Annotated in this window: 55 protein-coding genes and 1 pseudogene (1 of these 56 running past the window's edge); 39 read left to right on the forward strand and 17 right to left on the reverse strand. The window is 46.9% G+C overall.

Going from position 1 to position 57,671, the window contains the following annotated elements; genetic code table 11:
• Window positions 1–78: 78 nt before the first annotated feature.
• Together ispA and xseB are read right to left on the reverse strand one after the other, a co-directional pair.
• Window positions 79–963: a (2E,6E)-farnesyl diphosphate synthase gene (gene ispA, locus HCZ42_RS16975; protein WP_167421967.1), complete on the reverse strand. Its 885-nt coding sequence runs from the start codon at window positions 961–963 to the stop codon at window positions 79–81.
• A gap of 20 nt (window positions 964–983) precedes the next feature.
• Window positions 984–1,226 (reverse strand): exodeoxyribonuclease VII small subunit, encoded by a 243-nt coding sequence (gene xseB, locus HCZ42_RS16980; RefSeq protein ID WP_167421968.1) that lies wholly within the window; start codon window positions 1,224–1,226, stop codon window positions 984–986.
• 249 nt (window positions 1,227–1,475) lie between these two features.
• Here xseB and pomA point away from each other — a divergent pair, with 249 nt between their 5' ends.
• From pomA to rlmM, 8 genes and pseudogenes are all read left to right on the forward strand, one after another.
• Window positions 1,476–2,240, forward strand: a complete 765-nt coding sequence (gene pomA, locus HCZ42_RS16985; RefSeq protein ID WP_167421969.1) for a flagellar motor protein PomA — start codon at window positions 1,476–1,478, stop codon at window positions 2,238–2,240.
• A 9-nt stretch (window positions 2,241–2,249) separates the two neighbouring features.
• Window positions 2,250–3,200 (forward strand): flagellar motor protein MotB, encoded by a 951-nt coding sequence (locus HCZ42_RS16990; protein WP_167421970.1) that lies wholly within the window; start codon window positions 2,250–2,252, stop codon window positions 3,198–3,200.
• A 162-nt stretch (window positions 3,201–3,362) separates the two neighbouring features.
• Window positions 3,363–4,811, forward strand: a complete 1,449-nt coding sequence (thiI, locus tag HCZ42_RS16995; RefSeq protein WP_167421971.1) for a tRNA uracil 4-sulfurtransferase ThiI — start codon at window positions 3,363–3,365, stop codon at window positions 4,809–4,811.
• 106 nt (window positions 4,812–4,917) lie between these two features.
• A pseudogene (locus HCZ42_RS17000) lies at window positions 4,918–5,100 on the forward strand (UbiA family prenyltransferase); the annotation flags it as partial.
• Window positions 5,101–5,608: 508 nt separating this feature from the next.
• Window positions 5,609–6,517 carry a transcriptional regulator GcvA gene (locus HCZ42_RS17005; RefSeq protein ID WP_053409528.1) on the forward strand — a complete coding sequence of 303 codons (909 nt, stop codon included), beginning with the start codon at window positions 5,609–5,611 and terminating at the stop codon, window positions 6,515–6,517.
• Entirely contained in the window at window positions 6,510–7,136 is a 627-nt protein-coding gene (locus HCZ42_RS17010) for an alpha/beta fold hydrolase (RefSeq protein ID WP_167421972.1), read from the forward strand. Before HCZ42_RS17005 ends, HCZ42_RS17010 begins: the two co-directional genes overlap by 8 nt.
• Entirely contained in the window at window positions 7,123–7,524 is a 402-nt protein-coding gene (locus tag HCZ42_RS17015) for a DUF423 domain-containing protein (protein WP_175579544.1), read from the forward strand. The genes HCZ42_RS17010 and HCZ42_RS17015 overlap by 14 nt, the downstream gene beginning before the upstream one ends.
• Window positions 7,521–8,612 (forward strand): 23S rRNA (cytidine(2498)-2'-O)-methyltransferase RlmM, encoded by a 1,092-nt coding sequence (gene rlmM, locus HCZ42_RS17020; RefSeq protein ID WP_167421973.1) that lies wholly within the window; start codon window positions 7,521–7,523, stop codon window positions 8,610–8,612. The genes HCZ42_RS17015 and rlmM overlap by 4 nt, the downstream gene beginning before the upstream one ends.
• A 68-nt stretch (window positions 8,613–8,680) precedes the next feature.
• Here the strand turns inward: rlmM and xni are convergent, their stop codons facing one another.
• From xni to queF, 9 genes are all read right to left on the reverse strand, one after another.
• Window positions 8,681–9,460 (reverse strand): flap endonuclease Xni, encoded by a 780-nt coding sequence (gene xni, locus HCZ42_RS17025; protein WP_167421974.1) that lies wholly within the window; start codon window positions 9,458–9,460, stop codon window positions 8,681–8,683.
• A gap of 141 nt (window positions 9,461–9,601) precedes the next feature.
• Window positions 9,602–10,723: an OmpP1/FadL family transporter gene (locus tag HCZ42_RS17030; RefSeq protein WP_167421975.1), complete on the reverse strand. Its 1,122-nt coding sequence runs from the start codon at window positions 10,721–10,723 to the stop codon at window positions 9,602–9,604.
• Between the two features lie 119 nt (window positions 10,724–10,842).
• Window positions 10,843–13,983 (reverse strand): efflux RND transporter permease subunit VmeQ, encoded by a 3,141-nt coding sequence (vmeQ, locus tag HCZ42_RS17035; protein ID WP_167421976.1) that lies wholly within the window; start codon window positions 13,981–13,983, stop codon window positions 10,843–10,845.
• Between the two features lie 10 nt (window positions 13,984–13,993).
• On the reverse strand, window positions 13,994–15,136 hold the full coding sequence (gene vmeP, locus HCZ42_RS17040) for an efflux RND transporter periplasmic adaptor subunit VmeP (protein ID WP_167421977.1): 1,143 nt from the start codon (window positions 15,134–15,136) through the stop codon (window positions 13,994–13,996).
• A 90-nt stretch (window positions 15,137–15,226) separates the two neighbouring features.
• The gene (locus HCZ42_RS17045) at window positions 15,227–15,967 is read right to left on the reverse strand and encodes a hypothetical protein (RefSeq protein ID WP_439849004.1); all 741 of its coding nucleotides are present in this window, start codon (window positions 15,965–15,967) and stop codon (window positions 15,227–15,229) included.
• A 587-nt stretch (window positions 15,968–16,554) separates the two neighbouring features.
• The gene (ppnN, locus tag HCZ42_RS17050) at window positions 16,555–17,919 is read right to left on the reverse strand and encodes a nucleotide 5'-monophosphate nucleosidase PpnN (protein WP_167421979.1); all 1,365 of its coding nucleotides are present in this window, start codon (window positions 17,917–17,919) and stop codon (window positions 16,555–16,557) included.
• 161 nt (window positions 17,920–18,080) lie between these two features.
• A complete protein-coding gene (locus tag HCZ42_RS17055; RefSeq protein ID WP_167421980.1) occupies window positions 18,081–19,634 on the reverse strand; it encodes a GGDEF domain-containing protein in 1,554 nt (517 codons plus the stop codon).
• Window positions 19,635–19,746: 112 nt separating this feature from the next.
• Window positions 19,747–22,017, reverse strand: a complete 2,271-nt coding sequence (locus tag HCZ42_RS17060) for a tetratricopeptide repeat protein (RefSeq protein WP_167421981.1) — start codon at window positions 22,015–22,017, stop codon at window positions 19,747–19,749.
• Window positions 22,018–22,031: 14 nt separating this feature from the next.
• Window positions 22,032–22,877: an NADPH-dependent 7-cyano-7-deazaguanine reductase QueF gene (gene queF, locus HCZ42_RS17065; protein WP_167421982.1), complete on the reverse strand. Its 846-nt coding sequence runs from the start codon at window positions 22,875–22,877 to the stop codon at window positions 22,032–22,034.
• A gap of 133 nt (window positions 22,878–23,010) precedes the next feature.
• Here queF and syd point away from each other — a divergent pair, with 133 nt between their 5' ends.
• Together syd and HCZ42_RS17075 are read left to right on the forward strand one after the other, a co-directional pair.
• Window positions 23,011–23,556 (forward strand): SecY-interacting protein, encoded by a 546-nt coding sequence (gene syd, locus HCZ42_RS17070; RefSeq protein WP_167421983.1) that lies wholly within the window; start codon window positions 23,011–23,013, stop codon window positions 23,554–23,556.
• Window positions 23,557–23,558: 2 nt separating this feature from the next.
• Complete coding sequence (locus HCZ42_RS17075; protein ID WP_167421984.1) at window positions 23,559–24,335, forward strand: Zn-ribbon-containing protein; 777 nt, start codon at window positions 23,559–23,561, stop codon at window positions 24,333–24,335.
• Window positions 24,336–24,361: 26 nt separating this feature from the next.
• Here the strand turns inward: HCZ42_RS17075 and HCZ42_RS17080 are convergent, their stop codons facing one another.
• Genes HCZ42_RS17080 through HCZ42_RS17095 form a run of 4 tightly spaced genes read right to left on the reverse strand, consistent with a single transcriptional unit; the run spans window position 24,362 to window position 26,730 of the window.
• Window positions 24,362–24,544 (reverse strand): DUF2897 family protein, encoded by a 183-nt coding sequence (locus HCZ42_RS17080; RefSeq protein WP_175579545.1) that lies wholly within the window; start codon window positions 24,542–24,544, stop codon window positions 24,362–24,364.
• Between the two features lie 6 nt (window positions 24,545–24,550).
• Entirely contained in the window at window positions 24,551–25,225 is a 675-nt protein-coding gene (locus HCZ42_RS17085; protein WP_167422028.1) for a M15 family metallopeptidase, read from the reverse strand.
• 2 nt (window positions 25,226–25,227) lie between these two features.
• Window positions 25,228–26,361: a succinyl-diaminopimelate desuccinylase gene (gene dapE, locus HCZ42_RS17090; protein WP_167421986.1), complete on the reverse strand. Its 1,134-nt coding sequence runs from the start codon at window positions 26,359–26,361 to the stop codon at window positions 25,228–25,230.
• A gap of 21 nt (window positions 26,362–26,382) precedes the next feature.
• Window positions 26,383–26,730 (reverse strand): ArsC family reductase, encoded by a 348-nt coding sequence (locus tag HCZ42_RS17095; protein WP_167421987.1) that lies wholly within the window; start codon window positions 26,728–26,730, stop codon window positions 26,383–26,385.
• Window positions 26,731–26,942: 212 nt separating this feature from the next.
• Here HCZ42_RS17095 and HCZ42_RS17100 point away from each other — a divergent pair, with 212 nt between their 5' ends.
• Entirely contained in the window at window positions 26,943–27,230 is a 288-nt protein-coding gene (locus HCZ42_RS17100; RefSeq protein ID WP_053409514.1) for a winged helix-turn-helix domain-containing protein, read from the forward strand.
• A gap of 100 nt (window positions 27,231–27,330) precedes the next feature.
• Here HCZ42_RS17100 and HCZ42_RS17105 read toward each other — a convergent pair whose 3' ends face one another.
• Window positions 27,331–27,678 carry a DUF2956 domain-containing protein gene (locus HCZ42_RS17105; protein ID WP_167422029.1) on the reverse strand — a complete coding sequence of 116 codons (348 nt, stop codon included), beginning with the start codon at window positions 27,676–27,678 and terminating at the stop codon, window positions 27,331–27,333.
• Window positions 27,679–27,768: 90 nt separating this feature from the next.
• Between HCZ42_RS17105 and HCZ42_RS17110 the strand changes: the two genes are divergently transcribed.
• Window positions 27,769–28,299 carry a TPR domain-containing protein gene (locus tag HCZ42_RS17110; RefSeq protein ID WP_167421988.1) on the forward strand — a complete coding sequence of 177 codons (531 nt, stop codon included), beginning with the start codon at window positions 27,769–27,771 and terminating at the stop codon, window positions 28,297–28,299.
• 62 nt (window positions 28,300–28,361) lie between these two features.
• On the opposite strand, the gene nrfA is transcribed toward HCZ42_RS17110, so the two are convergent.
• Entirely contained in the window at window positions 28,362–29,753 is a 1,392-nt protein-coding gene (gene nrfA / locus HCZ42_RS17115) for an ammonia-forming nitrite reductase cytochrome c552 subunit (protein ID WP_175579549.1), read from the reverse strand.
• Between the two features lie 537 nt (window positions 29,754–30,290).
• On the opposite strand from nrfA, the gene nrfB reads away from it, so the two are divergent.
• The 27 genes from nrfB to fliM all read left to right on the forward strand — a co-directional run.
• A complete protein-coding gene (gene nrfB / locus HCZ42_RS17120) occupies window positions 30,291–30,878 on the forward strand; it encodes a cytochrome c nitrite reductase pentaheme subunit (protein WP_053409511.1) in 588 nt (195 codons plus the stop codon).
• A gap of 1 nt (window position 30,879) precedes the next feature.
• On the forward strand, window positions 30,880–31,566 hold the full coding sequence (nrfC, locus tag HCZ42_RS17125; protein ID WP_167421990.1) for a cytochrome c nitrite reductase Fe-S protein: 687 nt from the start codon (window positions 30,880–30,882) through the stop codon (window positions 31,564–31,566).
• A gap of 2 nt (window positions 31,567–31,568) precedes the next feature.
• Window positions 31,569–32,540 (forward strand): cytochrome c nitrite reductase subunit NrfD, encoded by a 972-nt coding sequence (gene nrfD / locus HCZ42_RS17130; RefSeq protein ID WP_167421991.1) that lies wholly within the window; start codon window positions 31,569–31,571, stop codon window positions 32,538–32,540.
• Between the two features lie 2 nt (window positions 32,541–32,542).
• Complete coding sequence (locus HCZ42_RS17135) at window positions 32,543–34,450, forward strand: heme lyase CcmF/NrfE family subunit (protein ID WP_167421992.1); 1,908 nt, start codon at window positions 32,543–32,545, stop codon at window positions 34,448–34,450.
• A complete protein-coding gene (locus HCZ42_RS17140) occupies window positions 34,428–34,967 on the forward strand; it encodes a DsbE family thiol:disulfide interchange protein (RefSeq protein WP_167421993.1) in 540 nt (179 codons plus the stop codon). Before HCZ42_RS17135 ends, HCZ42_RS17140 begins: the two co-directional genes overlap by 23 nt.
• A complete protein-coding gene (locus tag HCZ42_RS17145; protein ID WP_167421994.1) occupies window positions 34,964–35,407 on the forward strand; it encodes a cytochrome c-type biogenesis protein CcmH in 444 nt (147 codons plus the stop codon). Before HCZ42_RS17140 ends, HCZ42_RS17145 begins: the two co-directional genes overlap by 4 nt.
• A gap of 121 nt (window positions 35,408–35,528) precedes the next feature.
• Window positions 35,529–35,987 (forward strand): DUF2919 domain-containing protein, encoded by a 459-nt coding sequence (locus HCZ42_RS17150; protein ID WP_167421995.1) that lies wholly within the window; start codon window positions 35,529–35,531, stop codon window positions 35,985–35,987.
• A 159-nt stretch (window positions 35,988–36,146) separates the two neighbouring features.
• The gene (locus HCZ42_RS17155; protein WP_167421996.1) at window positions 36,147–37,049 is read left to right on the forward strand and encodes a Dyp-type peroxidase; all 903 of its coding nucleotides are present in this window, start codon (window positions 36,147–36,149) and stop codon (window positions 37,047–37,049) included.
• A 124-nt stretch (window positions 37,050–37,173) separates the two neighbouring features.
• On the forward strand, window positions 37,174–38,307 hold the full coding sequence (locus HCZ42_RS17160) for a flagellin (protein WP_167421997.1): 1,134 nt from the start codon (window positions 37,174–37,176) through the stop codon (window positions 38,305–38,307).
• Between the two features lie 244 nt (window positions 38,308–38,551).
• The gene (locus HCZ42_RS17165; protein WP_167421998.1) at window positions 38,552–39,685 is read left to right on the forward strand and encodes a flagellin; all 1,134 of its coding nucleotides are present in this window, start codon (window positions 38,552–38,554) and stop codon (window positions 39,683–39,685) included.
• Window positions 39,686–39,931: 246 nt separating this feature from the next.
• Window positions 39,932–41,065: a flagellin gene (locus tag HCZ42_RS17170; protein ID WP_167421999.1), complete on the forward strand. Its 1,134-nt coding sequence runs from the start codon at window positions 39,932–39,934 to the stop codon at window positions 41,063–41,065.
• Between the two features lie 71 nt (window positions 41,066–41,136).
• Window positions 41,137–41,565 (forward strand): flagellar protein FlaG, encoded by a 429-nt coding sequence (gene flaG, locus HCZ42_RS17175; RefSeq protein WP_053409500.1) that lies wholly within the window; start codon window positions 41,137–41,139, stop codon window positions 41,563–41,565.
• Between the two features lie 20 nt (window positions 41,566–41,585).
• Entirely contained in the window at window positions 41,586–43,610 is a 2,025-nt protein-coding gene (fliD, locus tag HCZ42_RS17180; protein ID WP_167422000.1) for a flagellar filament capping protein FliD, read from the forward strand.
• Window positions 43,594–43,917 (forward strand): flagellar protein FliT, encoded by a 324-nt coding sequence (locus HCZ42_RS17185; RefSeq protein WP_167422001.1) that lies wholly within the window; start codon window positions 43,594–43,596, stop codon window positions 43,915–43,917. Before fliD ends, HCZ42_RS17185 begins: the two co-directional genes overlap by 17 nt.
• A 16-nt stretch (window positions 43,918–43,933) precedes the next feature.
• Complete coding sequence (fliS, locus tag HCZ42_RS17190) at window positions 43,934–44,344, forward strand: flagellar export chaperone FliS (protein WP_053409497.1); 411 nt, start codon at window positions 43,934–43,936, stop codon at window positions 44,342–44,344.
• A 259-nt stretch (window positions 44,345–44,603) separates the two neighbouring features.
• The gene (locus HCZ42_RS17195) at window positions 44,604–46,058 is read left to right on the forward strand and encodes a sigma-54 dependent transcriptional regulator (protein ID WP_167422002.1); all 1,455 of its coding nucleotides are present in this window, start codon (window positions 44,604–44,606) and stop codon (window positions 46,056–46,058) included.
• A 110-nt stretch (window positions 46,059–46,168) separates the two neighbouring features.
• Entirely contained in the window at window positions 46,169–47,227 is a 1,059-nt protein-coding gene (locus tag HCZ42_RS17200; protein WP_167422003.1) for a sensor histidine kinase, read from the forward strand.
• Window positions 47,228–47,229: 2 nt separating this feature from the next.
• Entirely contained in the window at window positions 47,230–48,636 is a 1,407-nt protein-coding gene (locus HCZ42_RS17205; RefSeq protein WP_167422004.1) for a sigma-54-dependent transcriptional regulator, read from the forward strand.
• Between the two features lie 97 nt (window positions 48,637–48,733).
• Window positions 48,734–49,045: a flagellar hook-basal body complex protein FliE gene (gene fliE, locus HCZ42_RS17210; protein ID WP_167422005.1), complete on the forward strand. Its 312-nt coding sequence runs from the start codon at window positions 48,734–48,736 to the stop codon at window positions 49,043–49,045.
• A gap of 16 nt (window positions 49,046–49,061) precedes the next feature.
• The gene (gene fliF, locus HCZ42_RS17215; protein WP_167422006.1) at window positions 49,062–50,813 is read left to right on the forward strand and encodes a flagellar basal-body MS-ring/collar protein FliF; all 1,752 of its coding nucleotides are present in this window, start codon (window positions 49,062–49,064) and stop codon (window positions 50,811–50,813) included.
• On the forward strand, window positions 50,806–51,867 hold the full coding sequence (gene fliG, locus HCZ42_RS17220) for a flagellar motor switch protein FliG (RefSeq protein ID WP_167422007.1): 1,062 nt from the start codon (window positions 50,806–50,808) through the stop codon (window positions 51,865–51,867). The genes fliF and fliG overlap by 8 nt, the downstream gene beginning before the upstream one ends.
• Before the next feature lie 23 nt (window positions 51,868–51,890).
• Window positions 51,891–52,691, forward strand: a complete 801-nt coding sequence (fliH, locus tag HCZ42_RS17225; protein ID WP_167422008.1) for a flagellar assembly protein FliH — start codon at window positions 51,891–51,893, stop codon at window positions 52,689–52,691.
• On the forward strand, window positions 52,691–54,013 hold the full coding sequence (gene fliI, locus HCZ42_RS17230) for a flagellar protein export ATPase FliI (RefSeq protein WP_167422009.1): 1,323 nt from the start codon (window positions 52,691–52,693) through the stop codon (window positions 54,011–54,013). Before fliH ends, fliI begins: the two co-directional genes overlap by 1 nt.
• A gap of 6 nt (window positions 54,014–54,019) precedes the next feature.
• Window positions 54,020–54,463, forward strand: coding sequence for a flagellar export protein FliJ (fliJ, locus tag HCZ42_RS17235; protein ID WP_167422010.1), 444 nt, complete (start codon window positions 54,020–54,022; stop codon window positions 54,461–54,463).
• Between the two features lie 109 nt (window positions 54,464–54,572).
• A complete protein-coding gene (locus HCZ42_RS17240) occupies window positions 54,573–56,477 on the forward strand; it encodes a flagellar hook-length control protein FliK (protein WP_167422011.1) in 1,905 nt (634 codons plus the stop codon).
• A 36-nt stretch (window positions 56,478–56,513) separates the two neighbouring features.
• Window positions 56,514–57,011 (forward strand): flagellar basal body-associated protein FliL, encoded by a 498-nt coding sequence (gene fliL, locus HCZ42_RS17245; RefSeq protein ID WP_167422012.1) that lies wholly within the window; start codon window positions 56,514–56,516, stop codon window positions 57,009–57,011.
• A 7-nt stretch (window positions 57,012–57,018) separates the two neighbouring features.
• Window positions 57,019–57,671 carry the 5' portion of a flagellar motor switch protein FliM gene (fliM, locus tag HCZ42_RS17250; protein ID WP_167422013.1) on the forward strand. It continues 397 nt past the right edge of the window, so only the first 653 of its 1,050 coding nucleotides appear in the window; its start codon is at window positions 57,019–57,021; its stop codon lies beyond the right edge, outside the window.

Raw genomic sequence — 57,671 nt, forward strand, 5'->3', positions numbered from 1 at the left:
GTTCGTCTGGTGTGTTTGCCAGAGCCAGTGTCGGATACTTTGAAATATCAAGAGTCATATATTTGCGCGCTTATAGTGTTAGTTCTTGCGCTCGATGACATATCGGGCGAACTCTTCGAGTAACTCTGTATTGTATGGGATAGCTTCCAATGCTTGAAGTGCTTCATGTAACAGAGTGTGAGCTTTGTTGACAGCGCCTTCCAACCCTAAGAGAGCGGGATAGGTGCTTTTGTTTAATTCTTGGTCAGAACCTTGTGGTTTGCCCAGAGTTTCCGTATCACTGATGATATCAAGAATGTCGTCTTGAACCTGAAACGCTAAGCCGATCGCATCGGCGTATTTGTCGAGTAAAGGTAGCACTTCAACGCCTTTTTCACCCGCAGCTAGCGCGCCAAGACGGATCGCACATTTCATCAATGCACCGGTTTTATGGCGGTGAATTTCTTCTAATTCTGCGAGAGAAATTGAACGATTTTCGGCAGAGAGATCGAGAGATTGCCCCATGCACATTCCGCTAGCACCAGACGCTTGAGCCAAAGTGCTGACCATCTTAATGCGATTCGCTTCTGCTTCTGGCGCAAGTTTACCGTCAGCCAGAATCGTAAACGCTAAAGTTTGCAGTGCATCGCCAGTGAGAATCGCGGTGGCTTCATCAAACTTGATGTGACAAGTAGGCTGGCCGCGACGCAACTCGTCATCGTCCATCGCCGGAAGATCATCGTGGATAAGGGAGTAGGCGTGAATACACTCAACTGCAGCGGCTGGAGCGTCAAGCGCTTCAACGTCGCACCCTAGCATTTGTCCGGTAATGTAAACCAGAAACGGTCGTGCGCGCTTACCTCCTAGCAGCAAACCGTAACGCATTGCGTCGATCAAAGGTTGCTCTTGGTGAGGAAGTTGGTTAAGCCATTCTTCTAACTGAACGTTGTTACGTTGTTGGAATGAGGTTAGAGCCTCTTGCATAGGTATATCTTCTAAATCAATTATTCTGGCTGAGCATCAAACTGACTAAGCGGCGCTTCGTCATCGTTATTTAGTAAAATACTGACGCGTTGTTCTGCATCATTCAGCTTACCTTGACCCGCACGAGCCAGTGCAATGCCGCGCTCGAATTTCTTCAAAGCATCGTCCAGTGCAAGGTCACCATTTTCAAGGCTTTCTACGATTGTATCGAGCTCTTGGATGGTCGCCTCAAAGGTCATATTTTCAGGTTTCTTGCTCGCCATAATATATCTGCGTTGATAAAGATGCACGAAAGTTACCTTAGCGGCTAATAATGGTCAAATTTAACCGAGTAAATTTGTCAGAAAAATCGACTTCGAACTGTGATAACACGGATATTGGTCAACACTTAGTGACTTGCTGGTTTACTAGTTGGAACAAGTCTCTATATTAGGAGCTAGAAATTACTAAAGATCTGAAAATGCAGCCGATATAATTTGGTAGAAGCTCAGAGATAGCATGAGGAGTGCTTTGTGGATTTAGCAACGCTGATAGGACTGATTGGCGGTTTGGCTTTCGTCATCATGGCAATGATACTTGGCGGAAGTATCATGATGTTCGTCGATGTCACGTCTATTCTAATCGTAGTTGGTGGTTCAACCTTCGTTGTGTTGATGAAGTTTACTATCGGACAGTTCTTCGGTGCCGCCAAAATCGCGGGTAAGGCCTTCATGTTTAAGGTGGACGAGCCAGAAGACCTCATCGCTAAAGTTGTCGAAATGGCTGACGCTGCGCGTAAAGGTGGTTTCCTAGCTTTAGAAGAAATGGAGATCTCCAACAATTTCATGCAAAAGGGTATCGACTTGCTGGTTGATGGTCATGACGCTGACGTCGTGCGTGCCGCGCTGCAAAAAGATATTTCCCTGACCGACGAGCGACACGAGTTTGGTACAAGCGTATTCCGCGCGTTTGGTGACGTTGCTCCGGCGATGGGGATGATCGGTACGCTGGTTGGTCTGGTTGCTATGCTTTCAAACATGGATGACCCAAAAGCGATCGGTCCTGCGATGGCAGTTGCCCTTTTGACGACACTGTACGGTGCGATTTTATCCAACATGATTTTTTTCCCGATCGCGGACAAGCTGTCGCTACGTCGTGAACAGGAAAAACTCAACCGTCGCTTGATTATGGATGGCGTATTGGCTATCCAAGATGGGCAAAACCCACGCGTTATCGACAGCTACCTGAAAAACTACCTCAATGAAGGTAAGCGTAGTCTTGATGTAGATAACGAGTAAGGAACCGTTATGGATGATGATAACGAATGCAAATGTCCACCACCGGGGCTGCCGCTCTGGATGGGTACATTTGCCGATTTGATGTCACTGCTGATGTGTTTCTTCGTACTGCTGCTTTCGTTTTCGGAAATGGACGTACTGAAATTTAAACAGATTGCGGGTTCAATGAAATTCGCCTTCGGTGTGCAAAACCGACTCGAAGTTAAAGACATTCCGAAAGGCACTAGCATCATCGCGCAAGAGTTTCGACCGGGTCGACCTGAGCCGACGCCGATTGATGTCATCATGCAGCAGACGATCGATGTTACTCAGCAAACCCTCGAGTTCCATGAAGGTGAGTCTGACCGTGCTGGGGGTAACCAGCGTGATACTGGCAAACTCACCGGTGGACAATCACCAGATACATCGACGCAAAACAACCAAAACTCTGAGTCTGACAGCCAACAGCAACAGTCTGAGATGTCTGAAGAGATGGAAACGCTGATGGAAGCGATCATGAAAGCGTTAGCACGTGAGATTGAGCAAGGCGCGATCGAGGTGGAAAACCTCGGTCAGCAAATTGATATTCGAATCCGTGAAAAGGGCGCTTTCCCTGAAGGGTCGGCTTTCTTGCAGCCTAAGTTCCGACCATTGGTGCGTCAGATTGCCGAATTGGTGAAAGACGTTCCGGGCGTGATTCGCGTATCTGGTCACACCGATAACCAGCGTCTCGACTCTGAACTGTATCGCTCAAATTGGGATCTTTCTGCTCAGCGCGCAGTTTCGGTAGCGCAGGAGATGGAAAAGGTCCGGGGCTTTAACCATGAGCGCTTGCGAGTGCGTGGTATGGCCGACACTGAGCCTCTAGGGCCAAATACGACGGAAACTCAGCGAGCGCGCAACCGCCGCGTAGAGATCAGCATTATGCAGGGTGAGCCAATCTACAGTGACGAAGTGCCCGCACTACAAAATACCCCCTAAACTGAAAGACGAGCGTTAAGCTCGTCTTTTTTATGAGCTGCCTATCATGTATAATCTTGCGCCCTTAGCGGGGTAGCCTCTATTTTGCTCCCAGATGGACAGAATTAAGATCGACTGCAACGCGAAACTGTTTTGCGAAACTTGTAACTTGTGAAGTGAATTATGAAATTTATCGTTAAGCCCCATCCAGAAATCTTCGTAAAAAGTGAATCGGTACGTAAGCGCTTCACAAAGATTCTCGAGTGTAATATTCGCAACATCATTAAGGCTCGTACTGAGTCTGTCGCGGTGTTTAACCGTCGTGACCATATTGAAGTGACATCAGAATCTTCTCAGTACTACAAAGAAGTGGTTGAAGTTCTGACTCACACCCCGGGTATCCACCACGTACTTGAAGTTCAGCAATCAGAGTTTACTGATCTGCATAACATCTTCGAGCAAGTGTTAGAGTTGAACCGTGCCAACATCGAAGGCAAAACCTTTGTGGTACGTGCGAAGCGTCGCGGTAAGCACGACTTCACCTCTATCGAACTTGAACGCTACGTTGGTGGTGGCCTGAACCAAGCGGTTGAAAGCGCAAGTGTCAAACTGCACAACCCTGATGTGACGGTTAAAGTTGAAGTGGCTGGCGACAAGCTTAACCAAGTCATTGCTCGTCACAAAGGTCTGGGTGGCTTCCCTCTTGGTACACAAGAAGACGTGTTGAGCCTAATTTCTGGTGGTTTTGATTCAGGTGTATCAAGCTATCTGCACATCAAACGTGGCTCAAAAGTACACTACTGTTTCTTTAACCTAGGTGGTCCTGCACACGAGATCGGTGTTAAGCAGGTTTCTCACTATCTATGGAACAAATACGGTTCATCGGCAAAAGTGCGCTTCATCTCTGTAGACTTCGAACCTGTTGTGGCTGAAATCCTAGAGAAAGTGGATGACGGCCAAATGGGCGTGGTTCTTAAGCGTATGTTTATGCGCGCGGCGGGAATGATCGCCGAGAAATTTGGCATTCAAGCGCTTGTGACCGGTGAAGCTCTAGGTCAGGTGTCTAGCCAGACGCTTACCAACCTACGTCATATTGACGGTGTCACCGATTCACTGATTCTTCGCCCGTTGATTAACTGGGATAAAGAAGACATCATTAACCTGGCGCGCCAAATCGGTACCGAAGACTTTGCTAAGACCATGCCGGAATACTGTGGCGTGATCTCTAAGAAGCCAACAGTAAAAGCAGTAAAAGCGAAGCTGGAAGCAGAAGAAGAGAAGTTTAACTTCGAGATTCTAGAGCAAGTCGTGCGTGACGCTCGCCAGATGGATATTCGTGATATCGCGAAAGAAACAGAGCAAGCGGCACCTGAAGTTGAGCAAGTTCAAGCGGTTGAAGAGCACGCGATCGTGCTGGATATCCGTAGCCCAGAAGAGGAAGACGACAACCCGCTAGAAATTGAAGGCGTGGATGTGAAACACATTCCTTTCTACAAGCTAGGCACTCAGTTTGGTGACTTGGACCAAAACAAAACTTACCTGCTTTACTGTGACCGTGGTGTAATGAGCCGCCTACAGGCACTTTACCTGCAAGAGCAGGGCTTTAACAACGTTAAAGTGTACCGTCCGTAAACGGTAGAGCTGTTGAATCTAAAGCGCAAATTGACCATCAATTTGCGCTTTTTTATTGCCTGTTATTCGGCGATGGGCAAAATTATTTCCAGCTGGACACTGTGATCTGAGAGCTTTCGAATCGTTCTGTTGCGTTAGTTTCTTCCTCGCCGCAAAATCAGAGCCTGCGAGTCTGATGTTGTTCCTTACAACGTTAGCAAGTTTAGGGCTGGTGATTACTTCAGGTTGCGTAGTGAATAACATTTTTGACCGCGATATCGACCAAAAGATGACGCACAAAAAACGAGAATGAGCTAAAGGTAATATCAATATCGCGTCTGTCTATGTTTTGGTAATGGGGATAAGTGGTGTGCTTGGCGTCGAGGTATTGCCCGCCATTATCTAAAACCCACTCAAACAGCGCACCGAATCGGTTTATTGAACGTCACTCTTTGCTGCGGTGACTACTTGATAGTGTTTCAGCTAAGAAGGAGTGACGTTTTTGTATCTGCGGAAAAAGGGCATAAAAAAACACCGCCATTTAGGCGGTGCTAAAAAATTTGACAGACAGGTCAAAATAAATACAGGAAGTATGTTTCGTTCCATCTTGGTACGAAACGGTGGTAGAAATCCTACCTAACTCGAAATACGAGTTTGCAAACACAACATCGCAGCAAAGTGCCAATTGATTCCATAAGAATCAAGCCGTTCAGGCTCTTTACTGCGGGGGGAAATATAGAATTTCTCTGGTCGTCAGGCAATGGACATTTTATAATGTTTCAGATTAAAAAAACTAATCCCATATAAAGAAGGGTGCCATGTCCAGAAGATTGCCTCCGTTAAACTCATTAAAGGTGTTTGAGGCCGCAGCGCGTCATTTGAGCTTTACTCGTGCAGCTGAAGAGTTGTTTGTCACTCAAGCAGCGGTGAGTCATCAGATTAAAGCGTTAGAAGAATTCCTCGGCTTAAAGCTTTTTCGCAGAAGAAATCGCTCTCTACTTCTTACCGAAGAAGGTCAGAGTTATTTCTTAGACATTAAAGATATTTTCACTTCACTAGCAGAAGCTACTGATAAAGTTCTTGAACGCAGTGAAAAAGGTGCATTAACTATCAGTTTGCCGCCAAGTTTTGCTATTCAGTGGCTAGTGCCACGTTTGGCAGACTTTAACCAACAAGAGCCAGATATCGACGTTCGCATCAAAGCCGTGGACATGGACGAGGGATCTTTGACGGACGATGTCGATGTGGCGATTTATTATGGGCGAGGCAATTGGCCGGGGCTTCGTGCCGATAAACTATATCAAGAATTCTTGATCCCACTTTGTTCACCATCGCTACTTTTAGGTAACAAACCATTAGAAACACTAAGTGATTTAAGCAAGCATACGTTGCTACACGATACATCTCGTAAAGATTGGAAACAATTTGCTAAGCAGAACGGTATTGAAGGGGTCAATGTGAACCATGGTCCTATTTTTAGTCACTCGACGATGGTTCTTCAAGCCGCAGCGCATGGACAAGGCGTCGCTCTGGGTAACAACGTATTGGCACAACCTGAGTTAGAAGCGGGGCGTTTGATCGCGCCATTCGATGAAGTGTTGGTCACCAAAAATGCGTTTTATGTAGTTTGCCATGAGAAGCAAGCTGACATGGGGCGTATCGCTACTTTCCGCGACTGGATGCTAGCGAAAGCACAAAGTGAGCAGGAGGATTTGTTAGATGACTAATTACCTGAGGGATGGTGAGCAGGGCGCGCCGATTTTTATTTTTGCTCATGGTGCGGGCGCAGGAATGGACCATGATTTCATGTCTGCTGTCGCGCAAGGGTTAGCCAAGCAAGGAATTCAGGTGATACGCTTTAATTTTCCGTACATGGACAAACGCGCGGAAGATGGTAAGAGACGTCCGCCAGACAGAGCGCCAAAGCTGCTGGAAGCTTATCAACAAGTGATTGCTGAGTTCGCGCAACAGCGTAGCGTGGTGATCGGTGGCAAATCCATGGGGGGGCGAATGGCCAGTCTACTGGCTGACGACGAAAATGTTGCCGCGGTCGCTTGTCTGGGGTATCCATTCCATCCGCCGGGCAAGCCAGAGAATTATAAAGGCGAGCACTTGGCTTCTGTGGCAAAACCGCTGCTGATTATACAAGGTGAGCGAGATACCTTTGGCAAAAAGGAAGAGTTTAGCGACTTTGCTCTGTCATCAAGTGTACAAGTTGAGTTTTTGCCAGACGGTGACCACAGCTTTAAGCCACGCAAAAAATCGGGTCATACTGAGCAGGGCAATATTGACTTGGCGGTACAATGTTTAGCGAAATTTATTTTTGAGGTATATGGTGAAAAGTAATCAACTGGTCGCGTTTGGCGGTGTGTTAGCAGGTATTGGTGTTGCACTGGGCGCTTTTGCCGCACATGGGTTGAAGAAGGTGTTATCGCCATATTTGATTGAAGTGTTCAATACAGGTGTTCAGTATCAATTCATTCATGCACTGGCTATTTTGTTGTGCGGAGTATTAATTCGCTCTTCTTTGACCGAGAAATCACAAAAATATTTCGCCCTCGCTGCGATTTGCTTTATCATCGGCATCTTTTGTTTTAGCGGCAGTCTTTACGCATTGGCATTAACGGGCATTAAATGGTTTGGCCCAATTACCCCGTTTGGTGGTGTAACTTTTATGCTAGGTTGGGGACTGTTCGTTTTCGCAGCGCTACATAATAAAGAGGTGAATCAGTGAAACAGGTAATGCTCTACTGCCGTTCAGGTTTTGAGAAAGAATGTGCAGGAGAAATTCAAGACCGCGCGACGCAACTTGAAGTGTTCGGTTTCCCTCGCCTGAAAAACAACACGGGCTATGTCCTATTTGAATGTTACCAAGACGGCGACGCTGAGAAGTTGGTAAAAGGACTCGATTTTAAGTCATTGATTTTCGCTCGTCAGATGTTTGCTGTTGCGACTGAAATCCAAGAACTGCCGCGTGAAGACCGAATTTCGCCAATTCTTGACCAATTGAGCGACGTTGAAAGTATGCCTCGTTGCGGTGATATTCGTATCGAAACGCCAGATACCAACGAAGCGAAAGAACTGCTTAAGTTCTGCCGTAAGTTTACAGTGCCGATGCGCCAAGCATTGCGTGGTAAAGGCATTTTATTTCCAAAAGACAGCCCGAAAAAACCGGTATTGCACATCTGTTTTGTTGCGCCGGGACATTGCTTTGTCGGCTACTCGCTGCCGTCAAATAACTCGCAGTTCTTTATGGGCATTCCACGTCTGAAGTTCCCAGCAGATGCGCCGAGTCGTTCAACGCTGAAACTGGAAGAAGCCTTCCACGTTTTCATCCCGCGTGACGAATGGGATGAGCGCCTAGCACCAGGTATGTGGGGTGTTGATTTAGGTGCGTGTCCAGGTGGCTGGACTTACCAATTGGTGAAACGCTCAATGTTTGTTCATGCGGTTGATAACGGCATGATGGCAGACAGCTTGATGGAAACTGGTCAGGTTAAGCACCACCAAGAAGACGGTTTTAAGTTTGAGCCTGCGCGTAAGAACGTGACTTGGCTTATTTGTGACATGGTGGAGAAACCATCTCGCGTCGCGCAACTGATGGGTGAGTGGATCATCAGCGGTTGGGCGAAAGAAGCCATTTTCAACTTAAAACTGCCGATGAAAGGTCGTTATGACGAAGTGCTGGAAGATATCGAAAACTTGAAGATCTTCCTTAAAGAGCACGGTGTGAAGTACAGATTGCAAGCTAAGCACCTATACCATGACCGTGAAGAGATCACGGTACACATCCAGTGTTTGTCGAACATCTCCCCGCATTAATCGCCTGTCGATACGAAAAAAAGGCTCTGATATCAGAGCCTTTTTTAATGTGTCAACGTTGGCAACATCTAATCTTCGTTGGGTCCGTTGTAACGTAAATCTTGAAGGTTAAAACCCAATTCGATATCGGTTTTTAGTGCAGATACTTGCTTTGACTTACGTGCAGCTTCAATGTGTTCATCGAGCTTTTTACGGTATTTAGCAGGCAGCTCTTCGCTGGCATACGCCTGTTCAATATCGCTGAACTGAGTGAGAATCTCTTTGGCCGCTTTTGGACCTATTCCAACGACACCAGGTACTTGACTTGAACTCACCCCGGCTAAGCCCCAATAATCGGCTAACTGTTTGGGTTTGACGCCAAACTCTTTTTCGATAAACGGTTCGTCTAACCATCGATGCTGAAAATAGTCGCGGATTTGCAGCGTCGGAGAAAGCAACTGACAATAACCTTTGTCAGTCGAGATAATCGTCACTTTCTCGTTATGCTCTGCCACTTTTACCGCTAAGGTCGCGACCAAATCATCCGCTTCATCACCTTCCGACAGCAGTGAATCAATGCCCAAATTCCACCATGCATCCTGAATCGACTCCAGACCTTTCATTAGAGGTTCTGGCATGGGTTTTCGGTTTTGTTTGTATTCAGGAAGAATATCTGCGCGCCAACCACGGTCTTGCAGGTGGTGGTCAAATACCGCGATGATATGTGTCGGTTGAGACTCTTTAATGATCTTGTTCAGTGTACGTGTTGTGGTAGTGATGGTTCTTGCTATATCGTTGGGATCGGGCTGAGCAGAATGCACGCGGCGAATAAGATTGAGAGCGTCGATAATAACAAGATGAATAGACATAGCAGTAAAAAAATAAGGGCAATTAAGCCCTTATTGTATCGGATGAGTTTTAGATTACCAGCGGCTAGTCACACCTCTGATTCGCAACTTAGCTCTGAATACGCTTCTGGCTAGGAAGCAATTTCAATACTGGTTATGACTCTACGAATTCTTCCAGTTGTAACCCAAGCTCAAGAAGTAAAGTGCTGGATCATCAAACTGAGTATTTACAATTGTTTCTGAAGATGTTTCTGAAGACTCTATCAACACAGCTTCAAATGCGAGGCTAATTGAACTGGTTGGATCTATGGTATAATCAAAACCAGTGCCGATTCGATATGCGTTACCAGTAGGCACCGTTAAATCACCATTATGTTGACTTTCGTACATACTGGAATCAAACGCAAAACCAGCATTCCACACCATTTTGTCGTTCAATTTGTATTGAGTACCCAACGCGACTTGGTAAGTATCTTTAGTCTCGACGTTCATTGTCGTTTGGTACTCACTCCAGTCCTGCCAGTTGATATTGCTCATTAATGCGAGCTTGTCAGTGAGCTCTTGATACACACTGAATATCACTTGTTGAGGTGCAATGGAATTTGAATTGTCGAACTCAAATTCCGTTTCACTTAAGTAAGATAACCCTAGGCGTGTCGTTGGGTCGAGTTGATATAAAACGCCAACACGTCCGTTAACTTGAACGTCTTCATCGGAGCCAGTTAGCGAATAATTGCCATTTTGCAAGCTCGCGTTGGCTTCAACTTTATACTTGGCATACTGAAGACCTAGTGCCGCACCGACCGACCATTGATCATTGATGCGATAAGAGGCAGAGGGCTGAATAGTGACTGCCTGAGTAATTGCACTAGGAACGTCAACTTGGGCAACGGGCTTATCGACTAAACCTTCATAACCAAGTCCGAGGCCATAGTTCCCGTAGAGACCGACACCTAGTGTCCATTTGTCATTCACTTGCTGGCTATAAAATGCTGACCCCATTGGCACATAACCGATCACATTACCAGCGTCACCAGAACGAGTATCTAGTTGAGCATCACCATACAGGCTGATTAAGTTACCGGTGAAAGATTTTCCTGCCACATTAGCAAGCCCAGCTGGATTAGCCGCTAAAACGGAAGCATCTTGAGCACGTGCGGCCATACCAGCGGATGCTAAACCGATATCTGATGTAGTGGTTTCGTACAGGTATAACCCACCCGCTTGCGCAGCAGCACACGTCAGTAGAGAACTCGCTACGACGATTTTTGAAAGATTTTTCATACTAAAACCTATTGTTGTCTAGGGAACCCACGCTGCGACAGTGGTTGTATAGCTATGAAAGGCATTGGCCACACGTACACAGCATGGGATATTTTGGAGTCGGTCTGTTGAAATCAGCGTTATTGCTCGCTCACTTCAGGTTCAGAGGGGTTCTTTCGCTTAAACTTCTCGCGCAGAGATTGCATCATTACGAAGAACACTGGCGTCAGTAGCGTGCCTACGAATGTAGAGAGAATCATGCCGCCGAACACCGCAAAACCCAGCGAATGGCGAGATTCCGCACCGGCGCCCGATGCAATAACCAGCGGGAATACACCCCAAATGAACGCAAACGCAGTCATCTGAACCGCTCGGAAACGGATACGAGCCGCTTCTTTGGCAGCATCTATGATGGATAAGCCTTTCTCTTCTCGCAGAACTTTGGCAAATTCCACGATAAGGATTGCCACTTTAGCGGACATACCAATCAAGATGACCACACCGATCTGCACGTATAAGTCGAACGGTTGTCCCATCAGCAGTAGCGTGCTCATTGCGCCAAGAATCGCGACAGGAACCGCCATCATTACCGCAGCCGGAATGGTCCAACTTTCGTACTGAGCCACCAAGAACAAGTAGGTGAACAGCAAAGACAATGCAAACGCGATTGGCGCCATATTGCCTGCTTTCATCTCTTGGTAAGTCATGCCTGACCACTCATATGAGTAACCACTTGGCAAAGATTCCGCAGCCAGTTTTTCAATCGCTTTTACGACATCACCCGAGCTGTAACCTGGTGCTGGCGCACCGTTCACGGTTGCAGAGCTGAACATGTTGTAGTTTGACAAGGTATCTGGGCCGAAGATCGGTTCTACTTTGACTAAGGTCGCCAGTGACACCATTTTTCCACTGTTTGAGCGAACATAGAGGTGGCTGATGTCGTCGATGTTGTCGCGATATTGCTCTTCCGCTTGCACTTTCACTTGGTACGAACGGCCAAACAAGTTGAAGTCAGAAATGTACGCACCACCCAATTGTGCTTGTAGGGTGCTGAAGATTTCGTTCAACGGTACGCCCATTGAAATCGCTTTATCGCGGTCAATATCGATGTAACGTTGCGGAATGTTCGCACGGAAAATCGAAAACGCACGCGCCACTTCAGGCAGTTGGTTGATTTGAGCAACAAAGTCGGCGGTTGTTTTTGCTAACTCTTGTGGAGATCGGCCCAAGTTGTCTTGCAGTACCAAATTGAAACCATCCACAGCCCCCATACCTTTGATCGCTGGCGTCGCGAAGACGAATGAGGCAGCTTCTGGTGTTGAGTTAAGCATTTGGTTGACTTTGTTCATCAACACACGTTGGTGCAGCTCAGGGTCTTTACGTTTGCTCCAGTTATCCAGTTTGATGATCAACATGCCTGAGTTTGGAATCGCCGCCATATTGATAACCGAGAAGCCCGCGACTGAAACCACGTTCTCCACACCTTCCATCTGTTTTAGCTCATCAACGTACTTCTCCATTAATGGCGCGGTACGCTGCAACGCCGCTGCGTCTGGTAAGCGCATTTCGACCATGAACACGCCTTTATCTTCGTTTGGTACGAAAGAAGAAGGTACGGTCATGAACGCAAACGCGAGCACCGCGATAAGCGCGCCATACACCCCTATACTCAGTACAATGCGACGGCTCAAGAAGCCGACTAAACCTTGGTATTTACGCGTGATCGCTTCAAAACCTCGGTTAAACGCACGCAAAGGCGCAATAGGTTGCGAGTGGGTTGATTTCAACATCAACGCACAAAGGGCAGGGGTTAACGTCAAAGCGTTAATCGCTGAGATCAGTACCGATACACAGATGGTGACCGCGAACTGGTTAAACATTCGACCCGAAATACCCGGCAAGAGTGCAACTGGTACGAATACCGCCAACAAGATCAGCGTCGTTGCCAATACAGGCCCCGTCACTTCTTTCATTGCTTGGATCGTGGCTGGGATCGGCTCTAAGTGCTCTTCATCGATAACCCGCTCCACGTTCTCCACCACGATGATCGCATCGTCCACCACAATACCGATGGCGAGGATCAAACCAAACAGCGAGATGGTGTTAATGGTCATACCCATAACGCCCATGATTGCGAACGTCGCAATGATGGAAACCGGTATCGCCAAGGTTGGAATGATGGTCGCACGCCAGTTTTGCAAGAAAACGTACACAACGAAGCTTACAAGAAGTACCGCAATCACCAGTGTCTCGTACACTTCATCAATCGATGTTTCTACGTATTCGGTCGAGTCATACGCGATGTCGTAGACCAAATCGTCTGGGAACGATTTCTGGTACTCTTTCATGGCCTCTTTCACGCGTTCCATCACGTCAAGCGCGTTTGCTGTCGGCAACTGATACAAGGCTAAAACGGCAGCGGGTGCGTTATTCATACGACCATCAGCTTCATAACCTTGCGCACCAACTTCCACGCGAGCCACATCTTTCAAGCGAATCAAAGAACCTTTCTTGCTCGCACGGATGATGATGTTCTCGAACTCATCAGCAGAAGCAAGTCGGCCTTTGGTTTGCAGAACGTATTGATATTGCTGGTCACCCGGTGCTGGCATACCACCGATCTTACCCGCCGCCACCTGGATGTTTTGCGTTTTAATCGCGCCGACAACATCACTGGCAGAGAGCTTCAAGGTCGCCAATTTATTAGGGTTCAACCAAATACGCATTGAGTAGTCTTTCTTACCGAGCAGCGTAATGTCACTCATACCTTCAATACGCTTTAGACGTTCAACAATGTTGAGATCCGCGTAGTTAGAGAGGTAGATGCTGTCGTAAGACTGTTTAGGAGAGCGCAGCGTGATAACGCCTAACATGTCGGAAGATTTCTTCTTAACCGTTACGCCGATTTGGTTTACTTCTTGTGGAAGAGAGGACGTTGCCTGTGCAACCAAGTTGTTTACGCGAACCTGCGCCATATCGCCATCTGCGCCCACTCGGAAGTAGACGCGCAGTGTGTATGAACCATCGTTACCAATCACAGAAGACATATATATCATGTCTTCAACGCCGTTTACTTTGGCCTCTATCGGTTGTGCGACCGTCTTTTTAACCACGTCCGCGTTGGCACCCGGATACATGGTGCTCACTGTAATTACCGTTGGAGAGATTTGAGGATACTCAGAAATTGGCAAGACTTTCAGGGCGATCATACCCATCAATGTCATCGCCAATGAGATCACCAAAGCAAACTTCGGCCGGTGAATGAAAAATTTACTTAACATAAGTACTCACTCAGCTTTGTTCACTCTGTTGTTCAACGTCTTTCACCGTTGCACCCGGACGCACTTTTTGTAGACCATTCACGATGACTTTGTCGTTAGCCGCCAAGCCAGCCAGCACTGCGCGTTCCACACCGTAAGTCTGACCTAGCTCAACGTTACGACGAGAGACAACGTGATCATCACCAACTACCATGACGTAGTCACCCGCTTGGTCTTGTTGAACCGCCGCTGATGGAATAAGCAAACCGTCGACCGTTTTGTTGCGCAGTTTGATGGTTAAGTTGCCGTATTCACCCGGCATAAGCGCGTATGTTGGGTTGCCGAATTGTGCTTCAGCACGGATTGAGCCGGTTTCTAAATCGATCTTGTTACCAACGGCATAAATTTCGCCACCAAATGGGTAAGTTGAACCGTCAGAGAGCGTCAAGGTTATGTCTAAGTCCAGTTTGTCATCGTTGCGATGAGCCACGTCGATCGCACTTCTTACGCGTCGATAGAGCTTTTCATCCACATCGAAGCCGAAGCGAATTGGGTCGATTTGAGTAATAGAAACCAGAGGAACGAGTTGGATTTTCGAGATGCGGTCGCCAACGCGGAAGTTACTGAAACCAACGCGGCCAGAGAAAGGAGCACGCACTGAGCTAAATTCAAGATCCAACCTTGATGAAACCAGTGTCGCTTTCGCCTCTTCTACCGAAGCAATCGCTGCGGCGTGTGCTGCAATGGCGTCATCGTATTGCTGCTCACTGATGCTTTTATCTTTAATAAGTTTCTTAACACGCTCTGCATCACGTGTGGTTTGAACGAGTTGCGCTTTTGCTTTTTGCAAAGACGCTTCTGCATATGCTAGCGCCGCTTTGTAAGGACGGTCGTCGATTTCAAACAGCAATTGGCCTTTTTCTACCATATCGCCATCTTTAAAATGAATCGCCGTTAATTCGCCACCGACCCGAGGCATTATATCAACGTCATTTACCGCTTCAGTTCGACCGATAAAAGTATGGTAAGGAGTGATTTTTGTTTCGGTTAAGGTAACGGTTTCAACAGAAGGAGCTTGGGCAGTTTTCGTTGCGATATCGCCAGTTTTACATCCCGATAGTAATGCAGAAGATATAGCAAAAGATACCAACACAAATTTATATTTGGCTTTCATGATAAACCTACTTTATGTAGAAAGTGCCCTATCCTCAATATTTAAATATATGGATAAACACACTTTCTATTCTGGAAACAAACGAGGGAGTTAGAATTGATAGTTAAATTCGATACGGTGATCACCATCACCAAAATTAACTTGTTCATTCCAGTTTGCAAAGTAACGAATATTTGCACGAGGATTAATTTGATAAGACAATGCAAATTCATGAGTTAAGATATTATCTTCACCAGCGTAATAAGTATCTTTATATTCGCTAGAGCCTGATAATGTATGCATATACATTGGATTATAGTTAATCCAGATTTTATCGGTTAATTCAATTTTTGAGTACATACCAACAACGGTGAAAGAACCTGGAATTTCATAACCTTTATCATCACCACTAAAATCATTAGCAATAGTGACACCCGCACCAGCTAAAGGAAATAGTTGTAGCATCCCAAGCTTAGGTAGGGCTTGAATAAAGCTGTAAGATGCGTCTAATTTGTCGCTATCGACGTCGTAGTTTACATCCAATTGACGACCTAGACCTTTTGCGACTTCTACTTGGAAGTTACGTAGTCGGAAAGAGTCAATGCTGTCATCAACATTGGCATACATTGGTTCGTCATTGTCGCGGATGCCAAATAGCTCACCACCAATGCCTTTCATTTCGATGATATTCATCGCCATCGTACCAGGCTGGCTAGATTGGTAAGTTTGACCGATTTTGATGTTTGCGCCTTTGTCCGTAATACCAAAGCCCGCTTGTGTGTAAACAGCAAGCGGGTCAGACATATCTTGTAACGTTTCATTATTGCCAGTTTCTGCATAAGCCGAAGGCATTAGGTATAATATCGTAAATATCGATGAAATTATTTTTGTAGTATTCATATAAATCTCAAGACTATCGTTAACTATTTCGAGTTATGTTAGTTGTTAGTGATTGTTATATGAATAACAATTATTTGGTGTTTTCAATATTTGTTAAGTAAAAAACTTATAGAAACAAATGGGAAATATCCTATATCGATTAATTAAAAATAAGAATTAGATCTATATATTTAACGATCCTTGTTATTAAGTACTTTGTTTTTTGTTGTTCTTGTTTTAAATTGATACTAAATTTGAATTTTCTTCGTTATTTTTTATTGGGTTTTTTTATGTTTCGTTTCAAAGTAGACGTATTGCTCTAAATTAAGTTCAATAACCCCTCGTTATAATTTGGCTTCTAACCTAATCACATATGTTTTATTGATGTTGATTGAGAGAAAAGTCTAAATCAATATGATAAAAATAAGACTTTCTAGACATGATGGTAAAGTTACTAGCTATCAAACAATTATAATCAAAGTTGTTTTCTAGAATTTTAGACTTCCCCCACATGAATGTGGGGGAAATGGTCAGATGAATACATCGAACACTGTAGGTGGTTAGTCACCGGTCTTGATTCGATAACACGGCTCGTAAGCTGTGCCACCAGGTAGCTTCATGCGGTCTTGTTCGACAAAGTCGCGCAGAAGCTTGTCCATTTTCTTCATTAGGCTCAGGTCGCCGTCTAAGGTAAATGGGCCATATTTTTCAATCTCATGGATGCCTTCGGCTTTGACGTTACCCGCCACAATGCCGGAAAATGCTTGGCGCAATGCTGCGGCTAAGTTTTCTGGGCGTTGGTTAAGGTGCAAGTCTAGGCTCGCCATGTTTTCGTGTGTTGGCTCAAACGGCAACTGGAACTCAGGTTCGATTTTCAATAACCAGTTGAAGCTATATGCGTCGCCTGTATCTTTACGGTGTTGACGTACGTCTTCCATACCGCGCTTCATGATTCTGGCGACGCGAGCCGGATCGTCAATTACTATTTCATAGTGTTGCTGCGCTGCTTCACCCAATGTATCACCAACAAATTGGTCTATTGAGCGGAAATATTCTTCACTTTCTTTTGGACCTGTGAGTACGATTGGCAGGGGTTGGTTGGCGTTTTCTGGGTGCATCATAATGCCCAAGATATACAGCAACTCTTCGGCTGTGCCTGCGCCGCCTGGGAAGATCACAATGCCATGCGCCATACGAACAAATGCTTCAAGACGTTTTTCGATATCTGGCATGATGATCAGTTCATTGACGATCGGGTTTGGTGGCTCAGCCGCGATAATTGACGGTTCAGTCAGGCCAAGGTAGCGTTGGTCATAGTAACGCTGTTTTGCGTGACCGATCGCTGCACCTTTCATTGGTCCTTCCATCGCACCCGGACCACAACCGGTACAGATGTTCAGCTCACGCAAGCCCAGTTCATGGCCAACTTCACGTGTGTATTGATATTCGGTTGGGTTGATCGAGTGCCCGCCCCAACAAACCACGAGGTTAGGTTCGATCCCTGGCGTTAGTGCGCCTGCGTTACGCAAAATACCAAACACCAAGTTGGTGATATGGCTGGCGTTGGTCAGGTTCAGACGCTGGTTGTCCGCCAAGTGCATATTGACGTAAACAATGTCGCGTAGCACCGAGAACAAGTGCTCCTGAATACCTTTGATAATGTGCCCGTCAACAAAGGCGTGCTCTGGCGCGTTAGTCAGTTCAAGCTTGATCCCGCGCTCACGACGGACGACGTTTACATCAAAAGACTTATATTTGTCTAAAAGTTCTTTGGAGTTGTCTGTGTGACTACCAGAGTTCAGCACCGCAAGGGTACAGTTACGGTAGAGTTGGTACAGATCACTGGAGGCGGTTTTCTTAAGGCGCTCAACTTCAAGTTGAGAGAGAAGATCCATACTACCAGCCGGACTGATATGAGTGATCATAGTAATCTCCTTGACTAGAATCGAACTCTCCATGAGTTACTAGTTATGGTGGCCTAATCGTGATAACAACAGAACGACGAGGTAATAACTAGCTTAGCACGTTTTTTGTAACAAAAGTCTAACTGATTGATATTTATATGACATTGGTAGAACTGAGTGGGCTATTTCCACATCAGTTGGCTGGCGCCACGTGACTTTCCTTCTTTGAGCAGACGGTTGAGTCGTTCGAGTAGCTCTTCCGGGGTGTCGGACTCTTGGAACGAGGTGCTGGCTGCCGACAGTGTGATCGTCAGGTGTTGGTCGCGGAACTTAAATGGCAACTTAGATACCTGAGTCTGGATTTTCTGGATCAGCTGGAAGCAGTCGGTATCTGAGCGTTCTGGTAGAATCATGATGAACTCTTCGCCACCAAAGCGAGCGACAGTATCTTGGTCGTTGGTCGCACCTTTGATGGTACGAGCGATGATTTTTAGTGCCTTGTCACCAGCGGTGTAACCAAAGCTGTCGTTAATAGATTTGAACCCGTCGATATCAAGCAGTACTACACGTAGGTTGTGCTGGGTTCTTATCCAGCGGCGATATTCAATCTCTAACTGGTCAGAAAAGGCGGTGCGGTTGTGAACTTTAGTCAGAGGGTCGAGTAAGATGCGTTGAGCCTGATCTTCTAGGCGGCGACGATAGTCTTGCGTCAGTTCAAACAACGCTTCCAGTTGGTTTTTGCCGTGATTCATACGTTCAATCAGCGCTTGTTCACGCTGTTCGGCGTGGCGTAGCCGCTCAGAAACGGAGATGAGCTGGTCGATAAGCGGATTGACTTCACTGCGTAGTGCTGACAATTCGGTCGCGTCTTTGACGGTCGAACTGGCCTTGGTGATCAACCCTGACAGTTCTTCATTCATTTCCTGACGTTGTTCAAAATAGCTTTGCGATTGGTGGGCATTTTGTGACGAGCTTTTCATCGAAGAGGCTAGGGAAGTATTTACCTGTTCAAGAAACTGTTCTGACGTTTTACGCTCGTAGTGCGTGCCGTCAATAACTAATTTTAACGTTTGTAACGTTAGCTCAAGCAGCTCGTGAGTGTTCACACCGACCAAAAGTTTAGCGCGGATATCCGCGAGCTGGTCGCCAGATTCGCCTTCGAAATCGAGTTCGGTAATGAAATTTTGTAATTGGTCAGAAAGTCGTAGCAATAACTCTCTGTCTGAGGTGTTTGAAATTTGGTTGAGAAGTGTGTTTGGGTTAGCGGTAATGATTTTGACAGAACGTTCATAGAGACCAAGAAGCTTCATTGCTTGCTCCGTATTTGGTCGTTTAATCCCGTTGGAGTAGCTCAGTAGATCTCTGAGGTCTTGTTTGATTTTTGTCGGTAAGCCAGCAAGGCGAAGCAGTGTCTCTCCGCTGTGCTTAATCTGCGAATCTAAGTGTTCCGTCTGTTTTTCCATAGCCACGCCTTGTTGTTTGAGCAAGCGTTCGAGTACGGCCAATTTTGGAATGAGGGAGCTTACGTCTTGTTGTTGCTCAATGGCTTTTTTTAGCTCTCTTAAACCAGCCTGTAATCGTGGGTTCTCACTTTTATAGGCGTCAGTCATCGACGCAATAATACGTTTGAGTACCTTTTGCTCTCTAGTAAATTTGAACGACGCATCTCTTTGTGTCAACCGAAGTTGTTCCAATTGAGATTTTAATTCGTGAAGCTCTTGTTCTAGAACGCCCATAGAAAACTAAACTTACAGACCAGCGGACAGTATCCACTCTTATTTATGAATCTATAGATAGTACCAAAATAATAAATCTCGTCACCGCTTAATATGCTCAATTGCTGAGGATTTATTCATCTTTTAATAATTTTTTGATGCTCTCCTCATTCTTATAAGAAGAATGAACTTTGATTAGCCCTTGGTTAATTGAATGTTTACAAGCTTTTCGAATATTTCCTGTCGCCAAACTTGCCGCTGGTGCATTTTCAATCGCTTTCAGATACACCCACTGGCTGCAGTGTTCTTTCATGCTTAAGGTGCGGGCAGTGCTAGTTGACATCAGTAGGATATCAATCAATTCCTTATCATTGACCGCAGTATAAGCCCTTGGTAGGAAAGGGTAGTCTGCCATTCCCATTCTAATGATACGATTGATATTACGTTTTGGTTCAAATTCTGCGACCCATTGCTGAATTTTGTTAAACACCAGTTCAGGATCGGTCTCTTGTTCGCTGTTGGGTTCGATATAGAGCAGGTTTGCGTCAGAAAAGTGATAGATACGTGCTGGGTGCTCAACACGTTTTCTTAAATATTCGCCAAACGCTCTTTCCAGTTTAAGCCCTTCTTCATAGCCGTGCTGTAAATACATATTACGTAGGAAAGGAACATCAATCATGGTAAAACGAAGACGGTCGTTGAGTGGCTCATGAATTAGCTCGCCAACATGCCATTTTTCAAATTTATTGATGCTTTCTTCTAAAGAGACTGGAAGTTTGGCATTTAGCATCCGTAGGTTTTTTAATCCCGAACGGGAGTGGGTAAAAAGATCTTTATTTAATCGGTCGAGTTCTTCTCGTTGCACACTGATGATATGCCCGCGACGCAAAATAAAAATAAACAACAATGCACTGATGATAAATAAAGTGAAGGTGATCTTCTGGAATTTTAAATACTCGTTATGGGTTTTTTCCAGCTCTTTTTTCTGTCCAACTAAGTGTAGTGTTTGCTCGACGAATTCTTTTTGTTGGCGGAACGCGTCTTCACTGATCAGATCGAGCTTTTCTTGTTCAATCAGCGCCAGCGAGTTGTAGTGTTTTAAGTACTTAAGCGAATTCTGATAGTCACCGCTAAGTTCATAACCTAAATAAATCAGTTGATACGCCGACTTCTGTGCACTGACATCATCGATTTGTTTTGCAATTTCTAAAGCTTGCTGGGCGTTGCTTAGCACGGCATCGGCATTTTGTTTATAGCTCGCCAGTCCAGCTTCTAGTAGTAAGGCATGAGCTTTCAGTCGAGGAATATCCGCGTATTCAAGCAGAGTTTGTGCTCGGTCTAGATATTGCTCGGCGAGTGGGTAATTCACTAGTTGTAAGTAGGTTGCAGCTAGAGAGAGTCGGATATCAATCACGCTTTCCACGTTGCTTTGGATACGTTCATGGTCCATTGCGTTGAAGTAATGAACCAGAGCGAGATTGTATTTGCCTTGATCGTAATTGATGTCACCGATACGTTTCAGCGTGGGCGCCAGCAAAGGTGAATTTTCGTAGTTGTCATAAAAGTCAGCCGCTTGAGACAAGTGTTCGCCGGCTTTATCCAGTACACGACGTTCGTAAAATAGCTGACCTAAAGTGCGATTAACTTCCGCTAGCAAAATGCCTGAGTCGCTTTCGATCGCTTTCCAATAACTCAGCAGTAACTCTGAAAGCGCAAGGTTATATTGCTTGTTGGCGAGGTAGTGCTTACCTAAAGTGGTGTGGAATTGAATCGAGGTATAATTCGATTTTGATTCATCGGCGTGCGCTTTGGCAATTTGATACAAGCTTTCCGCCTTGCTCGATAGGCCATCAGCTGAGGCGATATCGGCTTTTAACATCGTCATCTTATACTGAAGTCCACGCGCTAATTGCTGAGGATTCTGAATTTGTTTAAAGCTCGCTTGCCAGTCATCCAATGCCGATAAGGCCGCTCGTGAGTCTTCAGATAACAGCCAACGCATTCGGATGTCGAGCAACTGCAAATCCAGTTTTAAAAACGGCAGGTTATATTTGGTGGCTAGGCCTTTTGCTTCCGCGAGATGTTGCAGGGCAATATGCTGATTGCCCAAATTGAACTCGGCGCGCGCGAGTATTCTCAGAGCGTCAATAGAGCTGCCCGGCGAGCGAGTACGGCTATCGCTTTCATCGCGTGATACCGAAGAAGGGCTCTGCTCGGTTTGATCGGATAGGGTACGCTGAGCCAAATAGTTGCTGGCGAGCTGCTTAGACTGCTTAGGCACAATATCAACCAGACTATTGGCTTCACTAAGCATAGTCGAAGAGTAGACCGTTGCCATCGCAACGTGAGTGGTCAGCAGCAGAACAAGTGCGCCTAGCCAGCGCGCCCAGCGTAATTTAGCCATCCGATTCTTTTCCCTTATTGGCGAGCCATTCTTTGGTTATGGTTTGGCTGAGCTTGCTCAGTCGAGCGGTATGGGTTGATGTCCAAACCACCCCGTCGAGTATAACGTGCGTAAACCGTCAGCTTCTCTGGTTGGCAGTATTTCATGATGTCAGTAAAAATACGTTCAACACATTGCTCGTGGAACTCGTTGTGTTCACGGAACGACACGATGTAACGAAGTAACGCTTCACGGTCAATTTTCTGACCGCGATATTGAATTTCAACGCTGCCCCAGTCTGGCTGATTCGTGATCAGGCAGTTAGATTTCAGCAGGTGACTGTGCAAGCTTTCTTCGATGATTTGCTCTGAGGTCGCGCCTTGGAGTAAAGAGTCGTCAAAGTCGTAGCTTAGGATCTCGATGTCTTGGTCGTCGATACAATCGCCGTCCATCGTCACGATCAGGGAGTCTGTGTAGTCAACCACAGAACGCACTGTGACGCTAACGTCTTCACCTGCGCAGGCAGAAAGGTCTTTTTTCAGTGTCGCTTCGACGTCATCCCAAGTGGCAAAACGAGTTTGGTTAAAGCTGTTGAGGTATAGCTTAAACGATTTTGATTCGATCAGGTTATCGCTGGTGGCGGGAATCGATACTTCACCGACAGCAACTTGTGGTAGGCCTTTTTCGTTCAGCCAAGATAGCTCGTAAAGAGTCCAAATATCGCAGCCTTTGAACGGCAACTGTTCGCCAAGTTCAAGGTCATTTCGGTTTAGGCTACGTGGCACTGGTTGCAGCAGAGTGGGATCGTATTGATTCGCGTACTCGGTCTTTTGACCCAGAGTCAGACCCGCCAACTCTTTTGCATCAGAATATTTGCTCATACTTAGGTTCATTTTCTATTAGAATGTTGAGAATTTTACGAAATCCCGCGCCTAAAAGCGAATACAGATACCCATCTAAATAAGTGCTGCTGTGCTTTAACTCTGTGGTATCGCGATGAAATTGGAGATTCTAATGGCTGATAATGCCTTGCAAGCGTTGCTCTCATTCAGTGAAAACTACCGCCAAGCTTACGTCGAAAAGCATGGACATTTACCTACCAGCGAAGAGTTAGTGGACTTGGTTTCCCCGTGTGTTGAGAAAAAACACGCCGATCACGTTGAGTGGCAAGCTTATCAGCGAGAACAAGCCGCCGATTTTACCAATGTAGAAAATGGCATTGAGTTAACTCTGCATGATGACATTAAAACTTTCTATGGGTCGCAATACAGCGCGGATATGGAAGCGACTTGGAACGGCAATCACCTATGTTTACTTCAAGTATGGAGCGATGACGATTTCGTCCGTCTGCAAGAAAACATCCTAGGGCATCTGGTGACTCAACGTCGGCTCAAGCTAAAGCCGACGGTGTTTATTGCGGCAACCGACGCTGAGTTAGATGTGATTTCGATCTGCAACTTGACGGGTAACGTTGTGCTTGAGCGACTTGGTACAGATAAACGAGACGTGTTGGCACAAGATGTGGCTGAGTTTCTAACCAATTTAACGCCAGCGGTATAGCAATGTACGTAGTAGAACTTCAATTTGAATGCTTTGATAACACCACCGTATCTGCGGTCGACAAAGCGATCAATGGATTAATGGACGCACTGCGTTACAACGGTCAGGTACTCGGCCGTGAGTTTCCAATCGTTATGGGCGATGGTGAATTCTTTGTGCGCGCGGTTTGCCCTGAGCAAGAAAGCCTGCATCCGAAATATCACTCGGATTTCGTCAACGTGTGCATTGGCCGATTGGCTGAAGCATGTCTGTTAGCGCCTAAAGTGCGCTTACTCGGGCGAGATTTAAATTCAGAGGCGGCTGCCGAAGAAGAGACACCAAGCTGGCAAGTGTTGTACACGACTTACGTACATACCTGTTCGCCTCTACGTAGTGGTGAGTCTTTGCTACCGATCCCACTTTATCGCAACGGTCCAACCCTCAACGGTGATCACAAAGCGGTGATTAAGTGGCAAACCGAGTGGCAAGCGTGTGACGAGATCCAAATGGCGGGCGCATGTCGTGCTGAGCACGCGGCGCTGCACGAGATATGCGATGCGGATAGTGTGCTATTCCGTCGCGGATGGGATTTACGTGGTCGTATTGAGTACATGACTAAGATTCCAACTTACTACTACCAATATCGCGTGGGTGGGAAAAGCCTCGCTGATGAGCAGGCACGCAAGTGTCCTAAGTGTGGCAGCGAGTGGCTACTAGACGAGCCGCTGCATGACATTTTCCACTTTAAATGCGACGACTGTCGAATCGTATCGAATATCTCTTGGGATCATATTAAGTGATTCGCTAAACGATAAAAGACCCGCAGTTATTGCGGGTCTTTTTTATTCTCTTCGCTCTCATCTCGAACGTTAGTCGGGGGCATTTTCGGCTGTTTACTCTTGAGGTTAAATTTCATCTTCGCGGTGTACTTTAACGCCGCAATATTACCGATGATCACGCTCAAGACGATAACAATGATAACCCAAGGGTTCGTTAACCATTCCATCATTCCCCCTTATTGAGAGATGTTTGTAATGAATTGATTGTATATGCTTTCGAGATTATCGAGTACTACTTCTTTGCCAATTAAAGAACTAGCTTGGATCTCTTGTTGCAGTACGTGCAGAGTCAACTGAGCCAAACAACTCTGCGCTGTGGCGCGATGGCTGATATGCCAAGGTTCACAAGCCACGCCGCCCTTATCTTCCTGGTACGGGAAAAAGAAACCAAAGTCTGCGAGATGATGTTTTAACCAAGCATAAAACGGCTGCTGATGACCAGTCAGATATTCCCAAGGTTCGAGTTGTAGGCTGACGCCTTGCGGCAAACTGTCACGGTCATAGAGGTCGAAGTCGGTTCCCCAATGGTGACGACTCGCACCGGGTAGGGCAGACCAACGTAAAATCGCTATTACTTTCTCTCTCTCCGAGAGTGTAGCCACGTCCACTGGTTGGCTTTGACTGTCTAAGATAGCCGCTTCACCGGACATTTTACGATTCCAGATCAGCATTTGGCGTTCAAAGTCGCGAAAGCCGCTGGCGAGACATAAGTTAAAACCGGCTTGCGTCGCCGCAGCTTTCAGTTCCAACAAGTCTTGCGCGACCTGCGGGTGGACGAGAAACGATTTTTGTCCGACTAAAGTATCCACTAAGTGGGTGGATACTTTACCAGTTAGCTGCTCAGCACTCATGCTCACGCGAGAAGATTCTCCAGTGTTCTCTGATACATCTGGGTTAGCTTTTCTAGATCATCAACTTTGACGCACTCGTTTACCTTGTGGATTGTCGCGTTCACTGGACCAAGCTCGACCACTTGGCCGCCCATACGCGCGATAAATCGACCGTCGGAAGTACCACCTGTCGTCAATAGTGCTGGTTTAGTTTGATTGACCGCATCCACCGCATCCACAACAGCATCCAGCAAATCACCAGTATCAGTCAGGAATGGGTCGCCGTTGAACGTCCACTTAAGATCATAATCGAGGTCGTGTTTGTCCAAGGTTTCGGTAACGTGCTGCACGATGGCTTCGTTGTTCAGTTCGGTACTGAAACGTAGATTAAATTGCACATTGAACTCACCAGGGATCACGTTTGACGCGCCTGTGCCCGCGTGTACGTTCGGGATTTGGAAACTGGTCGGTGGGAAGTAGTCGTTGCCTTGGTCCCACTCGGTTGTCGCCAATTCGTGAATTGCCAGCAGAGATTGATGAACCGGGTTTTTCGCCAGGTGAGGGTAAGCAACGTGACCTTGCACGCCTTTCACCGTTAGGTCACCAGTGATTGAGCCACGACGACCGTTTTTCACTACGTCACCAACCACTTCAGTACTTGAGGGCTCGCCAACAATACACATGTCGATGTTTTCGCCACGCGCCATCAAGGTTTCGACTACTCGTACCGTACCATTGATGAACGGACCTTCTTCGTCCGAGGTGATCAAAAAGCCAATCGAGCCTTTATGGTCTGGGTTTTCAGCAATAAATTGCTCTACCGCGACCACCATACTCGCCAGTGAGCCTTTCATATCAGCGGCGCCGCGACCGTGTAGAAAACCGTCTTTGATTGTTGGTTCAAATGGAGGGGTATCCCACTGTTCTAGCTTACCAGCCGGAACCACGTCTGTGTGGCCAGCGAAAGCAAATAGTGGAGCCTCTTTACCACGGCGAGCCCAAAAGTTGGTGGTATCTTCAAATACCATCACTTCAATTTCAAAACCCAACGCTTTAAGACGTTCGATCATGACGTCTTGGCAACCTGCGTCTTCTGGGGTTACCGATTGGCGGCTAATTAAATCTTTTGCGAGAGCCAGAGTAGGGCTGTCAGTCATCCTTGAAATCCTTACGAAAAATTATGAAAAAATAGCGGCGTATTGATCGGCTTTGAAACCTAAGTGGTAGTCGTTGCCTACCACGAGAATTGGGCGTTTGATCATCGCTGGCTGTTCAACCAATAACTCAATGGCGTTGGCTTCATTGAGGTTATCTTTTTGTTCTTGCGTCAATTGGCGGTAAGTGGTTCCGCGCTTGTTGAGTACGTTTTCCCAGCCTAGCTGTTGGCAAAAGCTTTCCACCATCGCCTTGTCGACGCCTTGTTTACGGTAATCATGAAACTGGTATTCCACGCCTTCTGCTTCTAGCCATTTCTTGGCTTTTTTGATTGTGTCGCAGTTAGGAATGCCATACATGGTAATTGTCATAAATAACCCTTTGGAAAAGTGACTTAGTTTGTATTTTTACTATTGCAGCATCCTATCAGGAACCGTCGGGAGAGACAAAAGTGTGATGGAGATATTTCATAAGTCGAATAAAAGCCATAGCAATCAATAGCGATCGTAGAGTTATTGATCAAACGCAACACAATGTCGCGTAAAACAGAAATAATGACCTTAGAAATTTATAGGAGGTATCAATGGAACTGAGTCCTGTTTTTGCAAGGCGACTGTATTTAGCACTACTCGTAGAGAGTTTAGAGCGACCAAACGTGCCAAAACTAATCGAGAAAACAGGTTGGCCACGCCGAACCATTCAAGATGTAATTAAGGCACTGCCGGGAATCGGCATTGAGTTGATGTTTGTTCAAGATGGGCGTCGCCATAACGACGGCTATTATCAACTGTCCGATTGGGGCCCATTCGATAGTCAATGGGTCTTAGATAGAGAATCTGCGATTGCTGCAAGTCTGGGCTTTAAAGCTTAAATAGATTTCTATGTCTCTGTGTATGGGCACTCACCGCCATACACCATTCATTAGATAACGTTAAAATCGCGCCATTGGTTGGCGCGATTTTTTATTTGTATTAATGGAACTGTGTTAAGTAGACAACAAATCCCACCCAACTGACGACTAACAATACCCACGGAACAAGTGCCGAGTTAGTGGACTTGGAGCTGCTGATATCCCTTGTTTCTGCGCTTTCTTCCACATCAGCTTGTTGAGTTTGTTTCGCTCTCTGAACCTTCTTTTTAGCTTTGTCCGCCTGACGCGCTTTTTCTTTCTGCTGCTTTTTGTATAAAGCGATGCCTTTTTCGATACCTTGAGAGATCAGTTTCGTTTGTTCTTTCGTCTGACCTGGCTTCTGAGTGGCCTTGGCAATTTTCATTGCTTCCTGCTGAGTTTCCTGAGACGGAACGACCTTTTTCTTCATCATGTGATAATTATTGTTGGATCAAAGATATAGCTATCGTACCACGTTATACTGCTTTCTTAATTGAGAAATACCACAGAGGCTGACTCCATGAATAAAGTTGTTATTGCTGGCGTTGTGTTGGCGATACCGGTATTTCTGTGGTTACGCGGTACGCCGCCGGAAGAGGTGGTGTTAGAAAGTCGCGCACTAAGCCACGACCAGCAGATGCTGGAGATTCAAACCAAGCTCAAACAAGACCCGAACCAGGCTGAACTTTGGTTTCAACTCGGACACGGGTATGTGAACGAGCAAGACTTTAAATCCGCGTTGACCTGCTTTGATTACGCACTGCGATTAAGTGATGAGCCTAGCGCGAACCAATTGGCCGCGAAAGCCACTGCACTCTACTATCTGAATAAGCAACAAATGACGGCAACGGTTACCGATCTTTTGCAGCAGGCGTTGGCGTTGGACAGCGCTAATCTCACGGCCTTGTCATTGATTGCCAACGACCATTTTGTCAGCTCTCGCTATCAGCAAGCGATTGACGTTTGGACGCAGATGCTCGACTCACAGCATAGAGATTTAGACCGGGTGTCAGTGATTCACTCGCTTAACCAAGCCAAGCAGTTGTTGTAATAACGATTCAAAGATATAAAAAAGCCGGCGAGTTGCCGGCTTTTTGTTAACGAGATAGACCGCTATTGGTAATTGGCCTCACGTTTTTCCGCTGCTTTTTCCCATTCAGGAACTACTGTGTCTAAGAAGTGTTTCTTCTCAGTGTTCATTTGCTCCATATCCATGCCTAGCGCCTGCTGAGCTTTCTCTTTGGTTGAGATGTCAGGCAGCGCGACGGCTTCTGTCACACCTTTGGTCGCAAGTAGGCGAGCCAGTTTGGTACGTGCATCGGCGGCTCTGTCGACTGCGGTTCCCAGTACTTCTAGCGCCACTTCAGGTGCGTGCATATGTACGCCGTGAGAAGCAATAGCGTAGTCCCAGCGCCATTGTGCGTGACGGATGTCTTGTAGAATGTCAGACATTTCTGCCTCGGTTGCACCTGCATCCCACGCTGCGCCCGCTTCAAAGTGAGCTGCGACGATCTGCTTCTCTGCGGTTAGCTTCATATTAAGTACTTGAGCTTTACGTGAAGAGACGATTTCGCGTAGTTGGTCTTTCGACTGAGTATGACAGTTGGCACAAGTGTCTTCGAAGCGGTCAAACGGATTGCCGACTTTGTGGTCGGTATACACGGTTCCGTCTTCTTTGGTCACTTTCGGCATATGACAGTCTACACACACCACTTTGTTTTTACCGTGGATACCTTCTCGCCATGTTTCGTAGCCTGGGTGTTGCGCTTTCAACATTGGCGCTTTCGAGACTTTGTGCGTCCAGTCTTTAAAGTTAAGCGCGTCGTAGTACTTCTCCATATCGTCTACACTGGTCCCCATATCCCAAGGGAATTTCACCCCTTTAGTTGGACCGGTGAAGTAGTACTCGACGTGACATTGACCACACACAGAGGCTTGTTGATCCAAGCGTGATTGTTTGTCGAAAGGTTTGTCGATTGCTTGGAATGCGCGCTCAACATATGGCTTCGCCAGTGCAAGTGCGGGCTCTCCATTTTTGAATGCTTCGCTACGGGTATCATGACAGTCGGCACAACCGATTGGATTGACGATTTGGTCACCTAAGCGCGCCCATTTACCTTCGAAATAGCCATCTTCACCACGCTCTTCTATTACGCGGCCAACATCGGGGCTTTTACAGCTCCAACATGCCATCGGCATTGGTCCCGAGTTTTCATCCGTTGGACCGCCGGTACGCAAAGTTTGTCGCACATCATCGAGTGCATAAAAGTGGCCACGTGCCTTATTGTAGTCCTTCGCAAAACCATAACCCGCCCACATAATGACCATGTTTGGATCTTCGGCCAACGCATCTTCGATATGTTCGCTCTCAGATGTTGCTTTCCAAGACTGATACTGATCGGGGTGGTCTTGTTCGTACGCTTGGTTACGTGGGTCGATTAAGCCTTTTTCTTCAGACGCAGCTAAGCTGCCGGTGCTCATCACTGAGCTGACCAACAATATCATTGCCGCTGCGGATTTTGGTATCCAGTGCAATTGTTTCACAGTGCTATCTCCATGATTCTGATTTTTATAAACAGCGTTGTGAACTGGCTATATCAAAATAAAGAATTGGAGAACTGCTTTAAATTCTAATTAATAGGTTAGAACAAAATAAGGGGCTAAGAATTAATCATTGTTTTAGATCAAGTTTAATATGTGACTCATGCCAAAATTAATTTCATATACCCCTAAAGGGGTAGTTATAACATCAAGGAGATGGATAATGTTGTCTATTAATAATCAATTAGTTAATGGCAATGACCATGATAAAATAAAGGTGATAAAGATCGATATTTAGACAGATTTATCTACCTCTTAAGAGTCAGAGGAGTAATATATTTATTGAAGCGTTGTGGCTTATTCAAAATAAGAATTGATCTCATTTGGCACTATTTAAACTGAGTGTCAGGGGGTATTAATTTTTACCGGAACATATTGTTTATTGAGATGAATATAGCGTTTATTTCGATGAATATAACTCCGGAATAAGGAAAGGATAATATGGGCAATATAAAGTTGGCCATAGTCATAATGCTGAAATCACTTCTTGCATTCTGCCTCTATGGTTATTCTCTTCATGCCGTTGCCGACACTTCAAGCTTGCAATCTGAAGGCCAAAACGCTCGCCATGAAGTCACTCTTATCCGTGACAAGGACTATAAATGTGTCCAATGTCATAAGGATGCCAAAGAAACGTTACAAGGCTCTCATGGCGAAGATGCGCACAAGATCCTTGGCCGTGAAGTCAATTGTACTGAATGTCATAACAACATAGGTCCGGATCACCGTGAAGGTGCGCCTAAAGTCACTAAGTACTCAAGCGCGCAATCGCAGCAAGGTACGGACAAAGTGTTCTTAGACCCATCTGAGATACTCAAAGCGAACAGTCAGTGTACCGATTGTCACCAACCAAAATACTTGCGCGAAGACAACTGGACACACGACGTGCACGCAAAGAATCTGACTTGTTCTAACTGTCATGATGTTCACGCCAGTAAAACCAAAGTGCTGAGCTTAGACCGTAAGTCTCAGATAAAACTGTGCGTGGATTGCCACTCTGACTTTAATCAAAACAAAAAGGAGGAGTGAGATGAGTTGTTCTAGACGAAATTTCATCGCGAGCACTGGTGCGTTGATTTTTACCACAGGTGTCGCGGGTACAGCGGTTTTGAATAGCCGTAAGACGCTTGCTAATGTTGAGCAGGTGGGTGAAAAACGTTATGGCATGATCCACGATGAAACAGCGTGTATTGGCTGTACGGCTTGTACCGATGCGTGTCGTGAAGTGAATAATGTGCCGGAAGGCGTGTCGCGCTTAGAGATCATTCGTAGTGAGCCGCAAGGCGAGTTTCCTGATGTTGATTACCGTTTTACCCGTAAATCTTGCCAACATTGTGAAAATCCACCTTGTGTTTATGTTTGTCCTACAGGCGCTGCATACAAAGACGAAGAAACCGGCATTATCGACGTTCATCAAGAAAAATGTGTTGGCTGTGGTTATTGCTTAGCTGCGTGTCCTTACCAAGTACGTTTCTTTAACCCTGAAAATAAATCAGCGGATAAATGTAACTTCTGTCGAGACACTAATTTGGCACAGGGCAAACTGCCGGCGTGTGTTGAATCTTGTCCGACGAAAGCACTGACGTTTGGCGATCTCAATGATCCTGAGAGCGAAATCAATCGTGTGCTGAAGACGGAAGTGGTGTATCGCGACAAAGTCCACTTAGGCACCAAACCTAAGTTGTACAAAATTCCTCATCAGAAAGGGGAGGTGTAATCATGAACGGATTTGAAAGTGCATTCCACTTTGACTCTCTGGTTTGGGATTGGATCATTGCTATCTACCTATTTTTAGCGGGTATGTCTGCTGGCGCAGTGATGATCGGTATCTACCTTAAACGCAAAGTGATTGAAGGTGACCCAGCCAACAACGGTATTTTAAAAGCCGTCGCTTGGTTAGCGCCTTTCGGTATCATCGTTGGCTTGTTGATTTTGGTGTTCCACTTAACCAAACCCCTCGAGTTTTGGAAGATCATGATTTACTACAACCCAACTTCTGTAATGTCGATGGGTGTGGTGTTGTTCCAAGTCTACATGGCGGTATTGTTTGTCTGGATTGGTGTGATTTTCCGTCACCAGATCATCAACTTCTGCGAAGGCAAACTGCCTGGGGGACTACTCAATTTTGTCGATACAATTTTGCTTAAAGCGAAAAACGTCAACAATCTACTTGAGTTGTTTTTAGGCTTTTTGGCGATTGTGCTCGCGGCGTACACAGGCTTCCTGTTGTCTGCGCTAAAAACCTATCCAATGCTCAATAACCCGGTACTGCCGATCTTATTCTTGTTCTCGAGTTTATCATCTGGTGCTGCGGCGTGTTTGCTGTTTGGTATTTTAGTGTTCAAAGAGTCGGCGAGCAGTCCAAGTGTGTCTTGGGTCCACGGCTTCGAGCGTCCGGTTGTGTTGTTTGAGTTGTTTGTCTTGGTGACGTTTTTCACTGGGCTTATCTTCAGTGGGGGACAAAACGAAGCGGCGGCCTGGAACGCGATCGGTGGAGGTTTCTGGTCGAACTGGTTCTGGTTTGGCGTCGTGTTAGTCGGGATGTTATTGCCACTGACGCTCAATGCTATTTCACCAAAAGCAGTACGCCATAACGGTGGTTACATCTTTGTTGTGACCATGCTGAGCTTGTTTGGCGTATTGATGCTACGTACCTTTATCTTGTATGCCGGACAAATGACGGTCGTATAAAGATGTTAGGGGAGTCGGGACTATTCGCTTTGGTACTGATCGCGCTACTCAGTAGTTTGAGTTTCGCACATTATGGTTGGTGTCGTTTCCAAGCTAAGAGTTCTGGTGCTTCCCTTACTTTCATTTCTAGGCTGAACGCGGCATTAGCGACGTTCAGCCTTGCTGTATTAGCCAGTCTGTTTCTCAGTGACCAATTCCAGTTTGCTTACGTCGCCGCGCATTCTAACTCAGCGTTACCGCCGTTTTTTAAGTTTGCAGCGGTGTGGGGCGGCCATGAAGGGTCAATGCTATTTTGGGTGTTTACCCTTTGTTTGTGGTCTGGATTGATATCGCTTCATTCTTTACACCAGTCCCGTTACTTTCAGAATGTGTTGTGGGTGATGAGTGGTTTTGTCGCCGCTTTTGCTTGGTTTACTCTTTTGGCCTCCAATCCGTTTTCTTATGCGGAATTATTTGTCAGTGAAGGGCGAGACTTAAATCCGATGTTGCAAGATATTGGACTTATCTTTCACCCCCCTTTGCTCTATCTCGGCTATATCGGTTTTTCGACGGTTCTGGCATTTGCCCTTGCAGCGCTGTTAGAGAACCAGTACAACCATCGCTGGGTAGAATATTGCCGAACTTGGGTGATCTCGGCGTGGATGTTACTCACGCTTGGGATCTTGATAGGCTCTTGGTGGGCATACAACGAACTCGGTTGGGGCGGCTGGTGGTTCTGGGACCCAGTAGAAAATGCCTCATTGTTGCCTTGGCTGACGGGTAGCGCGCTGTTGCATTCAATGCTCGCTTCTGCGCGTCACCAACAACTGAAACTTTGGTCGTTGAGCCTCGCGTTAGTGACGTTTTGTTTAAGTATTCTCGGTACGTTTATTGTTCGCTCAGGCGTGTTGACATCGGTGCATGCGTTCGCCGTAGACCCGACCAAAGGTGTTGCGTTGTTGGCTATCTTGGCGGTGACCCTGCTGTGTTCATTCATTTTGCTGTTTAAACATGCCGACAGGATAAAAAGCGCTCGATTTAATGCTATTGCGAGTCGCGGTTACGCGGTTTTTCTCGCGACTGGTTTGTTTTGTGTCGCCACTTTTACCGTGTTCCTTGGCACGTTTTACCCAATGGTTTATGAGCTACTCGGTTTAGGCGCGATTTCGGTCGGTGCGCCGTATTTCAATGCGTTGATGTTGCCTTTGACGATTGGCGCTCTGCTACTCATGGGGCTCGTACCTTACCTGAAGTGGTGTAAAGGTTCGCTGATTTCCTTGCGCAATTTGGTCTTGGTTTGGTTGATTTCGTTCGCTGTTGGTATCGGCTGTTATCTTGCGCAGGTGAAAGATTGGCAGCCTGTTGTCGCTTTAGTGTGGGGGTTAGCAGCTTGGGTCGTCAGCTCCCATTTGTACTTGCTGTGGCGTTACCGTCGTTTGAGTTTTATGGTGCTAGCCCATATCGGTATCGCGATGTTATGTGTTGGCGCAGTGATGAACGGTTACCACTCCTACGAGCTGAACAGGAAAATGGCGCCTGAAACCAGTATTGATATCGACAACTTCCGCGTGGAGTACCAAGAAACCCTCTGGTACGTCGGTCCAAACTATACCGCAGAACAAGCGAGTATCCGTTTTAGTTTCGAGCAAGGACAAGCGTTTGTCGTCAAACCAGAGCGACGGCATTACCAAGTCCGGGTGATGAACATGAGCGAGCCGGCGATTTATTCGACTTGGCATGGTGACTACTATGTCACACTTGGCTCAAAGATTGATAGCCAGTCCTACGCGGTAAAAATACAATACCGAGCCTATATCCTATGGGTTTGGTGCGGGGCTTTGTTGATCATCCTAGGGGCATTACTGCCACTACTGAAACAAGCCTCTATACTGACGACGAGAGCTACACATGGCGCTATTCAAGAATCGTAAAGTCTTCATTTTCATTTTATTGGTCGTCGGTTTTGTCGGCTTGCTTATTGCTGGTCTGAAATCCGAGTCAAACGGCAATCGCAGCCAAACGGTGGTGCGTACTTTTCCCGTTGTTTCAACTACGCTACTGAACGGTCAGTCGATTGAGAGTGCGAGTTCACTGTTGGATGATGAATACCAATTAGTGAATGTTTGGGCGTCTTGGTGTGGGATCTGTAAATCGGAGCATTCATATCTGATGACGCTTGCACAGAGTGGTGTGCCCATTATCGGCCTTAACTACCGTGACCAGCAATTGGCGGCGACTGGCTACTTGAAGGATGCGGGTAATCCTTACAATGAAACCATCTACGACCCCAAAGGACAGCTGAGTATCGAGCTTGGTGTGGTGGGTACGCCCGAAACCTATTTAGTTAATGCCAGCGGTGAGGTCATTTATAAACACTATGGCAAGCTGACAGAAAAGGCATGGCAGAAGCGTTTTGCTCGCTACTTTGATAAGGGCATGACGCTATGAATCGAGTTATCTGTTTACTGATGTTGGTGTTGCTCAGCCCGTTCAGTTTCGCTCAGTCGAGTCAAAGCGAGATATTTGCCGCACCAGATAGCGAGTTGGAAAGACAAGTTGAATTGTTCGAGTTTAAAACCCCTCAGTTACAGCAAAGTGCAATCGAGCTTGCAAAGTCATTACGCTGTCCTCAGTGTCAAAATCAAAACTTAGTTGAGTCAAATTCACCACTGGCGAAAGACTTACGCTTGATCGTTTTTAACAAGATCAACAGCGGTGAGAGCGAGCAGCAAGTGATCGACTTTATGACCGCAAGATACGGTGAGTTTGTTCTCTACAAGCCGAGCTTTACCTGGAAAAACGCCTTGTTGTGGGGCTTACCCGGGTTATTGCTGGTGGCGTTTTTGTTTGTCTCTTTCAAATCGGTGGGTAAGACAGAGCGAGAATAATGCTGCTGTGCGACATTGCTCCGTCGTTGGTCGATAGTTCCTTTTCTAACAAAATACTACTCGTATTTTCTGTTCATTCAGTTACATTGAAATACATTGAAATTGATGGTTGTGGCAGTAAGTGCGGTATTCTCTCGAACAATATGACAAACATGGTTTCCTAAAAGCGCCCAAGTGGTTGTGGTTAGGATGGCTGTTCATGGCAAAAGCGTGGGTGGTGTTTGTTGTTGCAGGTGCGAGTCGAGAAAGCGGTAGCAAGATCCTGACTATCGTCTATCCTGATCACTCGATGCTCTACCTTGGTTTGGTCATGGGACTACCGAGTATCGCGTTGATGTGGCTGATCAGTTTACGTAGCCCTGAACGAAAGTGGGTTAACTGGATTGTCAGTTGGGGTAAACCGGTGACATTGTTAACCGTTGCCAGCCAGTTTAGCCAGAGTTTGTATCACGTTTATCTCGAGCATGGCGCATTCAGTTGGGTCAACGGGATGACATTGGTGATACTACTTTGGTTTGGTATTTATGTTCTGCAAAGTCGAAGTGTGCGCGACAGTTTGAAAACTCCAGCGTTGGCTTGAACACCAGCTAGATGACCACCATCAATATATTAAAATAAAAACTTAATACACTAAGCAACTAACTTAATAAAAACACGTCAAGTCTATATAAGTCAACGCTCTGCTAGAGCCAAAGAGCGGTCACTTATATAGACTGGTATACAAAGTGAGGAACTAATAATGTCTAACCCTCAAAGTGCAATCCTTCCTGAAGCGAGCCCTTTTGCTCAGTACACGCTTCTGAAAGTGACACAAAACCCTCAGCTTGTTCTGGAACAGCTGCAAGCTCTACCTGCTTTGGTAGCAGAGTTGAACAGCAACCAACCAGGTGCGAATCTTGCGATTTCTATCGCATTTACTAAATCATTTTGGCAGCAGCTTGATGTTGCGATGCCAGAAGAGCTGATTGACTTCCCGGTACTGGGAGAAGGTGACATTGTCGCGCCAAGTACAGAAGTTGACGTATTGCTTCATGTTCATTCAAACCGTCACGACCTGCATTTCTATCTACTGCGTAAGTTCATGTCGTCTGTGTCAGACAGCGTCAGCATTGTCGATGAGACAAACGGTTATCGCTATTTAGACGCGCGCGATATGACAGACTTTATCGACGGTACAGAAAACCCGAAAGACGGCCAACGTGCGGAAGTCGCGCTCATCCCTGATGGTGAGTTTGCGGGTGGTAGCTACGTGATGGTGCAACGTTTTGTTCACAACCTGCCTGCATGGAACCGTTTGAATGTTTCGGCGCAAGAGAAAGTCATTGGTCGTACTAAGCAAGACTCTATCGAGTTGGACGATGTACCCGCGGCATCACACGTCGGTCGTGTTGATATTAAGGAAGAAGGCAAAGGGCTCAAGATTGTTCGTCATAGCTTGCCATACGGCACAGTGTCGGGCGATCACGGTCTACTGTTTATCGCATACTGTCACACGCTACATAACTTTAAAGCGATGTTAGAAAGCATGTATGGTGTAACCGATGGCAAAACCGATCAACTGCTGCGCTTTACCAGTGCCAAAACGGGTGCGTACTTCTTTGCACCATCGGCTGAAATGCTGCAAAGCCTAAGTGTGAAGTAACAATAGTCCCGCAGTTAAGTCTTGAAAAGCCGAGCTCACTAGCTCGGCTTTTTTACGTTTTTAATTAAAGAAATACCGGGCAGGCCGATACATAAAGTAACCCTGAGGAGGAAAGTGCGTAACTATGGCCATTACTGTTAATACCAACGTCTCTGCAATGACAGCGCAACGTCACCTGACCAATGCGACGGATTTGTTGAACCAATCTCTGGAGCGCTTAGCTTCGGGGAGTCGTATTAATAGTGCTAAAGATGACGCCGCAGGGTTACAAATCTCGAATCGCCTCGAGTCGCAAATGCGTGGTCTGGATGTCGCAGTAAGAAACGCTAACGACGGTATTTCGATTATGCAAACGGCAGAAGGGGCAATGCAGGAAACCACCAATCTTCTCCAACGTATGCGTGACTTGTCTTTGCAGTCTGCGAATGGTTCCAACAGCAAAGCAGAGCGAGATGCGTTACAAGAAGAAATGGCGGCTTTGAACGATGAATTGAATCGAATCGCCGAAACAACCTCTTTTGGTGGTCGAAAATTGCTCAATGGCTCGTTTTCGTCTTCCGCGTTTCAAATCGGTGCAGCATCGGGTGAAGCGGTACAAGTGTCGCTGAAAAACATGCGTTCAGACAGCCTAGCAATGGGCGGTTTTAGCTATGTTGCCGCAGCAAAAGCGGACGACAGTTGGCAAGTTTCGCAAGGCAACCACATGCTCAACATGCAGTACACCGATAGCAATGGGGTAGAGCAAAATATTCAGATCAAAGCCAAAATTGGCGATGATATCGAAGAGCTCGCAACCTATATCAACGGCCAGACCGATAAAGTGTCGGCATCGGTCAATGAAGATGGGCAACTGCAGATTTATATGGCAGGCAAGGAAACCGCTGGTTCGATTACTTTCAGTGGCAGCTTAGCGCAGCAATTGCAGATGAACTTGGCGGGTTATGAGGCGGTTGATAACCTCGACATTTCTAATGTCGGTGGTGCGCAACGAGCGGTTTCGGTGATTGATACTGCGTTGAAGTATGTTGATAGCCACCGCGCTGAGTTAGGGGCGATGCAAAATAGATTCAGTCACGCGATCAACAACCTTGATAACGTGCATGAAAACCTCGCTGCCTCTAACAGCAGAATCAAAGATACCGATTACGCTAAAGAAACGACGCAGATGGTTAAGCAGCAAATTCTGCAACAGGTCAGCACTTCTATCTTGGCGCAGGCCAAGCAACAACCTAATTTAGCACTGACGCTGCTAACTTAATTGTCAAAAAAGATAATGTTATCGACATGCCCGTTTAAAGCTTTAGTGAATAAAATCCTTTTTTGGCACTTTTCTCCGCTTAATCACGTTTTTTCTCACAAACGGACTTTTTTCAAAAAAAACTTAAAAAAATCCTCAAGGTTTCGCAAATCGCGCCGTTAATAAAAGTAACTTTGAGAGAACTACTTGGTTTTCCGAGACGTCGGAAACCGGAAACATCGGAAAATCAATTGGAGAGATCACCATGGCAGTAAATGTAAACACTAACGTATCAGCAATGACAGCTCAGCGTCACCTAAACAACGCTAACAATGCACAACAAACGTCGATGGAACGCCTATCTTCTGGCTTCAAAATCAACAGTGCTAAAGATGACGCAGCGGGTCTACAAATCTCTAACCGTTTGAACGTTCAAAGTCGCGGTCTTGATGTGGCTGTACGTAACGCGAACGACGGTATTTCTATCGCACAGACTGCTGAAGGTGCGATGAACGAAACAACTAACATCCTACAACGTATGCGTGACCTATCGCTTCAATCTGCGAACGGTTCAAACTCTAAATCAGAGCGCGTAGCGATTCAGGAAGAAGTAACCGCTCTTAACGACGAGCTTAACCGTATCGCAGAAACTACATCTTTTGGTGGTAACAAACTGCTAAACGGCACCTTCACTACTAAGTCTTTCCAAATCGGTGCAGACAACGGTGAAGCAGTTATGCTGACTCTGAACGACATGCGTTCAGACAACGTTGGCATGGGTGGCGCGAGCTACAAAGCGGCTAACGCGAAAGATTCAGATTGGACAGTATCAGACACTGCAAACGACCTAACCATCTCTCTAACAGATACAGACGGCGTAGCGCAAACTATCGATATCACGGCTAAAGCAGGCGATGATATTGAAGAACTAGCGACTTACATCAACGGTCAAACTGATATGGTTAAAGCGTCTGTTGATGAAGACGGTGCACTACAAATCTTCGCTGGTACAAACAAAGTTGACGGTGAAGTAACGTTCTCAGGCGGTCTAGCTGGTGAACTAAGCATGGGTACTTCAAGCGCAGTAACTGTTGATACTATCGACGTAACTTCAGTAGGTGGCGCACAAGAATCTGTTGCTATCATCGACTCTGCTCTTAAGTATGTAGATAGCCACCGTGCTGAACTGGGTGCATTCCAAAACCGTTTCAACCACGCTATCAACAACTTGGACAACATTAACGAAAACGTGAATGCGTCTAAGAGCCGAATCAAAGACACTGACTTTGCGAAAGAAACAACGGCACTGACTAAGTCTCAGATTCTTTCTCAAGCTTCAAGCTCTATTCTTGCTCAAGCGAAGCAAGCGCCAAATGCGGCACTAAGCCTACTTGGCTAAGCAAAATCGCGTTAATAAAAAATCCAGCTTCGGCTGGATTTTTTTATGCCTGAAATCTGCCACATCCTATCTACTTGGGTGTATTTATCCGATATGGGTCACATTTCTTATCGTTATACGAAAAAAATCATAATTTTGCTAAAGGTTATAGAAACACCGCCGTTACAAGACTGAGAGAAATGAGATGTGCGAAAGCGAGGTGAGAGACGCGGACGCACATCGCCCTAATGCCTAAGGAGATCGAATATGGCAATTAACGTGAACACCAATGTGTCTGCGATGACTGCTCAGCGCCACCTTAATGGTGCGGCTGAAGGTATGCAGAAGTCGATGGAGCGTCTATCGTCTGGTTACAAAATCAACAGTGCTCGTGACGACGCTGCTGGCCTACAAATCTCAAACCGTTTAACGTCGCAAAGTCGTGGTCTCGACATGGCGGTGAAAAACGCAAATGATGGTATTTCTATCGCGCAGACAGCGGAAGGTGCGATGAACGAAACGACCAACATCCTTCAACGTATGCGTGATTTGGCGCTGCAATCTTCAAACGGTTCAAACTCGCGTTCAGAGCGTGTGGCGATCCAGGAAGAAGTGACCGCGTTGAACGACGAACTTAACCGTATTGCAGAAACGACGTCGTTTGGTGGTAACAAGCTACTAAACGGCAACTTCGGTAGTAAATCATTCCAGATCGGCGCAAGTTCAGGTGAAGCTGTTCAGCTGACAATGAAAAACATGCGTTCGGATACGACCGATATGGGTGGTAAAGCGTACGTTGCGGCGAGCGGTCAAGCAGCAGATTGGACAGTGAGCGCAGGTTCTACTGACCTAACGCTGGACTATACTGATGTTCACGGTGAAGCGAAGTCACTGACGATCAACGCGAAAGAAGGCGATGATATCGAACAGTTGGCGACTTACATCAACGGTCAGAACGACGACGTGAAAGCGTCTGTGGGTGAAGATGGTAAGCTACAACTTTTTGCCGCATCGAACAAAGTCGCAACTGACGTAACGATTGGTGGTGCGTTAGGTACAGAAATCGGTTTCGGCGCAGCGGAAGATAGAACCGTTGCAGACATCGACGTATCGACGGTTTCGGGGTCACAAATGGCGGTATCTATCATTGATGGCGCTTTGAAAAACGTTGACAGTCAGCGTGCAGAATTAGGTGCATTCCAAAACCGTTTCGGCCATGCGATCAATAACTTGGATAACATCAATGAGAACGTAAACGCGTCTCGTAGCCGTATTCAAGACACTGACTTCGCGAAAGAAACGACTGCGATGACCAAGTCTCAAATTTTGCAGCAAGCGAGTACTTCTATCCTAGCTCAAGCTAAGCAGTCTCCATCTGCCGCACTTAGCCTATTAGGTTAAGCGGTAGTTTGATAGTAGCTTATTGTTAGCAGAGTTATGCTGCTGACTAACAAGGTGGAAGGGAGATTGTTATGGAGATACCATCCTACACATCGAACATTCAGCCTTATGGCCTGGAAAGTGGCACTAAAATTGCTTCAAATAATGAAAATGCACAGCTCGATTCTATACTGAAGGAGCCGCAAGTAAGCGAAAGGATAAACGCTCAATCTGTGCAATCTGTTGAGAAGTTAGTCGAAGCGAGCAAAGAGCGCGAGAAGCTAAACAGAGAAACACGGGAAAGACTTGTTGAGCAGATGAATGATTTTATTTCATCCATCAATAAGGGGTTGTCGTTTCGGGTCGATGAAGCATCCGGCAGGGATGTGGTGACTATTTACGAAGCGGATACTGGTGATATCATTCGTCAGATTCCAGATGAAGAAGTACTAGAGATAGTGCGCCGCCTAAGGGAACAGACAGCCAGATATTCATCGGGCTTACTGAACCAAACGGTGTAATCGTATTTTGAGGTGATTGAATGAGTTTTGGCCCAATAGGGATGAATACTGGCATGGATATCAATTCCATGGTCAGCAAAGTTGTCGATTCAGAGCGCGTGCCTAAACAGCAGCGTATCGATAACGAGCGGACCAAAATTGATTCTAGTATCAGTGCCTATGGGCGGCTCAGAGAGTCGCTGGATACAATGAAAAATCTCATGACGAACTTTCGTCAGGAGAAAGCATTCGCCGCTCGAAAAGTCGACACGACGGATGATACCGTTGTATCCGCGACTGCAACCACAGATGCCATTGCCGGTCGCTATTCTATCGATGTGTTGCAGCTTGCTCAGAGCCACAAGATTGCGTCAGACGTACTACCGGAAGACGCGAAATTTGGCCCGGGTAAGTTGCAAGTTTCACTCGGCAGCAAGAAATTCACTATCGATGTTGCCGCCAATTCAAAGCTGATTGATGTCGTTCGTGGCATTAACGGCACAAAATCTAACCCTGGTGTGCGTGCGTCTGTCATTAATGACACGGCAGGGCCTCGTTTGATCGTGGCGTCAACATTATCAGGCGAGCAAAACGACCTATCGATTACGACCGATGCCCAACCGGGTAACTTGCTTAAACAACTCGAATACAAAACGTTAGAGCAACGGGTGAAAGATCTCGAGAATGCTCGCGCAGCCGCGCAAGAATTGTTGGTTCCGCTGTCACCGCAAGAGCAAGAAATTGCCGATAAAATTGCCCAGCGCAATATCGAGGCGGCAAAACTTGTCGACCAAGAGATTGCCGACGCGAGTAAGCAAGCGGCAATTCAAGCTGATCCAAACGCAGCCAAAGAAGCGATCCCGGGTAACGAGTTGTCGGCCAATGCCGCAACTGCCGCAGCGCAGGCGGGGATCGACGCTAATAAGTATATTCGACCAGAAGACCGTATTCCGGGCTGGACAGAAACCGCATCCGGAACGCTGCTAGATTCTTACTGGGAACCCGAAGCGGAACTGGACGCGAAAGCGCTAGAAAAGTCTTCCGATGTCCCCGGTTGGACCAATACGGCTTCGGGCACGTTGACTGACTCCTATGTGACGCCAAAAGAAGCACAAGCTCGTATTGAAGCGGAACAAGCGCGTATTGAACAGCAAGTCGCACAAGAAAAAGCGGAACTTAGCCGGAAAGTGGCAGCGGGCGAGCTGAGCGCAGAAGAAGCAAAACAGCTTGAGCGCGCAAAACTGTCTAAGGAAGAACGCGAGTACCTAGAGCGTTTAGACCAAGCAAAAGCCGACCTTGATGCAGCACAGCGCTCTTTTGACACCTACCGAGGAATGACGCAGGTGCAAGCAGCGCAAGATTCCAAAGTCGTACTGGATGGTGTGGCTCAGTTATCCAGCAATAACAATATTATCGAAGACGCGATTGATGGTGTCGATCTGACGCTAAAAGGGCGTACCGAAAAAGGTAAACCGCTGTCGGAAATCGATATCGAATATGACCGTCAGGGTGTCCGAGAAGACATAGAGCGATTTGTCGGGGCGTACAACCAGTTCTATCAACTCTCTCAAGAGCTAAGTGGCGTTGACCCAAGAACCGGAATGGCGGGGCCGCTATCCGGTGACAGCATTGTGCGTAGCGCAGATTCTCGTTTGAAATCGGTCTTCTCGACCGCGATTGAACCTGCGTCGGACGATCTCAAGAGGCTGACTGAGTTTGGTATCACCACGACTCGTCAGGGTAATCTTGAAATTAACTACAACTTACTCGACCGCCAGCTCAATAATAACTTTGATAAGTTGGAAGCATTTTTTGGTGGTAACCAAGGTTTTGCCAAGAAAGTAGAGGATGCGATTCAAGGTCTGACTGGGGTAACTGGTGCGATTCGTACGCGCGAACGCAGCATGATGGATCGTACTTACAAGCTGCAAGACGATCAGGCGGCGCTGGATCGCAGAATGGACAATCTTGAGAAGCGTACGCACGCCAAATTCTCGGCGATGCAAGACGCGACGGGTAAGATGCAGTCTCAACTCGCGGGAATGATGAATGCACTTGGCCGATAGTTTCGACAATCTTCTGGTAGAGTTTTGTGCTTTAAATCACAAAATGTTAGCGTGTCTGCATCAAGACGAGCCAGATGTTGAAGAAATTTCGCATTTGGTCGATATAAGAGAACAGTTATTGCATCAGCTTTTGAGTTTGATTGACCAAAACAAACAATTGGCAAACTCAGAGCGGTGGCAACAAGCCGTCGATGAGACCAAATCACTGGTCAAGTTAATGGAAGAGAAAACCAATCAGTTTGGTTTATCGTTACGTAAGTATCAGCACGGGAAACGTTCCGTACAGCAATACAAAAAATTTTTATAGTTTAAGAGGGTTGTTTATGCGTGGTTCACTACAGGCTTACAAGAAGGTATCGGTTGATAGCCAGCTCAGTGCGGCCTCCCCGCATAAAATTGTTCAAATGCTGATGGCAGGCGCGATCGAGCGTTTGATTCAAGCGAAAGCGGCGATGGAGCAAGGTAACATCCCAGCTAAAGGTGAGCGCCTAGGTAAAGCGCTGGATATCATCATCAGTTTACGTAGCTGTCTATCGATGGATGACGGTGGTGATATTGCGAAGAATCTTGATCAGCTTTACGAATTTATGATTACGCAAGTGACGGAAGCAAACCATAAGAACGATCCTAAACTAATTGATGATGTAGTTGAGATTATTCGCGAGATTAAGTCTGCTTGGGATCAGATTCCGCAAGAGTTCCACAACCTAACTGCATCGGACGTTGGTATTTAACGCCAATAATTAAGCATTTAGTTGTATACCAAGTCAAAATTTTGCCAATTGGTTTTGGGCTAACATCACACCAGCTCATTGCTTGGTTGCCTTATTTTTTATATCAAATAGAATAGAAGTCACTAACTAGCCTAGTGGCTTTTTTTGTTGCTGAAATTTATTCATAGTTCATCGTTGTTTCTTCTATCCTTGGTAGGAGTCACGTTAGAAGTGTAGACCAGCCACAACATTCAAAAAATAAAGGCAATTATTCTCACCTATGCAAGGTTTAGCGAAACTACTTGTGATTGAAGATGATGCGCAAGCGCGTACCAATCTCAGTAATATTTTAGAATTTGTTGGAGAGCAGTGCGAAGCGATCGGCTCTGACCAAGTCGAAGGGATCGATTGGTCAGCAATATGGTCAGGTTGTATTGTTGGTTCGTTGACCAGCAATAAGCTGCCAGAGCAGCTTTTCTACGCTAACCATATTCCTTTGCTGACTGCGGGCAAACACTCTTATCCAGTTGAAGAGCTACCACAATATGTGGGTGAGCTAGAATACCCTCTTAACTACCCGCAACTAAGCGAAGCACTACGCCATTGTAAAGACTTCTTAGGTCGCAAAGGCATGAACGTCGTTTCGAGTGCGCGTAAGAATACGTTATTCAGAAGTCTTGTTGGCCAGAGTCAAGGTATCAAAGAAGTTCGACACCTGATTGAACAAGTGTCGAATACTGAAGCTAATGTACTAATTTTGGGTGAGTCTGGTACTGGTAAAGAAGTTGTAGCTCGTAACATTCACTATCATTCTTCTCGCCGAAGTGGTCCGTTTGTACCGATTAACTGCGGTGCAATCCCACCAGACTTGTTAGAGAGTGAACTATTCGGCCACGAAAAAGGCGCGTTTACTGGTGCGATCACATCACGTAAAGGCCGTTTTGAACTGGCTGAGGGCGGAACGCTTTTCTTAGACGAAATTGGCGATATGCCGATGCCGATGCAGGTAAAACTGCTGCGTGTGCTGCAAGAGCGTTGTTTCGAACGTGTGGGTGGAAACGCGACAATTCGTGCTGATGTGCGTGTTATTGCGGCGACTCACCGCGATCTTGAAGTGATGATCGGTGAAAAGTCATTCCGCGAAGACCTGTATTACCGTCTCAATGTTTTTCCGATTGAAATGCCAGCACTGCGTGACCGCAAGCAAGACACGCCGTTGTTATTACAAGAGTTAATGACGCGCATGGAAGCAGAAGGGGCGCAACCTATCTGCTTTACGCCTCGAGCGATTAACTCGCTCATGGAACATGATTGGCCGGGTAATGTTCGTGAGTTGGCGAACTTGGTCGAACGCATGATTATCCTTTATCCGAACAGTTTGGTGGATGTAAACCATTTACCGACCAAGTATCGTTACAGCGATATTCCGGAGTTCCAACCGGGTTACAACAGCGCTTTGACCATCGAAGAGCAAGAGCGCGACGTGTTTTACGATATCTTCTCTGATGACTTTAGCCTTGAGTCATCGGATATTTTCAATAATGAAGAAGATGCTCCACAGGATTTACCTCCAGAAGGCGTAAACCTTAAGGAAATGCTGGCGGATCTGGAAGTCAACATGATCAACCAGGCGCTGGAAGCTCAGGGTGGGGTAGTTGCACGAGCGGCTGACATGCTAGGCATGCGTCGTACCACGCTTGTTGAGAAGATGCGCAAGTATAATTTACAGCGCTAACCATAGCGTCAAAATTTCGGCCTTAACATAACCTGTTGAAAAATATATAAAATAGCCTGGAATGCTTTTTGCACGACAGGCTATTGTTGTTTTTAAGGCAGAAATTCGTCATGCAGCCCACGTCAATCTCAGAAAATCAGACCCCGCTCGGGACCGTTGAAGAGCAAGTAGAGCGCTACAAACAGGTGCTTGATGTTATGCCTGCGGGCGTTATTTTGCTCGACACGCAGGGCATCGTTCGTGAAGCTAATCCTGAAGCGCAAAAATTGCTTGAAGTGTCGCTTGTTGGAGAACGCTGGTTTGAGGTCATCCAGCAGGCTTTTGCACCACGTGAAGACGATGGTCACGAAATTTCGCTGCGGAATGGGCGTAAAGTGCGTTTGGCAATTTCTGCGTCTGCAACGGGTCAGTTGATCTTAATTACCGACTTGACTGAAACACGCTTACTGCAATCTCGCATCAGTGACTTACAGCGTTTATCGTCTTTGGGTCGAATGGTTGCGTCACTGGCTCATCAAGTTCGCACCCCTTTGTCTAGCGCGATGCTGTATGCATCGAACCTTGCCGCGCCAAACTTACAGCCCGCAACCAAAGAGCGCTTTCAAACTAAGTTGATGGACCGCCTGCATGACCTAGAGAAACAGGTGAATGACATGTTGCTGTTTGCTAAAGGTGGAGACAATAAAGTGGTCAAGCCGTTCTCGATTGCAGATCTCGTCGCAGAATTTTCGCCTATGGTCGAAGCGGCGCTGAAAAACAACCAAATTGACTACTGCCTCGAAGTCGAGCAGGAAGAGGTCACTTTACTCGGCAACGCTAACGCTATCGCTTCTGCACTAAGTAACTTAGTGATGAACGCGATCCAAATCGCAGGCAAAGAATCACAAATTGATGTGTTCTTCCGACCGGTAAATAACGAATTAAAAATTTCGGTACAAGACAGTGGTCCCGGTGTACCGAAAGAGCTGCAAAGCAAAATCATGGAACCTTTCTTTACCACTCGTTCCCAAGGAACCGGACTCGGCCTTGCAGTGGTGCAAATGGTATCTCGAGCCCACGACGGCAAGCTAGAGTTGATCTCTGAGCCCGGCGATGGTGCTTGTTTTACGATGTGTATCCCACTTGAACGCCACCTTAATAATGAACAAGAACCAAAGACTGGAGAGTAACAATGGCTCAAAGCAAAGTACTGATTGTTGAAGACGATGAAGGCTTGCGCGAAGCGTTAGTCGATACGCTGGCTCTTGCAGGCTACGAATGGCTGGAAGCCGACAGTGCTGAAGGTGCGCTGGTTAAGCTCAAGTCCAACGATGTCGACATTGTGGTCTCTGACGTTCAAATGGCGGGTATGGGTGGTCTGGCATTGCTACGCAACATCAAACAGCATTGGCCAAACTTGCCAGTATTGCTGATGACGGCTTATGCCAACATTGAAGATGCGGTCTCAGCAATGAAAGACGGCGCGATTGACTACATGGCGAAGCCATTTGCACCGGAAGTGCTGCTGAATATGGTCAGTCGGTATGCGCCTGTTAAATCGGATGACAACGGTGATGCCGTCGTTGCGGATGAAAAAAGCATTAAGTTATTGGCGCTGGCAGACAAAGTAGCCAAAACCGATGCGGGCGTGATGATTCTTGGTCCTAGCGGTTCGGGTAAAGAAGTGATGTCTCGCTACATCCATAATGCGTCACTGCGTAAAGACGGGCCTTTTGTCGCGATCAACTGTGCGGCGATTCCAGACAATATGCTAGAAGCCACCTTATTCGGCTACGAAAAAGGCGCATTTACCGGTGCAGTCCAAGCGTGTCCGGGTAAGTTTGAGCAAGCGCAAGGCGGCACTATCTTACTGGATGAAATCAGTGAGATGGATTTAAACCTGCAAGCGAAATTGTTGCGCGTACTGCAAGAGCGTGAAGTGGAACGTCTTGGTAGTCGCAAGAGTATCAAGCTCGATGTTCGCGTACTCGCGACCAGTAACCGCGACCTCAAGCAGTACGTTCAAGAAGGCAACTTCCGTGAAGATTTATATTATCGTTTGAACGTATTCCCAATTGCATGGCCAGCATTGTGTGACCGTCCGGGAGATATTGCGCCACTTGCGCAGCATTTGACTGAGCGCCACTGCCAAAAACTGGGTATGCCGCTACCATCAATCACTGAGTGCGCCGTCAACAAACTGCTGGCTTATACTTGGCCGGGTAACGTACGTGAATTAGATAACGTTGTTCAACGCGCACTTATCTTAAGTGAAAATGGCTCGATTAGCGCAGATCATATTCTGTTGGAAGGTTTAGATTGGCAAGACGCTTCCAGTCTGCAGCGCGTTGTTGAAACGGGTGGGATTGCTGCGCCGGAAGTGAAACCTGTCGCAGAACCTGAGCAGATCAAATTGGCTTCATCGGGTGCGGGTTTAGGCGGTGAGTTGCGAGATCAAGAATTCGCCATCATTCTCGAAACGCTGGTTGAATGTAATGGTCGCCGCAAGGACATGGCTGAAAAGCTCGGCATTAGTCCACGAACCTTACGCTACAAACTAGCTAAAATGCGTGATGCGGGGATTGATATTCCAAACTAACGTGCTATTTTCGGTGCATAAGTATTATGGCACGCAGTTTGCAGCGTCATTAATATAACAACGATATCAGTCAAAGAGTTGACGGGCAGAGGTCTTGATGAAAATTGATGGTTTCCAAAGCGAAATGCAAGCAATGATGTTTGAAGCAGGTAACACTAAGCTTACCGCGACAGGTCAGAGCGTTGGCGCCGACTTTAGCGCGTTACTAAACAATGCTATCAACAACGTCAACGGTCTTTCTAAAACGTCTAGTGACCTGCAAATGCGATTTGACCGAGGTGACCAAGATGTCTCTCTATCGGATGTGATGATCGCAAGAAATAAATCCAGTGTGGCTTTCGAAGCGACAATTCAAGTGCGTAACAAGCTTGTTGAAGCGTACAAAGAACTGATGAATATGCCAGTTTAATCAATAGGTGTAGTCTGTGGCAGAGCAAAATCAATCAACAGATCTTACAATTGCTGACGCAGGTGCAGATGGGACTGCGCTGGCGACTACGGACGTGGATTCTGGCGTACAAAATCCTGATCTGGATGAAAAGAGCAGTTCTAAGTTTGACATGGCGGTAGGCGAGTTCGACCTCGTTCGTCAGATTGTCTTAGTACTTTCCATTTCTATCTGTGTTGCCTTAATCGTGATGCTGTTTTTCTGGGTCAAAGAGCCAGAAATGCGCCCACTTGGCGCTTACGAGACCGAAGAACTGATCCCAGTTCTTGACTACCTTGACCAGCAAAAACTCGACTACAAACTGGAAGGCAATACCATTCTTGTGCCTTCTAGCGAATACAACAATCTTAAATTGGATATGGTGCGCGCGGGCTTGAATCAAGAGAAGCAAGCTGGCGACGATATTCTTCTACAAGATATGGGCTTTGGTGTATCGCAGCGCCTTGAGCAAGAGCGTTTAAAACTCAGTCGTGAACGTCAACTGTCTAAAGCTATCGAAGCGATGAAACAAGTGCGTAAAGCGCGTGTTTTGTTGGCGCTACCAAAACAAAGTGTGTTTGTTCGCCATAATCAGGAAGCGTCGGCTTCAGTGTTCTTGACGCTCAATACCGGCGCAAACTTAAAACAAGAAGAAGTTGATTCTATCGTTGATATGGTTGCGAGTGCCGTACCGGGTATGAAGCCAAACCGTATTACCGTCACCGACCAGCATGGTCGACTACTCAGCTCGGGCAGTGAGGATGCGGCTTCTTCGGCGCGTCGTAAAGAACACGAGCTGGAACGTAAGCAAGAGCAAGCGTTACGTGACAAGATTGATTCCGTGCTGATCCCGATTCTCGGTTTTGGCAACTACACCGCGCAGGTTGATATTGAACTCGACTTCAGCGCTGTCGAACAAACTCGTAAGAGCTTTGATCCGAATACACCGTCGACCCGTAGTGAATACACGCTTGAAGACTACAACAACGGAAGTGTTATTGCCGGTGTTCCGGGCGCGTTGAGCAACCAACCACCTGCGGATGCGTCGATTCCTCAAGACGTGGCACAAATGAAAGATGGCACTAATGTTGGCCAAGGCTCGGTACATAAAGAAGCAACACGTAACTTTGAGTTAGATACCACGATCAGTCACGAACGTCGTCAAACAGGTGTGGTGAATCGCCAAACGGTGGCAGTCGCAATCAAGAATCGTGCAATTGTGAATCCAGATACGGGTGAGACAACTTATCAACCGTTATCAGATGCTGATCTGGCTTCTATCCGCCAAGTATTGATTGGTGCGGTCGGTTTCAACCAGAACCGCGGCGACTTACTTAACGTGTTAAGCATGCAGTTTGCTGAGCCTGAAATACAAGTCATCGAAGATGCGCCAATTTGGGAACACCCGAACTTCAACGACTGGGTTCGCTGGTTTGCAAGTGCGCTGGTAATTATCGTTGTGGTGCTTGTGCTTGTTCGCCCTGCGATGAAGAAACTGCTTAACCCAGCAGCGGAAGAAGATGACGATCAACTTTACGGTCCTGACGGTCTGCCGATTGGCGCAGACGGTGAGACCAGCCTAATTGGCAGTGATTTAGACGGTGGCGAGCTGTTTGAGTTTGGTTCAAGTATCGACTTACCAAACCTACACAAAGATGAAGATGTATTGAAAGCAGTTCGTGCACTGGTGGCGAATGAACCTGAGCTTGCTGCTCAAGTAGTGAAGAATTGGATGCGAGACGATGGCTAACGATATAGTTCCTCAAGAGCAGGGTGGTGACATTGTAGAAGGCACCAACACTGTCGACATTTCGACGATTTCAGGTGAAGAGCGCGCGGCAATTCTATTGTTGAGCCTCAACGAGGCTGATGCTGCGGGCATCATTCGTCACTTAGAACCAAAACAAGTTCAGCGTGTAGGTAGTGCGATGGCTCGCGCGACGGACTTAAGCCAAGACAAAGTGGGCGCAGTACACCGTGCATTTTTGGAAGATATTCAGAAATACACCAACATTGGTATGGGCAGCGAAGACTTTATGCGTAACGCCTTGGTTGCCGCGCTTGGTGAAGACAAGGCGAATAACCTTGTTGACCAAATCCTACTTGGAACCGGCTCAAAAGGTCTGGATTCACTGAAATGGATGGACCCGCGCCAAGTGGCGAGCATTATTCTCAACGAACACCCACAAATTCAAACTATCGTCTTGTCTTATCTTGAACCGGACCAGTCTGCCGAGATCCTGTCTCAGTTCTCTGAACGTGACCGTCTCGACTTGATGATGCGTATCGCCAACCTTGAAGAAGTTCAACCGTCTGCACTAGCAGAGCTGAACGAAATCATGGAGAAACAGTTCGCAGGCCAAGCAGGTGCACAAGCAGCCAAGATTGGCGGCCTGAAGGCAGCGGCAGAGATTATGAACTACATGGACAACAACGTCGAAGGCATCTTGATGGACCAAATCCGCGATCAAGACGAAGACATGGCGACGCAAATCCAAGACCTTATGTTCGTGTTCGAAAACCTTGTCGAAGTCGACGACCAAGGTATTCAGAAATTGCTGCGTGACGTACCACAAGACGTACTTCAACGTGCACTGAAAGGCGCTGATGATTCACTGCGCGACAAGATCTTCAAGAACATGTCTAAGCGTGCCGCTGAGATGATGCGCGATGACCTTGAAGCGATGCCACCGATCAAAGTATCGGATGTGGAAGCTGCACAGAAAGAAATTCTGGCAATCGCGCGCCGTATGGCCGACTCTGGCGAAATTATGCTGGGTGGCGGCGCAGACGAATTCTTGTAATGACCACTCTCAAGTAGGTATCTATGTCTGGGGAAAGAAAACGCGGGTTCTTGCGTTTAGATGACGACGAAGTCGTTCAAAAAGCCGAACGTTGGGGCATGCCTGACTACACGCCTGAGCAACATGCTAAGGCGAAAGAAACGGCGATGAACTACGACCCTAGCTGGATGCCTGACTTTTCAGAAACCGTTGAAGAAGCTCCGGTTGAGTTGACCGAAGAAGAAATCGAACTGATTAAGCAGCAAGCCTATCAAGACGGTCTTCATCAGGGACAAGAAGCTGGCTTCAAACAAGGTTACGAAAAGGGTAAAGAACAGGGCTTAGCTGACGGTCATCAAGAAGGTCTTGAAGCGGGTAAGCTGGAAGGCGTGGCATCTGGCCAAGAATTTATCCAACAGCAAGTACAAACTTTTGTCGGCTTGGCAAACCAATTTGCCCAGCCGCTTGAATTGATGAACGCACAGGTAGAAAGACAGCTTGTCGACATGGTGCTGACGCTCGTTAAAGAAGTGGTGCATGTCGAAGTTCAAACCAACCCCCAAGTTATCCTAGATACGATTAAACAGTCGGTAGAGTCTCTGCCGATTTCTGGTCACGCGATTACCCTTAAACTTCATCCCGACGACGTGGAAATCATTCGTTCTTCCTATGGTGAGGACGATATTGAGTTTCGTAACTGGACGCTGATGAGCGAACCAGCACTTAACCGTGGCGACGTGCAAATCGAAGCGGGTGAGTCGAGCGTCAATTATCGAATGGAAGATCGTATTCGCAATGTGATTCAAAGTTTCTGTGGAGTTAACCGTCACCAAGGTGGTGAATAGTGTTAGCGCTCGCAGACCGTCTTTCTCAATACAAAACCAGCGGTTTAACCTGCCGACCTGTCGCGTCTGGCAAGTTGGTGCGTGTGGTTGGGTTAACGCTGGAAGCGACTGGCTGCCGAGCGCCTATCGGTAGCCTGTGCAAAGTTGAAACCATGCACGGAGAAATGGAAGCCGAAGTGGTGGGGTTCTCCGGAGAAAACTTATTCTTGATGCCGAGTGAGCAAATCACAGGTGTGTTACCTGGGGCAAAAGTGACGCCGATGACCACTGAAACGGGTCTGTCCGTCGGTATGGAGCTACTGGGACGAGTGATCGATGGTGTCGGTAATCCGCTTGATGGGTTGGGTCCTATCTATACTGAAAAACGCGCCTCATTTAATGCAGAACCAATCAACCCACTGGCACGTAAGCCGATCTCTGAGCCGCTGGACGTTGGCATTAAAGCCATCAACGGATTATTGACGGTCGGTAAAGGTCAACGTATCGGCCTATTTGCGGGTTCTGGTGTCGGTAAATCGGTCACGCTTGGCATGATGACCCGAGGAACAACCGCACAAGTGGTGGTCGTGGGGCTGATCGGTGAGCGTGGACGAGAAGTTAAAGAATTTATCGAAGAAATCCTCGGTGTTGATGGGCGCCAACGTTCGGTTGTCGTCGCAGCGCCTGCGGACTCTTCCCCTTTGATGCGCCTTAAAGGCTGTCAAACTGCGCTGACTATCGCGGAATATTTCCGAGACCAAGGCTTAGATGTTTTATTGCTGATGGACTCTTTGACTCGTTTTGCTCAGGCGCAGCGTGAGATCGCGCTTTCGGTCGGTGAGCCGCCAGCAACCAAAGGCTATCCACCATCGGTGTTTGCTAAATTGCCTGCATTGGTTGAACGTGCGGGGAACGGAGGCCCAGAGCAAGGCTCGATCACTGCTTTCTTTACCGTTTTAACCGAAGGCGATGACCTTCAGGACCCAATTGCCGATGCATCGCGTGCGATCCTTGATGGTCACGTGGTACTTTCTCGTGAAATGGCGGATGCGGGGCATTATCCGGCGATCGATGTTGAGAAATCCGTCAGTCGTGTCATGCCTCAAATTACCAGCGAAGAACACATTTTGATGTCGAAAGCGGTGCGACAAGTGCTTTCCGTTTGTCGTAAAAATCAAGACCTTGTTTCTATCGGTGCTTACAAGCCGGGAACCGACCCTGCGATAGACAGCGCGTTTACTCTAAAACCTCAGCTAGATACCTACCTACAGCAGTCGATGAAAGAGAGCGTGCCGTACGACATGTGCGTTAACATGCTGCGTAACCTGTTACAAGGGGGCTAATCGGGGATGGATAACGCGTTAGAGTTTCTTTTAGAGCAGAGCAGAGAGCGAGAAAACCAAGCCGTGCTGGCGCTCAACCAAGCGCGCTCTGAACTCGAAGGTTACTACCAGCAGTTGCAGCAGATTGAAAAGTATCGTCTCGACTATTGTCACCAATTGGTTGACCGTGGTCAGCAAGGGCTAACCGCAAGTCAATACAGCCATTTAAACCGATTCCTCACGACGCTAGATGAAACGTTAGCGAAGCAAAAGCAGGCAGAAGCGCACTTCAAAGACCAAGTTGAGCATTGCGAGCAGAACTGGTTAGAGAGCCGGAAACAACGCCGTTCGTACGAATGGTTGATCGAAAAGAAGCAGACCGAGCGAACTAAGCTAGAGAATGCCCGCGAGCAAAAACAAATGGATGAGTTTGCTACGTTGCAGTTTTCGCGTCGACTAAGCAATCAATAAACAGCTAATCTCAGTTATTTGGCGTATTTTTTGCTAGGTCAGGGGTTAACTTGGCAATCATTGCCGCTGCAATTGTGCTTTACCCTTAGCCTGCTTAGGTGATTTGAGTATGAATATAAACCTATCCACCGTAACGGAAACCCCCAAAGCGACAAAAGCCGCCTCTGAGGTCGTGCCCGAAGGCGAAGAGGTGGTAGCCACCGAAGGTTTTTTCGCAAAACTGGCGTCTTTGCTGACAGGCGGGGAAACTAAAGGTGAAGCGGCTGAGGGCAAACAACCAAATACGGTTCCTGATATTGCTCCTGAGTTGCTGGCGAGTGATGAGGCTCCTGTTGACGGCGAAGTGGTCACTGAGGGCGCAGAGGCTAGCAAGGTAAAAGCCAGCGACACCCAGCCACTTGAAAGCTCGAATACCGAAGATGAATCGACGGACACGTTACTGAGCAAAAAAGTGGTTTCAGACGCTGACGAATCAACGAACAGTAAGCCGCAGGCCGAAGCAACAGACAAGCCTGCAGTTGCAAAAAGTGAATCGCCATTGACTAACGGCGACGCGCAAAAAATCGTCGCCGACAACCAAGAAGTGTTAAAGCGCCTTAACGATTCGAACAATGCGTTGAAAGTAGACAACGGCAAGCCTTTGCCACAAGCAGAGGTCATTGATGTGAGTGAAATTGCTGACACGAGTGAGATTGCTGACACGAGTGAAGTTGCTGACGCAGACGAAGTCGCGATCTCAGCAAATCCGGGAACGGTTAAACCATTAAAACGCGGTGAAGAAACGTCTGAAGTTGCCGTGGAAGAGATTGAGACGACAGAAGCTAAACAAGTCGTTGTGGTGCCGGATGCGGCGAAGAAATTTATCCAGCCTGATGAAGCGGCGGAATCACCACGTGCCGCGACCGAGATGGAGGTGTCAGAGCAGGTCGAGCAAGTGGCAGACAGCAAGTTGGTGCAGCCGACGGTTGGCAAAACTCAGACAGTTGAACAGCCAAAAGTCGCCACAACAAAATCCGTTGAGACAGTACCATTAAACGACACTATTTCTTCTGATGATACTGAGGTTAAAGCTACGGCTGAAACAGAACAAGCGCCAGAAACGGCACAAGCGCCAGAAACCGTGATCCCGTGGGCTGCGAGTAAAGAGCCAGTTGCAACGGATACAGTAGGTCCAAAAGTGGCTGAAGCACCGAAAGTGCAGCATGGCGCGGTTGCTCAATCGGTTCAGAGTGCATTGATGCAGCAGACCCCACAACACGCTCATGCGCAAACGCAAGCATTGAATGTCGCAGCGGCTGATGTTGCAGAAGTGAGTGCCAATCAATTGCAGCAAGTGGCGGCAGCGGCAAATTCTGCAGCAAGCCCAGTTGCTTCTGAGCAAGTGATGCTTAAAGCCGCGATGGGAGCAAAAGCGGCCGCTAGTCTTCTAAATGCGTCGTCAAATTCAAACTCTACTGGTGAGCCAGCGGCGGCAGGTGAATCGTCGTTTGCCAATCAACTGGCTCACGCGGCTGGAACACAGCAAACCGTTACTGGTCAACCAAGAGTGGATCAAGCTCAAGCGAGTGCACAATTACCTCTGCAACTAAACCGTGAGATGGCAAGTGACCAAATGGCAGAGCGAGTGCAAATGATGATGTCGAAAAACTTAAAGAACATCGATATTCGTCTAGACCCGCCAGAGCTCGGTCGAATGCAGATTCGTATGAATATGAATGGCGATGGTGCGACCGTGCACTTTACCGTTGCCAACCAACAAGCGAGAGATGCACTCGAACATAGTATGCCTCGATTACGTGAGATGTTGGCCCAGCAAGGGGTACAATTGGGTGATACCTCAGTGCAGCAACAATCGAGCGGACAGCAGCAAAATCGCTACGCAGCCAATGAGCAATCGCATTCTGGTCAAGGAAACAGCGGTACGTCTGGCTTAGGTGAAGAAAACCTTGAAGCAGACATCAATCTTGATTTGAATGTCACAACAAAGCGTGATGGAATTAGTTATTACGCTTAAACTGTGAAAATACCCACATAAAGAGAATGTTAAGTTATGGCAATCGAAGAAGTAGAAACGGAAGCGCCGAAAGGAAAAAGCAAGTTAATCATCATTATTGTGGCAGCAGTCGTTCTTCTACTTGGTGGCGGTGGCGCAGCATTTTTCCTATTGGGATCTGATGACGGCGCATCAGGTGATAACGCGGCACAGCAAGAGCTGGTAACGCCTGCTGAACCTGTTGCTTACGTGAATATCGCGCAACCATTCATCTTTAACATCACCGGCGATAAACGCGACCGTCTCGTGCAGATTAAAGTACAGTTAATGGTGCGTGGTACTGAGAATGAAAACTTGGCACGCTATCACTCGCCATTAGTTGAAAGTACGTTATTGAGCACGTTTGCTTCAGCAACGGTTGAACAGCTCCGCAGTGCCAATGGTCGAATTGAGCTGCGTGATAAGGCGACGGACGATATCAAAGCCAGCCTGACCCGAGCTGTAGGACAGCCCGTTATCGAGCGTGTTCTATTTACCGACTTTGTCATCCAATAGGTGAATCGTGACTGATCTATTAAGCCAAGATGAAATCGATGCGTTGCTCCATGGCGTAGATGATGTCGATGAAATCGAAGACGAAATTGAAACGGAAGGTAATTCCGCTGTAGATTTCGACTTCTCATCGCAAGACCGCATTGTTCGTGGTCGCATGCCAACGCTGGAGTTGATCAACGAACGTTTTGCGCGTCACTTGCGTATCAGCTTGTTTAACATGCTACGCAAAACCGCAGAAGTATCAGTCAATGGCGTACAGATGATGAAGTTTGGTGAATACCAGAATACCCTGTACGTCCCAACCAGTCTTAACATGGTGCGTTTCAGACCGTTAAAAGGTACGGCACTGATCACCATGGAAGCGCGTCTGGTGTTCATCTTAGTTGAAAACTTCTTTGGCGGCGATGGCCGTTTCCATGCGCGTATTGAAGGTCGTGAGTTTACCCCAACCGAGCGACGCATTGTGCAGCTACTGCTGAAGATCGTCTTTGAAGATTACAAAGAAGCTTGGTCGCCAGTAATGGGCGTTGAATTCGAGTACCTCGACTCGGAAGTGAACCCAAGTATGGCGAACATTGTCAGCCCAACCGAAGTGATCGTGGTGAGTTCATTCCATATCGAAGTCGACGGTGGCGGTGGTGATTTCCACGTTGTGATGCC

Origin of the sequence: Vibrio hepatarius (assembly GCF_011806575.1) — a bacterium.
GTDB lineage: Bacteria > Pseudomonadota > Gammaproteobacteria > Enterobacterales > Vibrionaceae > Vibrio > Vibrio hepatarius_A.

Bases quoted from the DNA above. Each gene is read 5' to 3' on its own strand.
- HCZ42_RS17160 (WP_167421997.1), top strand. From the start codon at position 37,174: ATGGCCATTACTGTTAATACCAACGTCTCTGCAATGACAGCGCAACGT.
- HCZ42_RS16990 (WP_167421970.1), top strand. From the start codon at position 2,250: ATGGATGATGATAACGAATGCAAATGTCCACCACCGGGGCTGCCGCTC.
- HCZ42_RS17100 (WP_053409514.1), top strand. From the start codon at position 26,943: ATGGAACTGAGTCCTGTTTTTGCAAGGCGACTGTATTTAGCACTACTC.
- ppnN (WP_167421979.1), bottom strand. From the start codon at position 17,919: ATGATCACTCATATCAGTCCGGCTGGTAGTATGGATCTTCTCTCTCAA.
- HCZ42_RS17185 (WP_167422001.1), top strand. From the start codon at position 43,594: ATGCACTTGGCCGATAGTTTCGACAATCTTCTGGTAGAGTTTTGTGCT.
- dapE (WP_167421986.1), bottom strand. From the start codon at position 26,361: ATGACTGACAGCCCTACTCTGGCTCTCGCAAAAGATTTAATTAGCCGC.
- HCZ42_RS17205 (WP_167422004.1), top strand. From the start codon at position 47,230: ATGGCTCAAAGCAAAGTACTGATTGTTGAAGACGATGAAGGCTTGCGC.
- syd (WP_167421983.1), top strand. From the start codon at position 23,011: ATGGCTGATAATGCCTTGCAAGCGTTGCTCTCATTCAGTGAAAACTAC.
- HCZ42_RS17010 (WP_167421972.1), top strand. From the start codon at position 6,510: ATGACTAATTACCTGAGGGATGGTGAGCAGGGCGCGCCGATTTTTATT.
- HCZ42_RS17195 (WP_167422002.1), top strand. From the start codon at position 44,604: ATGCAAGGTTTAGCGAAACTACTTGTGATTGAAGATGATGCGCAAGCG.
- xni (WP_167421974.1), bottom strand. From the start codon at position 9,460: ATGTCTATTCATCTTGTTATTATCGACGCTCTCAATCTTATTCGCCGC.
- vmeQ (WP_167421976.1), bottom strand. From the start codon at position 13,983: ATGTTAAGTAAATTTTTCATTCACCGGCCGAAGTTTGCTTTGGTGATC.
- nrfD (WP_167421991.1), top strand. From the start codon at position 31,569: ATGAACGGATTTGAAAGTGCATTCCACTTTGACTCTCTGGTTTGGGAT.
- nrfB (WP_053409511.1), top strand. From the start codon at position 30,291: ATGGGCAATATAAAGTTGGCCATAGTCATAATGCTGAAATCACTTCTT.
- HCZ42_RS17060 (WP_167421981.1), bottom strand. From the start codon at position 22,017: ATGGCTAAATTACGCTGGGCGCGCTGGCTAGGCGCACTTGTTCTGCTG.
- HCZ42_RS17110 (WP_167421988.1), top strand. From the start codon at position 27,769: ATGAATAAAGTTGTTATTGCTGGCGTTGTGTTGGCGATACCGGTATTT.
- xseB (WP_167421968.1), bottom strand. From the start codon at position 1,226: ATGGCGAGCAAGAAACCTGAAAATATGACCTTTGAGGCGACCATCCAA.
- nrfC (WP_167421990.1), top strand. From the start codon at position 30,880: ATGAGTTGTTCTAGACGAAATTTCATCGCGAGCACTGGTGCGTTGATT.
- HCZ42_RS17080 (WP_175579545.1), bottom strand. From the start codon at position 24,544: ATGATGGAATGGTTAACGAACCCTTGGGTTATCATTGTTATCGTCTTG.
- fliE (WP_167422005.1), top strand. From the start codon at position 48,734: ATGAAAATTGATGGTTTCCAAAGCGAAATGCAAGCAATGATGTTTGAA.
- HCZ42_RS17030 (WP_167421975.1), bottom strand. From the start codon at position 10,723: ATGAAAAATCTTTCAAAAATCGTCGTAGCGAGTTCTCTACTGACGTGT.
- ispA (WP_167421967.1), bottom strand. From the start codon at position 963: ATGCAAGAGGCTCTAACCTCATTCCAACAACGTAACAACGTTCAGTTA.
- HCZ42_RS17015 (WP_175579544.1), top strand. From the start codon at position 7,123: ATGGTGAAAAGTAATCAACTGGTCGCGTTTGGCGGTGTGTTAGCAGGT.
- HCZ42_RS17165 (WP_167421998.1), top strand. From the start codon at position 38,552: ATGGCAGTAAATGTAAACACTAACGTATCAGCAATGACAGCTCAGCGT.
- fliD (WP_167422000.1), top strand. From the start codon at position 41,586: ATGAGTTTTGGCCCAATAGGGATGAATACTGGCATGGATATCAATTCC.
- flaG (WP_053409500.1), top strand. From the start codon at position 41,137: ATGGAGATACCATCCTACACATCGAACATTCAGCCTTATGGCCTGGAA.
- thiI (WP_167421971.1), top strand. From the start codon at position 3,363: ATGAAATTTATCGTTAAGCCCCATCCAGAAATCTTCGTAAAAAGTGAA.
- HCZ42_RS17095 (WP_167421987.1), bottom strand. From the start codon at position 26,730: ATGACAATTACCATGTATGGCATTCCTAACTGCGACACAATCAAAAAA.
- fliH (WP_167422008.1), top strand. From the start codon at position 51,891: ATGTCTGGGGAAAGAAAACGCGGGTTCTTGCGTTTAGATGACGACGAA.
- vmeP (WP_167421977.1), bottom strand. From the start codon at position 15,136: ATGAAAGCCAAATATAAATTTGTGTTGGTATCTTTTGCTATATCTTCT.
- fliL (WP_167422012.1), top strand. From the start codon at position 56,514: ATGGCAATCGAAGAAGTAGAAACGGAAGCGCCGAAAGGAAAAAGCAAG.
- HCZ42_RS17140 (WP_167421993.1), top strand. From the start codon at position 34,428: ATGGCGCTATTCAAGAATCGTAAAGTCTTCATTTTCATTTTATTGGTC.
- HCZ42_RS17045 (WP_439849004.1), bottom strand. From the start codon at position 15,967: ATGCCTTCGGCTTATGCAGAAACTGGCAATAATGAAACGTTACAAGAT.
- HCZ42_RS17240 (WP_167422011.1), top strand. From the start codon at position 54,573: ATGAATATAAACCTATCCACCGTAACGGAAACCCCCAAAGCGACAAAA.
- HCZ42_RS17085 (WP_167422028.1), bottom strand. From the start codon at position 25,225: ATGAGTGCTGAGCAGCTAACTGGTAAAGTATCCACCCACTTAGTGGAT.
- HCZ42_RS17105 (WP_167422029.1), bottom strand. From the start codon at position 27,678: ATGAAGAAAAAGGTCGTTCCGTCTCAGGAAACTCAGCAGGAAGCAATG.
- fliG (WP_167422007.1), top strand. From the start codon at position 50,806: ATGGCTAACGATATAGTTCCTCAAGAGCAGGGTGGTGACATTGTAGAA.
- HCZ42_RS17200 (WP_167422003.1), top strand. From the start codon at position 46,169: ATGCAGCCCACGTCAATCTCAGAAAATCAGACCCCGCTCGGGACCGTT.
- HCZ42_RS17145 (WP_167421994.1), top strand. From the start codon at position 34,964: ATGAATCGAGTTATCTGTTTACTGATGTTGGTGTTGCTCAGCCCGTTC.
- HCZ42_RS17155 (WP_167421996.1), top strand. From the start codon at position 36,147: ATGTCTAACCCTCAAAGTGCAATCCTTCCTGAAGCGAGCCCTTTTGCT.
- HCZ42_RS17055 (WP_167421980.1), bottom strand. From the start codon at position 19,634: ATGGGCGTTCTAGAACAAGAGCTTCACGAATTAAAATCTCAATTGGAA.
- fliJ (WP_167422010.1), top strand. From the start codon at position 54,020: ATGGATAACGCGTTAGAGTTTCTTTTAGAGCAGAGCAGAGAGCGAGAA.
- HCZ42_RS17005 (WP_053409528.1), top strand. From the start codon at position 5,609: ATGTCCAGAAGATTGCCTCCGTTAAACTCATTAAAGGTGTTTGAGGCC.
- HCZ42_RS17170 (WP_167421999.1), top strand. From the start codon at position 39,932: ATGGCAATTAACGTGAACACCAATGTGTCTGCGATGACTGCTCAGCGC.
- queF (WP_167421982.1), bottom strand. From the start codon at position 22,877: ATGAGCAAATATTCTGATGCAAAAGAGTTGGCGGGTCTGACTCTGGGT.
- nrfA (WP_175579549.1), bottom strand. From the start codon at position 29,753: ATGATATTGTTGGTCAGCTCAGTGATGAGCACCGGCAGCTTAGCTGCG.
- fliS (WP_053409497.1), top strand. From the start codon at position 43,934: ATGCGTGGTTCACTACAGGCTTACAAGAAGGTATCGGTTGATAGCCAG.
- HCZ42_RS17075 (WP_167421984.1), top strand. From the start codon at position 23,559: ATGTACGTAGTAGAACTTCAATTTGAATGCTTTGATAACACCACCGTA.
- HCZ42_RS17135 (WP_167421992.1), top strand. From the start codon at position 32,543: ATGTTAGGGGAGTCGGGACTATTCGCTTTGGTACTGATCGCGCTACTC.